Here is a 52,308-nt window from a genome sequence, read left to right as displayed (position 1 = left end):
CTCGACATCGGCCCATTGTTGCCGCAAATGGCCCTGGGACGGGCCGAAATCGACCAACCCCGTGGCCGGATCGAAATAGTCCCCATAGCGGGCGGCCGCAATTGTGTCGCGGATCAGCTGCAGGCGGGCTGAATCCTGGCCATCGATGGCGGGAACGAAATCGCGGAAGAAGTTGGGCAGGATGCGGAATGTCCTGTGCCCGCCTATGATGGGGAACCAGAACAGGCGGCCCCCCACCCTTGCCTTGGCGGCGCCCGCCGCGCGGAAGAAACCGCGCAGCAGCATAGGGTCGCCCCAGCGCGCCGAATGGAGAACGGTGTCGCCGGAAAAGAGATAGTGGACAGTGTCCTCGCCGATCGTCTGCGGCCTGACGAGGTAGGTCGAGAACCCAATGATCTCCCGGTCGCGCCGGATGATCACGACGGCATCCTTCTCGGCGAGATCGCGCTCGAAACCGTTGCGGTCGACGGCCTCGTAGTAGGTCTCGTACAACGCAAACATCCGGTCGCGGTCGGACGGGCTCAAATCCGTGACCGGTGTGTCTACCCCGTGAATGGAATCAATTTCATCTGCAATACTTCGCACGCAATCTTGCCGCCCATATAAACCCCGATGCATCGAATATGAGACAGAGCTTGAGAAGTTCAACCCGCTCTTTTCCGAATCCTTGTCAAACCGGTTATGCCAGCGCGCCCGCCGCCGGCAGCTTGCGAACTCGCCCCCGCCCGTGCCATCAGTCAGCCCAACCGACACCAGAGCGACGGCCATGACATCACGGCGGATACACGATGCCGGCAGGCCGGCGATCACCAGGCCACACATGGCCAAATCCCCCGGTGTCAGCTTGAACCGCGCCCTGTCCAAACTCGGCCTGTGCTCGCGCACGCAAGCCGAGGTGCTGATTGCCGAGGGCCGCGTGCGCGTCGGGGGCAAGGTGGTGCGCGATGCCGCATTGCGCGTCGACCTGAACCGCGACCGCATCGTCGTCGATGGCGAAGAGGTGGTTGCCGAGCGCAAGGTCTATGTCATGCTCAACAAGCCGCGCGGGCTGGTCACCACCCGCGACGACCCGCAACAGCGCGACACCGTCTATGCCTGTCTCGAAGGGCTCGATCTGCCCTTCGTCTCGCCGGTCGGCCGCCTCGACAAGGCGAGCGAAGGCCTGATTCTGATGACCAACGACACACGCTTCGCCAACCGGCTGATGGACCAGGCCTCGCATCTGCCCAAGACCTATCACGTCCAGGTCGGTGCGGTGCCGGACGAGGCGATGCTGGAGACGCTGCGCGCGGGCGTCACCGTCGACGGCGAGAGCCTGACGGCAAACTCGATCGCGCTTTTGCGCAGCGGCGGCCGCACCGCCTGGCTGGAGATCGTGCTCGACGAAGGCCGCAACCGCCACATACGCCGCCTGCTCGCCGCCCACGGCATCGAGGTCAAGCGCCTCATCCGCATCGCCGTCGGCGGCCTGCCGCTCGGCGACCTCGCCAAGGGCACGGCGCGGCATTTGACAGCGGAGGAACTGGTGTTGGTGGGTGGGTGAGCGCTACGCTGTCATTTAACGGTAATATTTATGACAACCGTATACGACTCTCCCGTAATTGTATGGATCGAAAACGTTATCTGATCCCGCCCTTTAAATCCAGGATTTGACTTGTAAAGACCACTTACTCCGTCAACTTTTCGAGCGTCACATTTATAGCGGTCACTCCCCTTGGGGTAGACAGGATAAATCTTTCCAAACACGATCCTGATCTTTCCGTGACTCGGCCCAGCGATTGCCCTTCCATCTTGTCTACCCTCATTTGAACAGTCTGGGTTCAGACTCGAGCCTTTGATGACAGAGACCTCTTTTCCAGAGGGTGCTGTCTTCTCTTGGCTTGACCAACGCGCCATCGCGGCCGCGGGACAGACAGCGAGCCCTAGGAGGGCAACCATCGCTATGATACCAGTCGCTCGGCAGATCATCTTGGCTTTCCCATACTTGCTGATTCTATCAGAATAGACTTTTGATAATGTTCCGATGAATTTTGACCTATACAATAACTCATCTCCGGTTTGCTGGAGAGATGAGCAACGAGGCTTCGCCCGCAAAGCTCTATTCGACGTCAATACTCACGACCGCCTTATAGGCATTTCCCGTATAGGTATGGGTCGAAAAAGTCACCTCGTCATGTCCCTTGAATCCGGGATTTGACCGGTAAAGCCCCTTGATGCCATCGACCTTGTGCGTGTTGCATTTCGAGCGCTCATTCGCTTTGGCGAAACCGGTATAGAGCTTTGCGTGCACAAGCCTGACCTTGCCATGGCTTGGGCCCGCGATGATCCTGACATCGTCCGCGCCCGCGCTCGAACAGTCCACATTCAGGCTCACATCCCTGAAGATATAAATCTCCTGTCCGGATAGCGCTGTCTTTCGATAGCTTGTCGACCCCGCGGCGGCGGGCCAGGCCGCCAATCCCAAAGCCGTCAATGCCGCTACGAAACCTGCGATTCTATACACCATTTCTCAGCGATCCCCTGGCTGCATGACGTCTCCCTTCGGCCGAGATGCGGGCGGGCGATTGCGGCTCCGCCCTCAGTATTCCGGCTGAGATCCGCTACTCGACCTTGATGTTGGTGACATATTTGAAGGCATTGCCCTCATAGGTGTGAACCGAAAATGTTACCTGGTCCCAACCCTTGAAACCGTCTTTCGACCGGTAAAGTGCCCTGATGCCATTCACCATGCGGGAATTGCATTTTGAACGCTCGTTCGATTTGGGATAAGTCGCATACACCTTGCCCCGAACGAGTCTTACATTTCCGTGGGTTGGACCGGAGACCACTCTCACGTCATCCCTGCCTGCGCTGGAACAGTCCAAGTTCAGGCTAGCACCGCCGAAAACATAGATCTCGTGGCCGGAAAGCGCTGTCTTCTGGTGGGTGTCCGCAGCAGCCGGACAGGCCGCAAACACCAGAAGCGCAAGCCCCGTTGTCACACTTGTTGTGCGGAAAATCATGTCGCCCTCCTCTGCCCGGTGAATTCTCCCCGGTCAATTCTCCAAGTGACGACGCTATGACGGCACCAAGAAAACGGCCAATCACGGAAGCAGTACGTCCAATCAATTCTTGGTTATCAGAATAGAGTTCGGATACGCCGCTGATGCATCTTGGTTTTTACAATAAATCCTCCCCAGTGCCGCTGGCCAGTTGAGCCAAGCGTCCCGCCCGCCAGGCCGGAAGCGGCCTGGCCATTTTGTTGCAGCACCGGCAGTCAGAGTTGGAGCCGTCGATCAGGCCTTGTTGGTGATCCACATGGTCGGCGCGCCGACCACGCCGGCGTTTCCCATCGCCTCTTTCAATTTTGGATTTTTGATGAAGGCCTGCGCCTCGGCGACACTGGCGAAATCATGCGTTACGGTGACGTCGTTGGGGTTGTCCGCCGCCTGATAGACGGTCTCTGCCTTCACGCCGCCGGACTTTTGCACCGGGGCGAACCCGTCATAGACTTTGCGCCAGGCCTTATAGTCGGACACGGTATGTCTCACGAACAGCGTCGTCATTGTACATTCCTCCCAGGGTTATTGTTGCGCCCAAGAGGTCGGCGATGGGCTGTCCAGTTTATCGCCTCAAGCAGATCTTTGGCAAACGGGGGACGAATGAGGGCCGCCTGACAAGCGCCCCGTCAAAGTTCTTTTTTTGCCCCACCGATGATTTCCGCTCACCCGCGCTGTCTTCACCTACAGGCGCCGGAATCCTCCGGGCCGGAAAAAGGCGAGGTGAGCCATGCAATCGTTGAAAGGTCAAAATGTCGCCGTGGTCGGAGGCAGCCGGGGTGTCGGCCGCTCGATCGTGAAAGCTGCGCTCAGCGAGGGGGCGACGGTGCTTGCCGTCGCTCGCGGCATGGAAGCTTTGAAGGAACTCGCCTGGGAGGCGTCAGGCGTGAAGACGCTTGCCGCCGACGCCACGCAGGACACCGCGCCCGACGCGGTGTTTGCCGCCATGCAGCCGGACGTGCTGGTAATCTGCGCCGGTGCCTTCGCTCCGTCGGCGTCCATCCAGGACCAGAGCTGGGACGATTTCTCGGCGAATTGGCAGACCGACGTCAAGGCATCGTTCCTGTTCTGCAAGGCGGCCCTGCAAGGGGCGCTGAAGCCGGGTAGCCGCGTGGTGCTGATTTCCAGCGGCGCGGCATTCAGCGGCGGCCCGCCGAACTCCGGCGGCTATTCCGGCGCCAAGCGCATGCAGATGTTCCTGGCCGCCCACAGCCAGAAGGAAGCCGACCGGCTTGGTCTTGGCTTGCGCTTCATGGCGCTGGCGCCGATGCGCATCATGGCCGGCACCGGCGTCGGCCAGCGCGGCATTACTGGCATCTCCGCCTATCTCGGCATCAGCCCGGCGGATTTCCTGGCCAGCATGAGCGATGTCCAGACACCCGCCGATGTCGGACGCGCCGTGGTCGCGCTAGCCGGCGGCAAGGCGCAGGGAACCGCCTTCACGGTCAGCGGCAGCGGCCTTGCAGCGGCGGCATGAGGCGCGCAGGGTGAGAGATAAACTCCGCACGGCAGGCTCGACATGACAGACGCTCCCGGCCCGCTTGAGCCGCTGGGCCCGACAGGCAGGCCGATCCTCGATCGGCCTGCCTTCGAGCGCCTGACAACGACCCACCGCCGCGAGCTGAAGCTGCATTGCTACCGGATGATGGGCTCGCTGCACGAGGCCGACGATCTCGTGCAGGAGACGCTGCTGAAGGCCTGGCGCGGCCGCGCGCAATTCGACGGGCGTGGCTCACCGCGCGGCTAGCTCTACACCATCGCCACCAACGCCTGCCTGAACGCCATAAAGGCGCGGTCGTCGGCGCATCGCATCCTCGAGCCCCCGGACCGGCCGCCGAGCGAAGGCCGCGCCGCTGCCGGGCCGGCCACCGAGCTTTCCTGGCTGGAGCCCTACCCCGACGCCGAGCTGCCGGACATCGCCGATGGCGAACCCGGCCCGGACGCGCGCTACGAGACAAACGAGGCTGTGCGGCTCGCCTTCGTCGCCGCCATCCAGTTGCTGCCGCCCCGGCAACGCGCAGCCCTTCTGCTGTGCGACGTGCTGGGTTGGTCGGCGCTGGGGACCGCGCAGTTGCTGGGCGGCTCAACCGCCTCGGTCAACAGCGCCTTGCAGCGGGCGCGTACGACACTCGGCGGGCGCTATCCGCAGGGACGTCCCTTGCAGCGATCGCAGCCCAGCCCGGAGGAAGGTGCGCTGCTCGACCGTTACATGCAGGCCTGGCAGGCGGCGAATCTCGACGGCTTCATCGCGTTGCTGCGCGAGGACGCCACCTACCACATGCCGCCATGGCGTGACTGGTACCAAGGGACGCTCCGCGATCCACGGCTTCTTCAAAACCGTGTGGAGCAATTTCGCCGGCTACCGCGCGGTCGCGACACGGGCCAACGGCCAGCCGGCGGTTGCGATCTACGCACAGCGCCATCAGCATCCCGAATGGCGCGCCCAGTCGCTGCATGTCATCGAGCCCGCCGATGGCGGCATCGCCTCGCTGACGGTCTATGTCGGCCCGCTCGCGGCAGAGCTGTTCGCCGCCTTCAGCCTGCCGCCAATGGTGCACGAGAGTTGGTTCGAAACGAAAGCGTAGCCGTCTCTCCTGACAGAAAGCTGGCGGGAGGCCTGGCCTATAGATTGGTCGGGAGCCCGGCCGGGCTTCAGCGATCAAGGAGCCTGCGATGAATTTCGTTTCTGTCCGCATCATCACCTCGGACGTTCAGCGCCTCGTGCGCTTCTACGGCGAGATCACCGGCATGCCGGTCATGGTCTACACGGAGGACTTCGCCGAACTGGCGACACCTTCGTGCACGCTGGCGATCGGCAGCACGCGCACCTTGATGCTGTTCGGCGGCGACATCGCCCGCCCCGCCGACAACCACACCGCCATCCTGGAATTCCGTGTCGGCGACGTCGATGCCGAATTCGCCCGGCTGTCGGACTTGATCAGGAACGTGACCGTGCAGCAGCCCACCACCATGCCCTGGGGCAACCGCTCGCTGCTGTTTCGCGACCCCGACGGCAACCTGGTGAATTTCTTCACTCCGGTCAGCGCAGAAGCGATCCGGAAGTTCGATAAATAGAATGCTGATGTCTGGCCGCCGCTGCCAATCGTTCAGTCTGGATTTACTGTCTCCCCGGCGCTCTCCTTGCGCCGGAATGCCCAAAGCGCGAGCGCGCCTGGGCGCGGATCGTCGGGATAGTCCAGTCGAGCGACGTCCTCGTCCACAGTCCAGGGTTCCGGGAAGTCGGCGGCCACTTCGGTCGCGACGATCCCAGCATCTTCAAGATCGGAATCGGCGACCTCGCCGTCAAACACGAAGCGAAGCGTGATCTCAAACCCTTCCCAGCCGCAGGTAACCGCCCGAAGCCTCGGCGAAACGGCGCCGAGCAGCGCGCGTTGCACGGAAAGCAGCAGCTTCGTCCGAATGTCATCCATGGGCGCCCGCCTACTTCAGGTTCCACTTGCGCACCACCGGCTCGCTCAGATCATGCTCGTAGCCGAGCACGCTGATGCTCGCCGTATCGAGCACGAACAGCGCGCCGCCTTCCGGCGGCAGGCCGAGCCAGCGGGCGGTCAGCACGCGCAGGAAATGCGCGCTGGAGAATATCAGGATCGAGCCACCTGCGTCGCGAAGCTGTCTGATGATCCTGTCGGCGCGGGCGCCGACATCGGCCGCCATCTCGCCTTTTGGGCAGCCGTCGCGAAAGACGTTCCATCCCGGCCGCTCGGCCAGGATGTCCTTGGTGGTGCGCCCTTCATAGGCGCCGTAGTCCCACTCCTGCAGATCATCGTTTCTGACGCTAGTCGCGCCAAAGCCGGCCAGCACGCTGGTGTTGTAGGCACGCTGCGAGGGGCTCGACCAAACCGCCGAAAACGAAAGACCCTTGAGCCGATCCGCCACGCCCCGCGCGGCGGCTTCGCCGGCAGGCGTCAGCGGCATGTCGGTGCGGCCGGTATGCTGACCCGAAAGGCTCCACGCCGTCTCGCCATGCCGGACCAGGTGGATTTGCGGATATGCGTTGCTCATGGGCTGCCTTTCCTTGATGTCACGCCAAGCTGTAGCGGTCGGCACAACACAGCGAAAGACCCCGGCCGCCATCGCAGCACTTCAGCGCCATCACCGCCGCCTTACCAATCCGTAAGGTCCCTGCCACCGAGTTTTCATGAACCTGTCATGTGCCCGCACCTATCCTTGATCCCTCGCGCCCATTTCTTGATCCATCGCGGGCCGCGACATGAGGGACCTTCCATGAAAATGCTATCTCTGGCGCTGGCCGCCGGCACGCTTACGACGGCGTTGGCGGGCGCGCTGTCTGTTTCCAGCGCCAACGCCGCACCCTACAAGCACGTATTGCTCATCAGCGTCGACGGGCTTCATGCACTCGATCTGGCAAACTATGTCGCCGCAAATCCGACAAGCTCGTTCGCCGCGCTCGCCCATACCGGGATTTTCTATCCGAATGCTCTCGCCAGCGCCCCGTCCGACTCGTTTCCTGGCCTTGTGGCACAGGTAACCGGCGGCACGCCCAAATCGACGGGCGTGTTCTACGACGACAGCTACGACCGCACCTATTTCGCGCCGGCCTCGGATTGCAAGGGCGAGCCGGGTGCCGAGGTGGCCTTCGCCGAGAACATCGACGTCGATTCGACGCGCCTTGATGCTGGTGGCAAGCCGGGCGATTACCGCAGCCAGATCGACCCGGCAAAGCTGCCGATGACGCTGATCAACGGCAAATGCTCGGTGGTCTATCCGCATGATTTCGTGCGGGTCAACAACGTCTTCGAAATCGTGAAAGCGCATGGTGGCCGCACGGCCTGGTCCGACAAGCACCCGGCCTACGAATGGCTGAACGGACCTTCAGGAAAAGGCGTCGACGACCTCTACGCGCTGGAACAGGACAGCTTGATTCCCGGCACGAAGGTCAAGACGACGGGCAGCTTCAAGGCCGAGCGTGACTTTGATGAAGCGCGGGTTCATGCGGTGATCAACGAAATCAAAGGCCTCGACAGCACCGGCGCGCATCCCGCGGCGGTTCCCACGATTTTCGGTATGAATTTCCAGGCGGTGAGCGTGGGCCAGAAACTCCCCAAGTCCGGTCCCGGTGACGAGGCCGGTCTGGTGGGCGGCTATCTGGATGCCAGCGGCGCGCCTGGCAACGGTCTTGCCGGGCAGCTCGCCTATGTGGACAGCGCCATCGGCGAACTGATGGTCGCCCTCAAGGACAACCACCTTGCCAGTTCGACCCTGATCATACTTGCCTCTAAGCATGGCCAGTCGCCCATCGACCCCGCGACGTTCCAGCCGCTGGACGATGATCCTTATACGAAGACACCGGGCTATGCCTTCCACATCGCCGACGACGCCGCGCTGATCTGGCTCAAACCGCAAGACAGGGTCAAGAACCTCGCGGCGGCGCAGGATTATCTCGAGAAATCCAGCAAGGCTGAAGGCATCGCCCAGATCCAGCCGCCGAATGTCCTTGCCCTCGCCTATCTAGATCCGGCCACCGACAGCCGTACGCCGGACTTCATAGCCACGGTCAATCCGGGTGTGGTCTACACATCCGGTTCGAAGATTGCCGAGCACGGCGGCGCCAATGCGAACGATCGCAACGTGGCGCTTCTCATCAGCAGTCCTTCGCTCAAGCCGAGGTCGGTGCCAACTCTGGTGCAGACGACGCAGGTCGCTCCCACCATCCTGCGGGCTCTTGGCTATAACGCGAACGAACTCCAGGCCGTGAAGCTCGAAGGCACCCAGGAGTTGCCCGCGACACCGTTCTAGGCCCGGATCGTACCGTTTCACAATTGGCCGCCGGGCATGCTCGGCGGCCATTCGTTTGCGATCAGCCCATTCGTTTTCGATCAGCAATGTTTGCAGACAGGTGGCCGCATCGCTGATGGCGGGCTATGACTCGCCTGAAATTGGTTTGATTTCTCCCCACGCGCCTGGCCTTGATCCGCATCAAGGTGGCCCTGTGATGAAGCCGGTAGCGAACTTATATCAGGATAAGCCGCTCCAAGGCTCCAGCCACCCCAAGGGCGCCGGCCCTTGCACAACAGGTCAGATCATCATGTACAAACATCTGCTCATCGCCACCGACGGATCGGAACTGGCCGACAAGGGCGTTACCCATGGCCTCACGCTGGCAAAAGGCATCGGCGCCACCGTCACCTTCGTCACTGTCTCGGAACAATTCCCGATCTTCGCCTGGGGCGGCGCCATGGCCGGCTATGCGGCGGGCGATGAACTGGCCGTCTTCCAGGAAGAATCGCGCAAATACGGCAAGGAGGTTCTGGCCAAGTGCAAGGCTTCTGCCGACGCGGCCGGCGTGTCCGCCGAGGTGATCCATGTCGAGGACAAACGGCCGGCCGAAGCGATCCTGGAACTGTCGCAGGCGCAAGGCTGCGACCTGATCGTGATGGCCTCGCATGGCCGCCGCGGCCTGGGCAAGCTGCTTCTGGGCAGCCAGACGGCGGAGGTGCTGTCCTACACCGAAATTCCGGTACTGGTGGTTCGGTAAGCTCTGCCCCCGAGAGCTGGAACCGGCTTTCGGAATCATGCTCAAACAGCAGACAGGGGCGCATCCCGGCGCGGCCGCCTTGCGCCAACATTCGTTCGACCGCGCCCCTGAGGAAACAGCGAATGGCGCATGAGGATCGCACGGGGATAATCGCCGGGAGAACGCCGGAATCGGCGGCCATGCTGGCGGACGTCAAACGGGCGATGGCGATCACCGCCAACCTCAACCGCTTGACGTTCGATGACGCGGAAGAAATCCGCGCCTTGTTCAGCGAACTCATTGGCAAAAAGGTCGATGACAGCTTCCTGTTGATTCCGCCCTTCTACACGACGGGCGGGGCCGACATCCGCGTCGGGCGCAATGTCTTCATCAATCAGAACTGCACGTTTTATGATCTTGGCGGGCTCGACATCGCCGACGATGTGCTGATCGGGCCGAATGTCAGCCTCATCACATCGGACCATCCCCTCGAACCATCCCGGCGGCGCGCCTTCACGACCGCGAAGCCGATCGTCATCGAGCGCAACGTCTGGATCGCCGCCGGCGCAACGGTCATCGGCGGCGTGACGGTCGGCGAAAACTCTGTTGTCGCGGCGGGCTCGGTGGTGACGAAGGACGTTCCCCCGAACACGCTTGTCGGCGGCAACCCGGCGAGGCCCATTCGGTCGATTGCCGAGTGAGGGCGCAACTTTTTATCGGGTAAACCAACCGGCGGGACCGACAGATCGTAGTGACATTGTCGCTATGCTATGCTGTCAAAGGCAGGAAAGGAGCCATCCATGTGCAACGACCTCGTGCTTGAGGCGTTGCAGCGCGCCACTGAGGACACGTTGCTCAACCGTGTCATGTTTACTGTCGAGCCGGATATCTACGCTGCTTTTCTGGAGCGTCTCGACGCGCCGCAGGATCCGAACCACCGGTTGCGCCGTACAATGACGACAAAGCCTCCGTGGGACGCTGCGTGACGCTGGGGGCTAGAGCGCGGCCTCCAACGCAAGATAAGCTCCAAGTGCCAGCAGCCCCACGAAAAACACCTTGCGAAACGTCTCGACGCTCATCGTCTGGCGCAGCGTCTGGCCGATGAACATGCCGGCCAGTGCCGGCAGCAGCGCCAGGATCGACCCCGAAAGCTGCGCCGTCGGCGATACGAGCGCGCCTGTCCTGAACAGGCCGATGGCAAGGGCTGCCGTCGATACGGTGAAGGACAGGCCGAGCACCTGGATGAGATTCTCCTTCTCCAGCCGCAGCGATTGCAGATAGGGCACCGCCGGGATGACGAAGACGCCGGTGGCGCCGGTGACCAGCCCGGTCGCCACGCCGACCAGCGGTGACATCAAGACCTCGTGGCGCGCCGGCGTGGTGAAGCCAAGCTTGAGCAGGCCGAGAACGGCGTAAAGCACAAGTGCTGCGCCAAGCCCTGCCGAGGCCGCGCCCGCATGTGCGCCGGTGAGCACCCCTGCCCCGGCGACGGTGCCGAGCATGATGCCGGCCATCATCGTCCGCAGCCGTTTGCACAGCCCGGCGAAGGAGGGACCGCTGAACAACTGCCAGAGATTGGTGACCAGCGACGGGATCAGCAGCAGTGCGGCCGCTTGCGCCGGCGGCATCGTCACTGCCAGCAATCCCATCGCCACGGTCGGCAGCCCCATGCCGACCACGCCCTTGACGAAGCCGGCAGCGAGAAAGACGGCGCCGATCCAGGCGATGATGCCCACGCTCAGCACGACCGCGCCTTCGCCATGGGATCAGTCATGCAGCAGCATGTCCGTCGCGTCGGCATCCCTGGATTTCGCCGGCGCGGCATCGGGACTGATTGAAGCGGCCCTTGTCGTACATCCCCGCAACCCGGGCTGCGCCTGCGCCATGGCAAGCGAAGCCACGGCGACCGCCAGAGCGATCGCCATGCTTTCAAGAATTCCCAGCCCTTGCCGGCCTGTCGCTTTTTCGCTCATCGAAAATCTCCATCGCAAAAGATTTGACTGACATGCGGCCCGCGCACAATGTGGAAGTTGCGCTGTCAGCCTTCGTTCTGGACGAAGGCTGTAGCCGAAGCTGCGCGACCCGCAGGAGCAAAAGAATGCGCTTCGATCTCACCGATCTCCGGCTGTTCCTGCTGGTCGCCGAGCGCGGCAGCATCACCCATGGCGCGGAACTCGCCGGGCTGGCGCTGGCCTCGGCGAGTGCCCGTATCAAGGGCATGGAGCAGCGGCTCGGCGCGCCGCTGCTGGAACGACGCCGCCGCGGCGTGGTGCCGACAGCCGCCGGCCAGGCGCTACTGCATCATGCGCGCGCGGTGCAGAACCAGATCGAGGCAATGGCCGGCGACCTCGGCGCCTATGCCGGCGGCCTGCGCGCCCGCGTGCGCCTGATGGCCAACACCGCCGCCACGGCCGAGCTGCTGCGCGACATCCTGCCGGCCTTTTTGGTGGCGCATCCCGGCATCGACCTCGATCTGGACGAACGCCCCAGCCACGAAATCGCCGAGGCAGTGGCCAGCGGTGGCGCCGATCTCGGCATTGCCGCCACCTGGGCCGGTCTTTCGCATCTCGAGCAGAAACCGTTCTTCGTCGACCGGCTGGTGGTGATCACCGCGCGGAACTGGCCGGGGCTCGCCGGCCAGCACGCCGTCAACCTCGCCGACATCCTGAGCGAATCCTTTGTTGGCCTCAGCCTCGGTAACGCGCTGCAGGAACACATTACCCGCCAGGCCGCCCGGGTTGGCGGCCATCTGCATATCCGCATCCGCGTGCCCGGTCTCGACAATGTCTGCCGGCTGGTCGCGCAAGGCGCCGGCATCGCCATCGTACCGGAAAGTGCCACGCGCCGCTCGGCCCGCCGGCTTCGCAGCCTGCGCCTCGGCGACGACTGGGCGACGCGTCAGCTCAACCTCTGCGCCCGCAGCTTCGACGAGTTGACGCCGCAGGCAAAGCTGCTCGCCGCGGCGCTGGCCTGAGCCAGACAGCCCTGACAGAAAGGCGGGCGCAACCCTACGCCGGCCAGCGCACGATTGCCATCCCTGCTAAAAACAACGACTTGCTTTCTAGAAAGCTATGCCGTAGCTTATTTTCATATAGGCAAAAATATTGCCAACATTTTTTCTCTTTATGAAAGAGTGCACTTTTGCGGGAACATCTCGATCTGACCGATCGGCGGCTGGTCAAACAGCTGTCGCAGGACGCCCAGCCGGGCATCAACCGCCTCGCCGAGATGTTGGCGATTTCGGTGCCGACGGTACGCTCGCGGCTGCGCAATTTGCTCGATCGCAATCTGCTCAAGATCGTCGGACTGCTGAACCTGACCGAGCGCCCCGAGCTGATCTCGGCCATTGTCGGCATCAATGCCCAGGGGCGCGGCCGGGCCCGCGAACTGGCGCAGCGCATTTCCGAACTGCCCTTTGTCAACTCGGCTTCGGTGGTCACCGGACGCTTCGACATCATCGTCGACGTGACCGTGGCCGGCGACGTCGCCGATCTTTACCGCGTCACCAGCGAGCTGATCCCGGGCGCCGGCGAGCCGGGCGAAGTCGTGCGCAGCGAGACCTTCGTCGTCATGGCGTCCTGCAACAAATGGGTCAGCCTTCCCGAAGGCTGCTGGTCTGATGACCGCAAGGAGCCAGCATGAAGATCGCGGTTCTCGGCGGCCTTGGCCTGCAAGGCCGGGCCGCCATCGCCGATCTCGTCGCCAGCGGTGTCGAGGAGGTGATCTGCGTCGATACCGCGCCCGATGGTGCGGCCCGGCTGGCTGATCTGACCGACCTTGCCCGCGTGCGCTTCGTCGTGCCTGAGGGCGCGATCGGACCGGCGCTTGCCGATGTGCTTGCCGATGCCGACGCCGCCATCGATCTGCTGCCGCAGCCATTGATGCGCGAAGCGGTGCAGGTCGCGATCGCAACCCGCACGCCGCTGGTCACCACCAATTACGGCAAGGCCATCGCAGACCTGGCGCCGGCCGCCGAACAGGCCGGTGTGTCTGTTATGACCGAATGCGGGCTCGACCCCGGCATCGACCTCGTGCTCTACGCCCGCGCCGCAAAACAGTTCGATACGATCACCGCGATCGATTCCTATTGCGGCGGCATCCCCGAGCCGAAGGCGATGGCGAAGCCGCTTTGCTACAAGGTGAGCTGGAACTTCGACATGGTTCTGGTCAGCCAGAACCGTGACAGCGTGATGATCGAGAACGGCGAACGCGTCGCCGTACCGGCCGCCCGCCAGCACGACAGTCATTTCATCCATGAGATCGAGGTCGCCGGCCTCGGCACGCTGGAAGCCTTCCCCAATGGTGATGCGCTGCACTATGTCGAGATGCTTCCCGCGGCAAAAGGGCTGCGCCGCTCCGGCCGCTATACGCTGCGCTGGCCCGGATGGTCGGCCTTCTGGGCGCCGCTGAAGGAACTCGGTTTCCTGTCCGAGGACAAGGTGCCCGGCACCTCCAACAGCCCGCGCGAATTCCTCGGCCGGCTGCTCGGCCCGCAACTGCAATATGGCCCCGGCGAAAAGGACCTGTGCGTGATGCGCAATGTCTTTTCCGGCCTCGGCGACGGCCGCGCCAAGACAGTGACATCCGATTTGATCATCGAGCGCGACCTGACCTCCGGCCTGTTCGGCATGAGTCTCGGCGTCGGCTACCCCGCCAGCATCGTGGCGCAGATGCTCGCGCGGCGCGAGATCACCACACCGGGCCTGCTCAACCCGCTGCTGCATGTGCCCGACGAACCCTTCTTCGACGAACTGGCCAAGCGCGGCATCAAGGTTACCGAAACGGTGGCCTGGGACTGAGAATTTTCGAACGGTGGCTGCCGCCGGCAAACGGCGCCGCCGCTCAAAAAAGCGCCCAAGGGAATCCGCGGGCAAAACAACATCCAACAGGGAGGAATACCAAAATGAAGATTGCCAGACTTTTCATCGCCGGACTTGCGCTCGCGGGCTTGACCGCCGCCGCCAGTGCCGGAACGCTCGACGAGATCACCAAGCGCGGCGAATTGCGGGTTGCGGTGCAGACTCAAGGACCGCCCTTCTCGCTGGTCGGCGCCAATGGCGAACGCACCGGAAGTTCGGTTGAACTCGCCGAACTGATGGCCAAGGAAATGGGTGTGAAAATCACCTTCCTCGACTTCGACTGGGATGGCCTGATCCCGGCGCTGCTTTCGGGCAAGGCCGATCTGCTGGTCGCCGACATGACGCCGACGCTGGCGCGCGGCATGAAGGTCGCCTTCACCACGCCTTACATGTATACGGGCAGCACCGTCTTCACCAAGGCCGACAGCAAGTTCAAGACCACCGAGGACTGCAAGGCCAAGGGCACCAAGATCGCCGTGCTGCTCGGCGCCACCGGTGAGAAGGAAGCCAAGGCCGCCTTCCCCGATGCCGACATCAAGAGCTACAAGGGCGGCGGCCCGCTGCTGCTCGACGCCGTCAACAACGGCCAGGCCGATTGCGGCGTCAACGACATCTCGGCGGTCAAGGGCCAGCAGACGGCCTACCCGGCCGGCAGCTTCACCATCATGCCGGATCTTCTGTCGAAGGAGCCGCTTGCCTTCGCCACCCGCTATGACGAGCCGGACCTGCTGATCTGGATGAACCTGTTCCTCAACCAGGTCACCATCGACGGCCGCCTGCAGAAGAACCTCGACTACTGGGTGAATTCCGACGCCTGGAAGAAGGATCACTAAGCAGCAATAAAACCGAGCGGCTTCGCGCGCATCTTAGGCGCCGCGCGAAGCCGCTCGGAATTCGCTGCGTCCGCCGCTTCCCGCACTCTGGGACTTCACCCACGATGCTCGAAAATTTCAGTTTCCGCACCATCGTCGAATATCTGCCTCTGTTCGGGCAGGGGCTGATCACGACCGTCTGGCTGTCGGCGCTGTCCTTCGTCGGCGCGCTCGTCGTGGGCATCGTGCTGTGCGCCATGAATTTGCAGCGCGGCTGGCTGTTTCGCGCCCCGGCCAAGGCCTATATCGACGCCGTGCGCGCCACGCCCTTGCTGGCGCAGCTCTATTTCCTCTATTTCGGCCTGCCCCGGCTCGGCTTCGTCCTGCCGGAACTCGTCGTTGGCATCCTGGCGCTGTCCCTGAACAGCGGCGCCTATATCGCCGAGATCATTCGCGCCGGCATCCTGTCGATCCCGCGCGGCCAGGTCGAAGCCAGCGTCGCCTCGGGCATGACCTATGTTCAGCGCATGCGGCTGGTGGTGCTGCCGCAAGCCTTCAAGGTGACGATCCCGCCGCTGCTCGGCCAGGCGATCGTGCTGGTCAAGGATTCCGCCCTGCTGTCGCTGATCTCGGTCGCCGAACTGACGCGCGCCGGGCAACTGCTCGCCTCCGACCGTTTCATGCCGGCGGAAGGCTTTCTCACCATCGCCGCCTTCTACCTGCTGCTCTACTACTGCCTCAAAGGACTGGCAGTTCTGTCCAGCCGCTGGCTCGGCACAGCGGGGGCGCGGACATGATCTGGCAACAGTTCCTCAGCCTCGCCGGTTCCTATCCCCTCGCCTTGCGCGGCCTCGGCATGACGGTGGTGCTGTCGCTGATCAGCCTGGTGCTCGGCACCTTGCTCGGCTTCGGCCTCGGCATCTTGCGCACCGGCGGCAACCGGCTGATCTCGAGCGTCATCGGCGCCTGGGTCGACCTGATCCGCGGCACGCCGTTCCTGGTGCAGATCTTCCTGATCTTCTTCATCCTGCCCGAGTTCGGTATCGAGCTCGACGCCTTCACCGCCGGCATCATCGCGCTGACCAACCTCGCCGCTTGCTTCATCTGCGAGATCGTCGCCGCCGGCATCCGCTCGGTGCCGACCGGCCAGGTCGAGGCAGCGCTTGCATCCGGCCTGTCGCGCTGGCAGCGCATGCGCCAGGTGGTGCTGCCGCAGGCCATGCGCATCGTGCTGCCGCCGCTGGTCGGGCAATATGTGCTGCTGATCAAGGATTCATCCGTCGTCTCGGCGATCGGACTGACCGACCTCACCCGCGTCGGCTGGCTGGTGGTGCAGCGCGTGCCCAACGGCCTCCTGGTCTTCTTCCTCGTCGGCGTCGGCTATTTCATCGTCTGCTATCCCCTGATCATGCTCGCCCGCCGGCTGGAGCGCCGCATGGGCGCGGCCCATGGCGAGGTGCAGCTGTGACATCGAACCTCAAAGGGCGCACGGACATGAGCACGCCAAATATGACCAAGACCGGCATGACCAAAACCGGCCCAGCCAAAACCGGCATGATCGATTTTCGCGGCGTCAACAAATGGTTCGGCACGCTCAACGTGTTGAAGGACATCACGCTGAGCGTCGAGCCGCGCGAAGTGGTCGTCGTCTGCGGCCCGAGCGGCTCGGGCAAGAGCACGCTGATCCGCTGCATAAACGGCCTGGAGACGATCAAGGACGGCGATCTCATCGTCGACGGCCAGCGTGTTGGCGACCCCGCCACGAACATGACGCAACTGCGCACCGAGATCGGCTTCGTCTTCCAGTCCTTCAACCTCTACCCGCACAAGACCGCGCTCGAAAACGTCACGCTGGCCCCGATCCATGTCCGCAAGATCCAACGCACTGAAGCTGAAAAGGCCGGCCGCGAACTGCTGGCCAAGGTTGGCCTTGCCGACAAGGTCGACGCCTATCCGGCACAGCTCTCCGGCGGCCAGCAGCAGCGCGTAGCGATCGCGCGCTGCCTCGGCATGCGGCCGAAAATCATGCTGTTCGACGAGCCGACCTCGGCTCTCGATCCCGAGATGATTTCAGAAGTACTCGACGTCATGGTGGCGGTCGCCGAGGAAGGCATGACCATGATGGTGGTGACGCATGAGATGGGCTTTGCCCGCAAGGTCGCCCAGCGCGTGGTGTTCATGGACGCCGGCGCCATCGTCGAAAGCGGCACGCCCGACGAATTCTTCTCGCACCCCAGGACCGACCGCAGCCGGGCGTTTCTGAGCAAGATTCTGCGGCACTGAAGCGCCGACACGTCCGGTCAATCGGCCCGGCGTACATTGGTGAACGCGCTTGGGGCGTCACAGATGTCGTTCAATGTCCATGCGTTGATGCAGGATGCGGATGACATCCAGGGTCGTTTCGGACTGACGGAAGAAAATGAAATGCTGGCCGGCTGGGTATTTGAAATACCCTTCGCGCACATCGACGCGACGACCCGTTTTGACGCCGAGGGCCAAGGCTTCGATGACGTCGACCAAATCGCGATGATACCGATCCGCTTGTTCCAATGACCACTGTTTGAACGTATAGAGCCAGATATCTTCCAGATCAGCTTCCGCCAGGGGTGAGAGCCGATATTGGCGGCTCTTACCTGGCATGCTTGGCCTTCATCCTGCTTAGGAACGAAGCGCTGTCGAAGGCGACAGGTGTACCGGATTCTTCGCCGGCAATGAGGGCGTTCTGCAAGGCCGCGACTTTGGCTTCGTGTTCTTCGAGCAACCGCAGACCGGCACGCACGACATCACTTGCCGAGCCATAACGGCCCGTCTGAACCTGCGTATCGATGAAACCGGCGAAATGATCGCCAAGGGAGACCGAGGTATTTCGGGGCACGGGATCATCCTTTGATCAATGACGCCAGCATATACCAAAAATTGGTATACGTCACCGCCAATGCCTTGATTATAGCGATACGCCCAGTTCGCGCAGTGCAGCCTTGGCCGCTTGGTACTCATAGAAGCCTTTGGGGCAACGGCCGATGGCGGCCCGGTAAAGCTGCAACGCTTCATCGTTTTGGCCCTGTAACCGGCTGAGTTCGGCCGTATAGAAATTGGCCTCGCAGACCTGCCCGGTTTTCGTTGTCGCGTCCGGATCGTCGGCGGCCTTGAGTGTATCGGCTGGTGTCTGCTCGCCAAGCAGCATCCGAACCACCGGTGCCGGCCATTTCGTCATGTCGACCTTGCCGATCCAGCCCTGCAAATGGCTGCCAAAGCCGCTGCGCCGATTGGCCAAATCCAGCCAGATCGCGGAATAGGCAAAGTCGGGCTCGAGCGTGGCCGCCTGTTCGAAATCGGCCCGGGCCTTGGCCAGCGCACCGGAATAGAAGGAGACGATCCCCCGGCGATCATAGATGTCGGCATTTTTCGGATCGAGGGAAATCCCTTTGTCGAGGTCGGCTAGTGCTCGCGCATTGTCGCCCTTGTCAGCCCATGCCATCCCTCGACCGCCGTATGCTGCGGCAAATTCGGCGTTGTTTGGATCAAGGCTGATTGCTTCGTTGTAGTCTGCGATTGCTCGATCATTGTCGCCTTTCCTGTCCCATGCGAGGCCTCGGTTGTAATAAGAGAGGGCATGTTTCGGGTCCAGGCTAAGCGCCTGGTTGTAGTCTGAGATGCCGCGGTCGTAGTCGCCCTTGGCAACAAACAGCAGGCCTCGATTGTTGTAGGCATCGGTTATTTTCGGATCGAGGCTGATCGCCTGGTCGTAGTCAGCCATCGCGCGATCATTGTCGCCCTTTTTTCCCAACGCGATGCCTCGGTAGTAATAGGAGACGGCATGTTTCGGGTCGAGGCTGAGCGCCTGGCTGTAGTCTGATATGCCGCGCTTATAGTCACCCTCGGCAACCCACAGCAGGCCTCGAATGTTGTAGGCATCGGCCTTTTTCGGATCGAGGCTGATCGCCTTGTCCAAGTCGGCAATGGCATGGTCGTTGTCGCCCTTCTTTCCCCATGCCATGCCACGGTTGAAATAAAAGAGGGCATGTTTTGGGTCCAGGCCGAGCGCCTGGTTGTAGTCTGATATGCCGCGGTCATAGTCACCCTTGGCAACCCACAGCAGGCCTCGGTTGTTGTTGGCATCGGCGCTTTTCGGATCGAGGCTAAGTGCCTGGCTGTAGTCCGCGATCGCGCGGTCATTGTCGCCTTTGTGGGCCCATGCCATGCCTCGGTTGAAGTAAGAGAGCGTATTTTTCGGATCGAGGCTGATCGCCTGGTCGAAGTCGGCAATGGCACGGTCATTGTCGCCCTTCCTCACCCATGCGATGCCTCGATTGGAATAAGGAATGGCAGGTTTGGGATCAAGGCCGATGGCTTGATCATAGTCGGCGATGGCGCGGTCGTAATCGCCCTTGGCAGCCCACAGCAGACCTCGATTGTTATAAGCATTGATGATCTTGCGATCGAGGTTGATCGCCTTGTCGTAGTCGGCAATGGCCGCGTCATCGTCGCCCTTGCGGGCCCATGCCAAGCCTCGGTTGAAGTAAGAGAATGAAGATTTGGGATCGACACCCACCGCCTTGTCGTAGTCGGCAATGGCGGCGTCATCGTCACCCTTGCGGGCCCATGCCATGCCTCGGTTGGAATAAAAGGCGGCCTGCTTGGGATCGAGGCTGATCGCCTGGGTATAGTCGGGGATGGCGCGATCGTCATTGCCCCTGGTGGCCCAGATCAGACCTCGATTGTTATAGGCCTCGGCGAATTTCGGGTCGAGACTGATCGCCTGATCGTAGTCGGCAATGGCATGGTCATAGTCGTTCTTGTGCGCCCATGCGATACCCCGGTTGAAATAGGAAATCGCATGTTTGGGATCGAGGCCGAGCGCCTGGTCGTACTCGGCGATGGCGCGATCATTGTCACCCCTGGCAACCCACACCAGGCCTCGATTGTTGTAGGCATCGACATTCTTGGGATCGAGGCTGACCGCCTGGTCGTAGTCGACCATCGCGCGATTATTGTCACCCTTGTGTAGTTTCCCTTTGACACCCAGACATTGCCGCGCATGACGTAAGCGACGCTGCGCCTGCCGGCGCCGGCGTATTCGATGACTTGCGTACAGGCTGCGATTTGCCGGGCTGTGTCGACTTTTTGGCCGATGCAATCGGTATAGTTCGGGTCAGTCTGCAAAAACCGCGCGAATACCATCCCGGCAACAATGATCACCAGCGTTATAAGCCAGTACCATTTGCGGACCAGCACGATCAACTCGCCCTTGATCATCGAGACTCCTCATTCGATTTCGGCCAGGTGCTTCGACCTGTCGCTGCCGCCTTGAGCTTTTTAGCCAAGGCCGAGCATTGCTTCCAACCACTTCCAGGTGATTGCAGGATTTTCGCGATCCGCGGCTCTTACTGGCGGCAAAACCGGCCAAGGCTCGCATAATTCTTGCGTGGGCCTTTGACCCGCCACGCCTCGGCCCATTCGTCAGGCCCGCGAAAGAAGAAGCGCCCGACATAGAGATCGGCGCCGCAGAGATGGCGGACAGTCTGTGCCGCCTTCAGCTCGAGTTCGATGAAATCGCGGCTATCCGCGTGCAGGATGTGCACCGAACGCTCGCCCGGCTCCAGCCGGTAGCGCCTGCTGGCCGGCATTTCGCGAGAACCGATCCGCATGACGCCATGCTCGCTGAACATATCTTGCGTCACCACGGCCTCGCCGGCGAAGCGGTAGGTCGTACCGGTCAAAAAATCGATCATGCTGCGGCTGACTGTCCAGTCGCCGACAATGCTGTCTGCCATTGTTTGCCCCGCCCGGCCATCGGGATCGACCGCACTTCTTCGGTCAATAGAATGTGCGATGGAGGGCTTCTGCGATTCCATGAAGCGACGAACCGCGCTACGGCGCCTTGCCCATGACGCGGAGCGCGGTCATCGCAGCTGGATGCTCGATGAAGTCCCGGGGGCACTCGCTGAGCGCGAGGCGGTAGAGCGGCACGGCCTCGTCGTCGCGATGCTGCCGCCGCAGGAATTCCGCAGTGTAGAAATTCGCCTCGCAGACCTGCTCGCTTTTCTTCGTCGCGTCCCGGTCGTCAGCGGCAGCGAGTACCGCCTCCGGCGTTTGTTCGCCCAGCAGCATGCGCACCAGCGGCGCAGGCCATTTCGTCTTCTCAAGCTCGGCGTCATGCAGGATACTTGGCTGCCCGTTGCGCCGCCGGGCAAGGTCCGCCCAGATCGCGTAGTAGGCATCCTTCGGTAGCATCTTGGCACCCTGCTCAAGGTCGGCCTGCGCGCCTGCCGGCGACCCAATGTAAAACCGTGCGATGCCCCGGCCCTGATAGACGCCCGCGGATGTCGGGTTGAGGCGCACTGCTTCATCGTAGTCGACGAAAGCGTCGCTGTAGGCGGTCTTGTAGACGTTGGCGAGGCCGCGCGTTTCATAGGCGGGGGTGTAGAAGACATCGAGGTGGATCGCCTGACTACAATCGGATATGGCGCGGTTGTATTGCGCCTCGTAGACCCAGACTCGGCACCGGCCGACATAGGCGCCGGCGTAGTCCGGACTGAGCATGATGGCCCTGTCATAGTCCGCCATGGCATAGCCGAGCTGGCCCTTGCGAGCCCAAGCGGCGCCTCGGTTCTTGTGCGGCCGCGCATAACCGGCGTCGAGGAGGATCGCCACATTGTAATCGGCAATCGCACGGTCGTACTCACCCTGGTCCATCAGCGCCAAGCCCCGGTTGTCGTAAGGCTGCGCATATTTGGGATCAATGGCGATCGCCTGGCCATAGTCCGATATGGCACGGTCGAGATCGCCCTTGTCCGACCACGCCAGGCCGCGATTGTTGTAGGCCCTGGCGTAGGTTGGATCGATGCTGATCGCCTTGTCGAAATCCGCTATGGCGCGGTCGGCGTCGTTCTTCTGCGACCAGGTCCAGCCACGATCATTATAGGCTACCGCATCTCTGGAATCGACATGAATGGCCTGCCCGTAATCGGCGATGGCACGATCATAGTCCTTCTTGCCGAACCACAGATCACCACGATTGCGGAAGGTCTCGGCGTCCCTGGGGTCGATGCTGATGGCGTCGTCATAGTCTGATATGGCGCGATCCGCGTCGCCCTGTTTGACCCAGGCGTCGGCGCGCCAGCGATAGGCATCGACATGCTTCGCGTCGAGGCTGATCGCCTGGCTGTAGTCTGCTATGGCGCGTTCCGGATTGCCCTTGGAGGTCCAGGCCAGCCCAAGGTTGAAATACTGATCGGGATTCTCGGGATCGAGAAACACCGCCTGGCTGTAGCTGGTGATGGCGCTGTCATAGTCGCCTTTGCGCAGATACGCATTGCCGAGAAGGTTATAGACATCGCTGGTTTGCGGTTCGAGACTGATCGCCTTGCTGAAATCGGCGATCGCGCGGTCTTCGTCGCGCTTCTGGCTGTGCCAGATCAGGCCCCGGTTGGCATAGGCAAGGGAAAATCGTGGATTGAGCTCTATCGCCCCGCTGTAGTCGGCGAGCGCCCGGTCATAGTCCTTCTTGTGGCTCCAGGTCAGGCCACGATTGTTGAAGGCATCGGCGTCCTTGGGATCGAGTTCGATCGCCTTGTCGTAATCCGAAATGGCGCGGTCGTATTCGCCGTTCGCGTCCAACGCGTTGCCGCGATCGAAATAGGCAATTTCCCGATCGCTTGCCGAGGTCGCCTTGTCCTCAATCACGTTGGTGCAGGCGACGATCCGGTTGGGCGGCGTCAGCTTGTCGTTGGCGCACACATCCATATGGCTATCGGCTGCCATGGCGGGAGCGCCGAGCGCCAGCAGGACGGCGAGACAGGTAAAATGCCGTCTCACGGCGTAACCCCTGTGGCGCGAAGCGCCGCTTTGGCCGCGTTGTATTCGACGAAGTTTTTGGGGCAATTGCTGATGGAATCACGATAAAGACGCACGGCGTCATCATCATTCTTCTGCAGCGTCAAGTTCCGCCGCGAAGAAGTTGGCCTCGCATATGTGTTCCGTCCTCTTGACCGGATCCGAGTCATCGGCCGCCGTAAGGACCGCCGCCGGTGTCAGTTCGCCGAGCATCATCCGCACCACCGGCGCTGGCCACCTGTTCATGTCGAGCCTGCCTTCCGCCGCGCGCAAACCGCCCGCCGAGCCATCATGCCGCTCAGCAAGGTCGACCCAGATGGCGAAATAAGCGCTGTCCGGCACCAGCCTGGCAGCCTGTTCCAGGTCGGCCCGCGCATCGGCTATCGGGCCGGAATAGAAGCGCAGGATGCCCCTATCCTGAAAGGGTCGAACGTTTGTCGGGTCGAGCAGGATCGCCTGACTGAAGTCGGCGACGGCCTTGCCGTCGGCGCCCTTGTTACGCCAGGCCCGCCCCCGGCTTTCATAGTCGCCACTGTCGGCCAGTGCGCTCGCGCGCATGACGTAGGCAATGACATGGTCACGATATGCCTCGCTCTCGTCCGCCATGACGCGCGTGCAGGCAGCGACCCGCAAGGGCGCATCCGCCTTTTCATTGCTGCAATCATGAAAGTCGCTGTCCGTCGCCATGGCGGGAGCGCCGAGCGCCAGCAGGATGGCGAGACCGGCGAGAGGCTGCCGCACCTTTACAATCGATCGCCGGAATCTGGGAAGCATCATGTCAGCAGTTTTTGAAGCACAATTGCCGGTTGTTGGCCTTATGCCGACTTGATCAGGCAAATTCTCGATCGCTGCAAGTCACTGCTGCAAAGAAATCCGTTCAAACAGCACCACCTCCGCAACGTAAGCGACGTGGCCCTTTGGGTCCGGTCGCGGATTGGCGCGGTGACAAACCGGCTCCCATTGAAGGGAGCCGGCTGCCATGTGAGCAGGCGGAAGGCCAACCTGTCCGGAATGGGCGGGCTCAGGCCGCCGTCGGATAATCCGTATAACCCCTGGCGTCGCCGCCATAGAACGTCGCCTTGTCCGGATCGTTCAGTCCGGCATTGCGCTTCAGCCGGCTGACGAGGTCGGGATTGGCGATGAACAGCTTGCCGAACGCGACAAGGTCGGCATAGCCGTCTCCGACCGCCTTCTCCGCCAGTTCCTTGTCATAGCCATTGTTCACGAGCCAGGCGCCGTTTCCACCGGCCTTGCGATAGGTGGCCTTGAGCTCTTCGTAGTCGAACGGCTTGTCGCCCTGGCTGAAGTCGCGCGCGCCGCCGGTCGCGCCTTCGACGATATGGACGTACGCCAGGCCGCGGCCGCCCAGGCCGGCCACGACATGGTTGAACAGCGGCTGCGGATCGGCATCCGACGTGTCGTTGGCGGGTGTCACCGGCGACAGCCTGATCCCGGTCCGGCCGGCGCCGACGGCGCCCGTGACCGCGTCGACCACCTCGAACAGGAAACGCGTCCGGTTCTCGATGGAGCCGCCATAGTCATCGGTGCGATGATTAGTGCCCGAGCGCAGGAACTGGTCGATGAGATAGCCATTGGCGCCATGGATCTCGACGCCGTCGAAACCCGCTACCTCGATCGCCGCCTTGGCGGCGCGGCGGAAATCATCGACGATGCCGGGAAGTTCGGCTGCTTCGAGCGCGCGCGGCTCGGAAGTGTCGGCGAACTCGCCGCTGCCATCCGGCTTGACCAGGAACGTCTTGGAGTTTGCCCTGATCGCCGACGGTGCCACCGGCTTGCCGCCGCCGGGCTGCAACGAATTGTGCGAGATGCGTCCGACATGCCAGAGCTGCACTACGATCTTGCCGCCGGCCTTGTGAACGGCGTCGGTGACGCGCTTCCAGCCGGCAAGCTGATCCGCGCCATAGAGGCCTGGCACGTTGGCGTAGCCCTGGCCCTGATGGCTGATGGCGGTGGCTTCGGTCACGATAAGACCGGCCGTGGCGCGCTGGCCGTAGTAGGTCACCGACAGGTCGCCGGGCACCGCATTGGGCGAGCGATTGCGCGTCAGCGGCGCCATGACGATGCGGTTCGCCAGCGTCAGGTCGCCGGCCCGCAAGGGATCAAAGAGGGTAGCCATGAGAAATGCCTTTCATGCATTTGGGGGGATGGGGGAGGATGGTCAGAGATCGGACAAGGCGGCCTGGAAGGCAGCGATGGTTTCTTCGTTGCGCTTGTAGAACACCCATTGGCCAACCCGACGCGTCGTCACGAGCTCGGCCGACGCCAGTGTCGCCAGATGGGTCGACACGCTGGACTGCGCCAGGCCGCGATGGTCGAACTGGCTGGCGCAGACACCCATCTCGAGCGGATGCGCCTGCGCGGCGAAGTGCCGCTCGGGCTCCTTCAGCCACGCCAGGACATCGCGTCGAAACGGATGCGCCAGTGCCTTCAATATGATGTCGTGGTCCATCTTCACCTCGCATCGATCTCCACCGATATATAGATCGGGGAGAGACGATATGGCAGGAAATCCATGCCATTTTTGCCAGTGATCGGAGAAAAGCATCCCCACTCGCGCCCGTCACAGCTGGCGGGCCGGCGACGAGGCGCTCGCCGACCGAAGCGTTAGGTGACCGCCAGCACCTTGCCCGTATCGTGCTGGCGCACGAAATCCACGCGCTTGCCGTCCCAGTGATAAGAGTAGTGCCGGCCCTGCACCGGAACGGTGATGACGTCGGGCCAAAAGATGCCGATGCATTGCCCGTCCGGCATGCGCACGCTGTTCCACACCAGCCCGTCGCTGCCGGCCGCCCGCAGCGCCCGCCCCTCCGCCTGCGAGGCGGTGTAGTCGTCGGGGTCGAGCACGCCGGGCACTGCGTTGACGTCATCGAGATCGCGGTCGACGCTGCCGATCAGCACGCGAAAGTCAGCCGTCCAGCCCGGATCCTCATTGGTGGCGCGCATGAAATTCTGGTGATGGTGGATGGTTTCGGCCAGCGCCACATCCTCGCTGTCGCCGGCATAATAGAGACCGTAGCTGCCATCGGAGAAGCGGCCCGGTCGCAGCGTCGAACAATGCACGAAGGGCGCCATGACGAAGCTGGCGCCGGGGCCGGACACCCGCCTTGCCGCCGCGACCTTGCCGAGGTCGCCGATCTCCAGCCTTATGCGCGGGTTGGTCTTTTCCTCGACCGAGGCCAGCGCCTCCCAGTCGCGCGGATCGGCAATGTCCTCGAACAGGTCGATCGGCGGATGGATGGAGCGGATGATGCGGAAAGTCTGGTGCCAGTGGACGCGGCGCCGGACCGCGAGGCCACTCACCATGCACCACGCTCCGCATCGAGCCATTCGCGCATCGCAGCGAGATCCGAGATCTCGCCGCGCAGCATGAGGTCGAGCGCCGACTGGCCACCGAAAGTGGCATTGGGCTTGCGAATCCAGGCATAGCCGCGCGCCGGCTCGGTGAAGAGATAGCGCAGGCCTTTGTGGATGCCCATCAGATGCGCCATGCGGGTGCGTAAATCGCGGTCGATGCGGCCGATACCGCCTTCCTTCCAGCGTGCCCCAGTCTTCCAACGTGCCCAAGTGCGGGCCGACATGCCGCCGAGCAGGATGCAGGCCTCAAGATCGGTGAGGCCCCACGCCTTGAACAGATTGACCGTGGTGCGCGCAAGCGCCCCGGCCTCTTCCTCTGAAATGGCTGACCCGACCGTGGCCGGCGTGGTGACGATGGACTGGAGCTGCATGTTTGCTCACCTCTGCTATTGGCAGAGATATAGCATCTATTTGCCAATTGGCAAGGAGCGCTCAAAGTCAGGCTTCTGGAATGGTGGCGTCACGAGGCAAGAGTCCGCACCGCTCCTTTGCATAATCCCAAGCGGAAAAAGGCGGATCGACCCGTCGCTCGGGCGGTGTCTTTATGAACGGATCCAAGCCAAACAAGCTGTATGTCGCAAACCGCTCTTCGGCGGTAGCTCCCGGCTTGAAAGCATTTTCCAGGTCGCCGTCGACTATGGCGCGGCAGTGCGCCACAGCCTCATCGTAGGTTGCGAATTGGCCGTCCAAATACCGATGACTCTCGTCACGATAATGAAAATTATCGTCGACGAAGACTTGGTAGAGGCTCTCGTCGGGCTCCAACATTTCCCGCTCCGGCTCATCCGCGGTTCGTGCGGGACACACCAAGGAATTTCCGCAACACCATCATAAATGCCCGGTGGCTGGCCGCAACCAAAGCTCGATAAGGCCGCCACGTCAATTCCTAGGCGTGGCGGCCTCGGATGCCAAACAGATGAACACTTCGGGCCGGCATTGCCGCCGGCCCGAAACCGCGTCGCGCTTACTCCGCCGCCTCGTACCCGGCGATGCCCTTGATCTCGAGGAAATCCTCGAGCCCGTATTCGGCATATTCGCGGCCATTGCCCGACTGCTTGTAGCCGCCGAAGGGCAGGCCGGCGTCCCAGATCGGGTAGTTGATGTAGACATTGCCCGAGCGCATGCGCGCCGCCACGTCGCGGGCCTTCTGGATGTCCTTGGCCTGGATGTAGGAGGCAAGGCCGTAGACCGTGTCGTTGGCCTGCTCGACCGCCTGTTCGACCGTGTCGTAGGGCAGGATCGCCAGCACCGGCCCGAAGATTTCTTCGCGTGCGATGCGCATGTCGTGGGTGACGTCGGCGAACACGGTCGGCCTGATGTAATAGCCGCGGTTGAGTTCGGCGGGGCGGCCGGGGCCGCCGGCGACCAGCGTCGCACCCTCGTCGATGCCGGCCTGGATCAGGTCCTGGATCTTGTCGAACTGGATCTGGCTGACGACCGGGCCAAGCTTGGTGTTGGCGCCGTCGGCCGGGCCGACCACGAACTTTTCCGCTGCCACCTTGGCGTAGCCGGCAGCCTCGTCCTGACGCTCGCGCGGCACGAACATGCGGGTGGGCGCGTTGCAGGACTGGCCGCTATTGCTGAAGCAGCCGGCGACGCCCTTGGAGACGGCGGTGGCGAGGTCAACATCCGGGAACATGATGTTGGCCGACTTGCCGCCCAGTTCCTGATGCACGCGCTTGACCGTGTCGGCGGCGGCCTTGGCCACCAGGATGCCGGCGCGGGTCGAACCGGTGAACGACATCATGTCGATGTCGGGATGGCTGGACAGCGCCTGGCCGACATCAGGGCCGTCGCCATTGACGAGGTTGACGACGCCCTTCGGCACACCGGCCTCGTCGATGATCTCAGCGAAGATGATGGCATCGAGCGGCGCGATTTCTGACGGCTTCAGCACCATGGTGCAGCCAGCGGCAAGTGCCGGACCGACCTTGCAGGTGATCTGGTTCAGCGGCCAGTTCCACGGCGTGATCAGGCCGACGACGCCGATCGGCTCCTTGACGATCAGCGATGAACCCTTGACGTGGCGAAACTGGAAAGTCTTCAGCACTTCCGCCATCTTCTGCAGATGAGCCAACCCGACGCCGACTTGGCTGTCGAGCGCCATCTGGCGCGGTGCGCCCATTTCGCGCGATACGGCGAGCGCAAGATCAGCACTGCGCTTCTTGTAGACTTCGATGACGCGGTTCAGGATGTCGAGGCGCTCTTCCACCGAGGTGAAACCAAATGTGTTGAAGGCGCGCTTGGCGGCAGCCACAGCCTTGTCGACATCGGCCTTGGAGCCGAGCGAGATCTGCGCGAAAACATCCTCGTTCGAGGGATCGATGACATCGAGCGTGTTGGGCACAACAGGATCGACCCACGCGCCATCGATATAGAACTGCAGATTGTGTGACATGGTTCTCTCCTTGGGGGCGCCGTGTGGCCGTTCCGGCCGTGATATCTGGCTAGAGATAACGATGCACAAACCGCCCTGTCAAACGCAACCCCCGAACTGGTTGAGCCAGCGCGCCAGTGATTGAGCCAGACACGTTGGGCCAGCGAACCCAGCCGTTTTCGATGGCATGGAACGAATTACAGCAGTGTGTGTCCCGCCTGACCCAGCAGCGTTCTCGCCGCTTCCTGATCCGCCGCTTTCACCAGCAGATGATCGCCGTCGAAGGTGGACACCAGGAAGATGCCCAGCCCGTTTTCCGACAGCGGCTGGATGACCGACAGCACGATGCCGGTTTCGTCGAAAGCAAAGGGCCCCTGCAATTTGAAGGCGATCCAGTCGCCATCGTGCTTGACCGTGCCCGGAACGCGATCCTGCAGGCATGTGATCGAAAGCTCGTCGTCGGTCCTGGTGATGCTGACGAAGCCCGGCCCGTCCGCCCAGCCGGGAATGCTGTCGCCCGCTCCGAGCCGCGAAATCGCGTACGACCCACGAAGTTGCTTCAATTTGACCCTGGCGGCCATTGTCGAACCCCCTCCTCAGATTGCCGGTGATCCCGTGAGCCTCTTGCTCATATAGACCGTCGTACCACTCATGAACGGCTCCTCCCGGTCGATCGTATAGCCTTGCCTCTTGTACAGCGACACATTGGCGGCGAAAGCACCATTGGTCAGCAGGCGCAGCTCGGGGCGACCGGCTTCGAGCGCCTTGCGTTCGGCCCGCTCCAGCAACAGCCGGCCGATGCCCCTGCCCTGCGCCTGTGGCGCCACGCAGACATTCTCGATCCAGAGATGGTCGTCGGCCAGCATGGTTTCAATCATCCCTACAATGCGGCCGTCCGCGACAGCGAGCTCGAACGGATGCTCGGCAACGGCTTTCTCGTAGTCGGCGCGCATCGGCAGCGGCTCACGGCCGATCACCGGCACCCATTTGCCATAGGCGGCGCGCACGATGTCCCTGATCGCGGCAGCATCAGCAGGCTCGGCCGGCCGAAACCGGATGGAAGTATTTGTCATCACAAGGCTCCAAAATGAAAACCCCGCCGGCGTTGTCGCGGGCGGGGCTGGAAACGAACGAACCGGATCTATCCTGCCGGGTTTTGTCGTCGCGCATTCAGCCTGCCGCTCCGCTTCATGCGGCGGCGTCGCTGGGTGTTGGTGGGCGCGAGGGCGAACATGGCGCCAAGCTGGCGCAGGAAGCGCGGCGCGTCAAGATTTCGGCATTGGCCCAGGGCTTCGTCGCCCACTTACCGGCCATGCAGCGATTCTATGAAATTTCGATCTTGAAAATCGCCCGCTTGATCTCGGAGCTATAAGGTCAGTCGTCTTTCACAAAACCAATGGCCTTGCGGATGCCCGACCCGACACACGCTCATTGCTTCGAACCTGGCACCAATACGAACCTGGCGCCGCTCGTGCTGCTCCATGGCTCCGGCGGCAACGAATTGGAGCTGCTGCCCTTGGCCGGCGAACTGGCGCCTGAGGCGGCGAGGCTCGGCATCCGCGGCACGGTTGCAATCGACGGCGGGCATGCCTTCTTCCATCGTTTTCCAGATCGGCGGGTGGACGAAGCGGATATTGCCGCCAGGGCGCCTGGGCTGGCGGAATTCATCGAAGCGGTCTGCGGCCGCTACGGCTTGAACGGACGGCCCATAGCCATCGGCTTTTCCAACGGTGCGATCATGGCGGCAGCCCTGCTGCTGACCCATCCCGGCCTGTTGGCGGGAGCGGTGCTGTTTCGCCCCCTCTCCCCGTTCACCGGCGACCTCCCGAGCCGCCTGGACGGAACGCCCGCGCTGATCCTTGACGGAGACAGCGACAGCCGCAGATCGCCCGGCGATGGCCTGCGACTGGCTGAGCGGCTGGTCCGTGCCGGGGCGTCGGTGACCCATCATGTGCTGCCGGTCGGCCACTCGATAACCGCCGAGGACAAGCGAATTGCCGGCGAGTGGCTTCAGGCGATTATGGCGCCGGAAGCTTAACGCTTCCGCCAGGCGGCCTAATACTCCTGCGCCGTCGGCCGAAACAGCATCTCGTTGATGTCGACCTCGTCGGGCTGACTCATGGCGGACACCACCGTCCCGGCGCGCCGGGATCGCCACCCGGTCATAGAGCGCGCGCGCCCTCGGCGACATCGGGCTCTTTCCGCCTCAGCGATCGATCCGTGCCGCCTGTTGCGGGGAGTAGCGCTCGCCCTGCACGGCAATCGCCGAGACCGCGTTCTCGATGTCGGCAAGATCGTCCGTAGTCAGCGTAACAGTGGCCGATCCGATGTTCTCCTCAAGGCGATTGAGCTTCGTCGTGCCCGGGATCGGAACGATCCACGGCTTCCGCGCCAGCAGCCAGGCGAGCGCCACCTGCGCCGGGGTCACCTTCTTCTGCGCCGCGATCGCGACGATTGCATCGACCAGCGCCTGGTTGGCCTTGCGCGCCTCCTCCGCGAAACGCGGCACGGTGTTGCGGAAGTCGCTGCTGTCGAACGTCGTGCTGGCATCGATGGCGCCGGTCAGAAAACCCTTGCCCAGCGGGCTGAAGGGCACAAAGCCGATCCCCAGTTCCTCAAGCACCGGCAGGATCGGCTCCTCGGGTTCACGCCACCACAGCGAATATTCGCTCTGAAGTGCTGCGACCGGCTGCACCGCATGGGCGCGACGGATGGTGCGCACGCCGGCTTCGGAAAGGCCGAAATGCTTGACCTTGCCTTGGCTGATCAAGTCCTTCACCACGCCCGCCACCTCTTCGATCGGCACGACGGGGTCGACGCGGTGCTGGTAGAGAAGATCGATGCGGTCGGTCCTCAGCCGCTTGAGCGAGGCCTCGACGACGTCGCGAATCTGCTGCGGCCGGCTGTCCATGCCGTCATGTCCGGCTGTACCGGCGATGTCGATGCCGAATTTGGTGGCGATCACCACCTGGTCGCGGATTGGCTGCAGCGCCTCGCCGACGACCTCCTCGTTCGTGAACGGTCCATAGACCTCCGCCGTGTCGAAGAAGGTGATACCGCGCTCAAACGCGGCGCGGATCAGGCGGACGGCATCCGGCGTCTCCATCGGCTTCCCGTAGGAATGGCTGATCCCCATGCAGCCAAGGCCGATGGCCGAGACTTCGAGGCCGCTTGTTCCAAGTGTGCGCTTTTGCATCTCAATTCTCCTTCGGTGTAATCCGCACCGTGGCGGCGCGGGCGCGCGCCGCAATCATCGGCGCGAGATAGGGGCTGGCTGCGTATTTGGCCCTGTAGGCGTCATCGATGCGGTCGTTGATGGCTCTCTCGACCGCCTCGAAGCTGACATCCCTGGTCACGCCGGCGGCAGCGATGCGGCCGGCCTTCTGCTTGATCGCTGCCTGATACCAGCGCGATTGCAAGCCGTTGTAGCCGCGCACATAAAGCGCGCCATCGGCAACGACCGGCCAGATCCAGGTCGGCGTGCCCAAGGTCACCCCGTCATCGCGCAAAGGCGAAATATGCAGATCGTCGCTTGCCGCGATCCTTGCGAGTTCGTCCTTCGACCACGGCATTTCGCTACCCCTTCTTCTCGGCGTCGGCCTGCTCGAAAACCTTGCGGGCAATGCCAATGGCGGTGCTGGCCGCCGGCCATCCGGCATAGAAGGCGAGATGGGTGATGGTTTCGATGAGTTCGTCGCGGGTGACGCCATTGTCGAGCGCCCGCTTCATGTGGAAAGGCATCTCGTTGACCCGGTAGTTCGAGATCAGGCTGGTGACGGTGACGAGGCTGCGGTCGCGCGGCGACAGGCCGGGGCGCTTCCAGACATCGCCGAACAGCACCTCATCGGTGTATTTGCCGAGCGCGGGCGCGATATCGGAGAATGGGCTTTTGGGGGCGTCTGCCATAAGAGCTTCCTTCGTTGAGGGATGTATCAGGAGATGGAGCCGGGAACCGCCGCGTCAAACCTCGTATTGTTCGTCGCTGACCTTCTCCATCCAGTCGACGACCTTGCCGTCGAGCGCTTCGGCAATGGCAAGGTGGCTCATCGCCGTGGTCGGCGCCGCGCCATGCCAGTGCTTTTCGCCGGGCGCGAACCAGACGATGTCGCCGGGCGGATCGGCTCGACCGGTCCACCTTCCCGCTGCACCAGGCCAGCGCCCGAGAGCACGATCAGCGCCTGGCCGAGCGGATGGGTGTGCCAGGCGGTGCGCGCTCCGGGCTCGAAGGTCACCGTAGCACCACCGACACGGGCAGGCTCTGTGCCCTTGAACGGCGCGTCGATGCGCACCGTGCCGGTGAAATAATCGGCGGGACCCTTTGCCGAAGGCTGCGAACCGCTGCGCTTGATATCCATGGTCTTGTTCCTTCTCGATACAAGCAGGCGATGGCCGACAATGTTCAGCCACCAATCTCAGGCCGGCGATTGTGATGGGCCTTATCTAGCGCCTGCTATTGGCTGCGATTAGGTGCTATATCCGGCATGTACTTATGAGGAGAGCTCATCAATGCCGCGAGACAATCTGAACGAGCTGACCGCCTTCCTCGCGGTTGCGCGCGAAAAAAGCTTCACCAGGGCGGCGGCACAACTCGGCGTCTCGCAATCGGCGCTCAGCCACACGGTGCGCGTGCTGGAGGAGCGGCTGGGCGTGCGGCTGCTCACCCGCACCACGCGCAGCGTTTCACCCACCGAAGCCGGCGAGCGGCTGGTGCGCTCTGTCGGGCCGAGGCTCGACGAGATCGAAGCCGAACTCGCCGCGCTCAGCGCCTTGCGTGAAAAGCCCGCCGGCACCATCCGCATCACCGCCGGCGAACACGCCGCCGACGCGGTGCTGTGGCCGGCGATCGCGCGGCTGTTGCCGGACTATGCCGACATCAAGGTCGAGATCATCGTCGACTACGGCCTCACCGACATCGTCGCCGAGCGCTATGACGCCGGCGTGCGGCTTGGCGAACAGGTGGCGCATGACATGATCGCGGTGCGCATCGGCCCCGACATGCGCATGGCGGTGGTCGGCGCGCCGGCCTATTTCGCCAGGCGGCCGAAGCCCCGCGTGCCGCAGGACCTGACCACGCACAATTGCATCAACCTGCGCCTGCCGACTTATGGCGGGCTCTATGCCTGGGAATTCGAAAAGGCCGGACGCGAGCTGAAAGTACGCGTCGAGGGCCAGTTGACCTTCAACACGGCGGGGCTGCGCATGAATGCGGTGCTGGCCGGCCTCGGCCTCGCCTATCTGCCCGAGGACCAGGTGAAGGCGCAGCTGGCTGACGGCCGGCTGGTGCGGGTGCTGGCCGACTGGTGCGCGCCCTTCCCCGGCTACCACCTCTACTACCCCAGCCGCCGCCAGGCGACGCCGGCCTTCTCGCCGCTGGTCGATGCGCTGCGCTATCGCGGTTGATCCATCTGGACTGCGCCCACAGTCGTTCTATCTTTGCGACGAGCTGACCTCTTCCAAGCACTGGAGGCATCGCCGTGACCGTGACCGACCTCTATCGAGGTTACATCGACTGCCTCAACAATCGGGATTGGGCGCGGCTGCATCGCTTCGTCCATGACGAGGTGCACTACAACAGTGAGCGGGTCGGGCTGTCGGGTTACCGCGAAATGCTGGAGCGGGATTTTCGCGAAATCCCGGATCTCTATTTCGACGTCCAGCTGCTGATCTCCGAGCCGCCCTTCATCGCCAGCCGCATCCAGTTCCACTGCACGCCGAGGGGGACTTTCTTCGACCTTCCCATCAATGGCCGGAAAGTCTCGTTCAGCGAGAATGTCTTCTATGAATTTCTGAACGACAGGATCAGGAACGTCTGGTCGGTCATCGACAAGGCGGCCATAGAGACGCAGCTCTGACGGGATGTCGCAGCGCCTATGCAAAGGCCACGTAAATCATACCGGCTGTGAGGGCGATCGCTTCGCTTTTTGAATTGCTATTCCGCAGACGTTTGCGCCGCCCCTCGCCCGTACACCATGCAGCCTGGCTCCGTGGCCATGGCTCATCCCGGGGCATTTCGATGGTTCCTGATGGCGGCGAACATCAAGGTCAGATTGGGCTTCTCGCAATCTGTGATGAATAAAACTCCGGGTGCCGGGTCGTTTTGAACAATGGCAACTGGAAACTTGTTGTGCGGGCTTGGGCCTAAAAATGCCGAGCGACGAAAGCGTCGATCGGTCCTGTTAGTAAATCTGCTTCCTGCCTGATTTTCTCGTCGTCCCAATCCCACCAGCGGATAGCCAGCATTTTGGCGATGGTCTCCTCGGGAAAACGGAAGCGGATGATCTTGGCGGGGTTGCCTCCGACAATGGCATATGGCGGCACGTCTTTTGTTACCGTCGCCTGCGCACCCACAACGGCGCCATGGCCAACGGTTACACCGGGCAGGAGAAGAGCTCTCCTGCCCACCCAGACATCGTTGCCGATCTTAATGCCGCCCTTTCCGGGGCGATCCCAAGGCGAAGTTCCGCCCATCATGTTCGAATGGACATAAGACGATGTAGCGCAGTCAGTCGGATGGTTGCCGCTACACAGGAAGATGACATCTTCAGCGATTGAGCAGAAGGAGCCGAGCTCAAATGGTGTCTCTGGGCCGCAACCGGCAATCTTGCTGCCGTCGTCGATGCCATAAGTCCAGCGGCCTAACTTGGCGCTCTTTGAGATCGGACGGCGTCTGTTGCGCCACCACATGGACAGTTTTGACATCGCGTGCCCCGTCTTCAACTCTCTGAGTAGATAACATGAGCCCGATAATTCGGTCTACACAACGGTAATCGTGGATCGCGTCGGCGGTGCTTTTCTTTTCCCCAACCTGAATCAACCAAGGCGTACCTTCCCCAGCGCGAGCGTATTTCTATTGGCCGACACAACCTTTGACCAAACGCCGCCAAATCCATCGCTTACCGGCAATGGAAATGTACCGATCGACTCCCCTATAGGAAATGGCAACTACATCACGGGACGAACGACCATCGCGGCACAGCCGATCGTGGGTGCGCACCCTATGTTCTCGTCGCGCCGATTTCCTATTGTTGTAGCCGGAATGGTCCTTCACTACGATCGTTCGAAAAAATCGATCATTCAAACCAGAACAATTCGTTGGAAAGATCGGTTCAGGAATGGCATTCTCCAGAGGTACTTTCCTGGAGAATTGCATTGTCTTCCGCCACTCACATCGCGAACGATGTTCCGAAAAGCCTTATCCCGGTCGAACTGGCCGCAGGCCGCAAGCGGCTCGATTCGGTGTGGAACGGCGTCATTCCCGGCATCGTGCTGGTGGCGATGATCACGGCCGCCGCCTTCTCGGCCCACAATGTCTCCGGTTTTGCCTTGTTCAGCCCGATGATCCTGGCCGTCGTCGCCGGCATGGTCTATTCCAACGTGCTCGGCACGCCCGCTCATGCCAAGGCCGGCATCGCCTTCTCGCAAAAACGCCTGCTGCGCTTCGCCATCGTGCTGCTCGGCTTCCAGCTGACGCTCGGCCAGGTCGTCTCGATCGGCGCCGGCGGCGTCGGCATCGTGGCGGCGACGCTTGGCGCCACCTTCCTCTTCACCGTCACGCTCGGCCGGCTGATCGGCGTCGACCGTAAGCTGGCGCAGCTGATTGCCGCCGGCACCTCGATCTGCGGCGCCTCGGCCATCGTCGCCACCAACATCGTCACCGATGCGCGCGACGAGGACGTCACCTATGCCGTCGCCTCGATCACTCTGTTCGGCACCGTCGCCATGCTCGGTTTCCCGCTGCTGGCGCCGCTGCTTGGCCTCGACCAGCACGCTTTCGGCCTGTGGGCCGGCGCCTCCATCCACGAGGTGGCGCAGGTCATCGGCGCCGGTTTCCAGAACGGAACCCAGTCCGGCGAGATCGCCACTGTGGCCAAGCTGACGCGCGTTGCCATGCTGGCGCCGATGGTCATCGCGCTTGGCCTGATGGCCCGCCGCAAGATAAGCAGCGACCAGTCGGCAGCGCGCCCGCCCATGCCGTGGTTCGTTGCCGCCTTCATCGCCGTCGTGGCGCTGAACAGCCTGGTCACCGTGCCGGCCGAAGTAAAGTCGGCGATGGCGCTCGCCACCACCATCATGCTGACCATGGGTCTCGCCGCCATGGGCCTGCAGGCCGACATCTCGCAGCTGCGTTCGCGCGGCCTGCGCCCGCTGGCACTGGCCTTCTGCGCCTTCCTGTTCATCGGCTGTTTCAGCCTGATGCTGGTGAAGTTCGCCTAAGGCTCAAAGGCAGCGCTCCCCGACAACGCCGTTCTGCGCCGAGCGGTTCTCAATCACGATTTTGCACGTCCTCGATCGTGATTGAGGTCGCGGGCCCCGGTCCGATGCACTGATATCTCCGCGTCAACACAGCAACCGGACTGCCAGCCAATCCAAAACGCTGAAGCCTGCGGGCTCACCAGGGCTGGGTGTTCGGCAACGGAGATAGCAATGAAGTCCTGGACCACGCTCTGCACCATTCTTGTTTCAATAATGCTGATGCAACACCCGGCCAACGCCGGCGACGACGTTGGCGTTCGTCACTTTCCCGCTCCTTCAGGAGAGCGCGGCATCGATCTCGACGTCACGGTCTGGTATCCGGCGCAGCCGGGCGGCGAACCGGTCAACCTTGGCGACAGCAAGCTTTTCGTCGGCACCTCAGCCATGCGCGAGGCGCGGATATCAGGTGGAAAATTTCCGCTGATCCTGCTGTCACATGGCGCCGGCCTGGCGGGAAACCCACCGGCGCTGAGCTGGATTGCGACGCCGCTGGCCAGGCAGGGTTTCGTCGTCGCCGCTCCCACCCATCCCGGAAATACCGGCCCCAACAAATCCGCCGCCGAGACGATGAAACTCTGGCTGCGCCCCGCCGACCTCACGGCGACGCTGGACGCGATCGGCAAGGATGCCTTCTTCGGCGATCACCTCGAACAAGGCAAAGTCGGCGTTCTCGGCCTTTCCATGGGCGGCAACACGGCACTGGCGATTGCCGGCGCCCGCGTCGACCCGAAACTGCTGGTGGCCTATTGCGATACCGACCGGCTCAACGCATCGCTTTGCCAGTGGATCAGGCAAAGCGGCGTTGACCTCCACGCAATGGATCTGCAGCCCGCCGGCCGCGACAACAGCGACCAGCGCATCCGCTTTGCCATGGCGATCGATCCCGCGCCGGTCGATGTCTTCGACATCAAGAGCTTCGCCGGCATCGAGATCCCGGTCGCCATCGTCAATCTTGGGCAGCCCGGAAAGATTCCTGCAACCGCCGACGCCTCCGGCATCGCAAAAGCGATTGCAAAGGCGAGCTACGCGACGATCGAGGATGCCAGCCACTACAGCATGTTCGGCGCGTGCAAACCCGGTGCAGTGGACATCATCGCGTCCGAAGAGATCGGTGATCCCCTGTGCAACGACGGGGGTGGCCGATCGCGCGGGGAGATTCATGCGCAGCTGATTGATATGGCGGCTGCAGCGTTCACGCGCGCACTGAAGACCGGTCCCTAGGCCGATCTAACAGGGCATGCGATGCGTTACTTCCTTGCGCCAGCACAAGGACGGGCCAAACGCTTCTGCTAGGGTTTCAGCGACGATGAGAGCCGTGAAGGAGAGGCCCTTGCAGATCGATCCGAACATGTCCGTGGACGACGTCATGAGAAAATGGCCGGCAAGCATTGCCGTGCTGATCCGGCACGGAATGCACTGCGTGGGCTGTCACATCGCCCCCTTCCATTCAATTGCCGAGGCCTGCCAGGACCATCGAATTGACGAAGGGGAATTCCTGAAAGGTCTTGAAAGCGCCGTAGCCCGCGGCCCGGTCAGCCGCTTGGATGCTCCGCCAGCATCACCAGGCGATGCGCGTCGGTGATGGTGACACGCTGGCGGCCGCTGACGATGATGCCGCGTTCCTCCCAGGCGCTCAGCAGCCTGCTCACCGTATGCAAGGTCGTTCCCGTCATCTCGGCGATATCCTGGCGAGAGATCGGGAAATCGATTTCGATACCCGCATCGGTCTTGCGCCCCGTCTGCTTCACCAGCCGTAGAAGCGCATTGGCCACGCGTTGCTCGACCTGCTCGGTGGCCAGTTCCATGACCCGCGCCTGCGTGTCCTGAAGCCTTGCGCCGACCGTCTTGAATGTTCCCGCGGCAAGAACGGGAAAACGGGACGACAAATCCGGCCATACGGCATTCGGCCAGGCCAGAACCACGCAGTCGACCGCGGCAATCGCCGTCGCCGGATAGGTCAGCCTGCCGAGTGCGGCGGCGACGCCGAAGATCTCGCCTTCACTGATATAGCGGGCGATGACCTGGCGACCATCGGGCGTGGCCCGCACGACGCGAATGTGTCCTGCCAAAAGCACGTAGAACGAATGCGCCTCGGCCTCTTGCTCGAAGACCGGCGATTCCTTGGCAAAACGCGCGGACCGAGCATCCCTCAGAATGCTGTCCAGATCCGCGGGGCTCAGTCCCTCGAACAGCGAAAGCCGCGCGATGATCGACCGGTCAAGCGGCAAACTCGGATCCTCGCTGCCCATGGCTCCCCGACGGCGCCGGCTGCCAGTCTATATTTCGCGCACCAGTTTGCGCCAGCGCAAATCGCCTGTCCGCATCGTCGGCTACGAAGCTGCAGCGGTTGAAGCCGTGATGTACCCAAGAAAGGACTTCCCCATGAAATTTCACCTGATCGTCGCAGCCGCAGCCCTGCTCGCTCTCGCAGGCGTCGCAAACGCCGAAGAGCACGTTGTCCAGATGCTGACCAAGGGCGAGAAAGGATCCATGGTCTTCCAGCCCGATTTCATCAAGGCGGCTCCCGGCGATACGATCAAGTTTGTGCCGGGCGACAAGACCCACAATGTCGAAACCATCAAGGGAATGCTCCCCGACGGCGCCCAGGAGATCAAAGGTAAGATGGGCGAAACCACAATCGTCACCATGACGCAGGAAGGCGTCTACGGCGTGAAATGCAATCCGCATTACGGGATGGGCATGGTCGCGCTGATCGTGGTCGGCAAGCCCGTGAACCTCGACGCGGCCCAGGCCGTCAAGCAGGTCGGCAAGGCCAAGACCGTATTCCCCGCGCTGTTTGCCCAGGTGACGAAGGCAAACTGATCCAGGCCCCTACCAGAACTGGAAGATTTGTGGGAGTGGGGTGGCTTCGGCACCGCCACTCCCACGCCGCGTTTTTATCCCCCATCGCCCGGAGCCATGCGGGGATCGCTGCGCTCGCCATTCTCAGGCAGCGGCCGCTTTCTCGAACGAGCGTTGTGGGATCCGCCAGAAGCGCCAACTCAAGGCAAATTGAATTTCAAGTTTGCGCCAGCGCAAAGAAGTCCTCGACGAAAGGCTTACTCTCCAAACATCGAATGGTTCAAAAAAGGAGCGGGAAATGCTTACGAGACGCGAAGCCTTGTTGGGGTCTGTTCTTGCGACGGCAGCCGTCGCGACGGTCGGCCTGATGCCGGCAATGGCCAGCGCCAAGGAGGTCGCCGGGCTGCCGCGGGAAAAGGTGACATTGGTCGCGCCGCCATTCGTCCATGCCCACGACCAGGTGGCCAAGACCGGTCCCAAGGTCGTCGAATTCACGATGACCATCGAAGAGAAGCCGATGGTGATCGACGCCGACGGCACCCAGCTCAACGCGATGACCTACAATGGCTCTATTCCGGGTCCTCTGATGGTCGTGCATGAAGGTGACTATGTCGAGCTCACGCTGATCAACCCCGACACCAACACGCTTGCCCACAACATCGACTTCCATGCCGCAACAGGCGGGCTTGGCGGCGGTGCGCTGACCCTGATCAATCCAGGCGAGCAGACCACGCTTCGCTTCAAGGCGACGCGCTCGGGAACATTCGTCTACCACTGCGCTCCCGGCGGCCCGATGATCCCCTGGCATGTCGTTTCGGGCATGAACGGATCCATCATGGTGTTGCCGCGCGATGGGCTCAAGGACGACAAGGGCAAGCCGGTCCGCTATGACCACATCTACTATATCGGCGAAAGCGACTTCTACATCCCGCGCGACGAGCAGGGCAAATTCAAGAAGTACGATTCGGCCGGCGACAATTACGACGACACGGTGAAGGTGATGCGTGGGCTGATCCCGACCCATGTCGTGTTCAATGGCAAGGCGGGGTCGCTGACCGGCGAAAAGGCCATGAAGGCCAAGGTTGGCGAGACTGTCCTGATCGTCCATTCGCAGGCCAATCGCGACACCCGGCCTCATCTGATCGGCGGCCATGGCGACTATGTCTGGGAACAGGGCAAGTTCGCGAACCCGCCGGCAAAAGACCTGGAAACCTGGTTCATTCGCGGTGGTTCGGCCGGCTCCGCCCTCTACACATTCCTGCAGCCCGGGGTCTACGCTTACGTCAACCACAATTTGATCGAGGCGGTGGAACTCGGTGCGACAGCGCATTTCACCGTCGACGGAAGCTGGAACGACGACCTGATGATGCAGGTCGAAGCTCCAAGGGCGATTACGTCTTAGTCGCCCGGCTCTAATCCTAAAGATCGACGCGGCCTTGCTGGGAGTCTGGCAAGGCCCGGCGTACACGGGAAAACCGCCATGCCCTTTAATCCCATCATAGCTCTCGGAGGGCTGGCAGCCGCCGCGCTGTTTACGCTAGGCACGACCGGCACGGTCGACTGGCTGTCCGCGCCTGACCAGGAGTCCCTGGCACGCTCCGAGCTGGTGACCCTTTCGCCGGGATCGTTCGCCCATCCGCTGCCCGGCGAATTCCTAAGGCAGAACCATCCCGTCAGTGCTCCTGTGGTCCGGGCAACGCTGCAAGCTCCCTTCGAGATCATGAAATACCAGGTGAGCGCTTCGGAATACCGGCGTTGCGTAGTGGCCGGCGCCTGCAAGCCAGCCGATGGCCGCGGTAGCGGCAATGTTCCCGTTACCGGCGTGAGCCATATCGACGCCGAGGCATACGCGGACTGGCTCTCGGCCGAGAGCGGATTTGCATGGCGCCTGCCGACGGACATCGAATGGGCCTATGCCGCGGGGGAACGCTTTCGCGGCGACATCGAGGGTGGCGACACCGACCCGAACAACCCGGCGCTGCGCTGGCTCGTCCAATATCGCACCGAGGCTTCGCTAGGACGGGAACCTGACCCGCAGCCGAGGCTCAGGGGTGGATTTGGACCCAATTCCAAAGGGGTGGCAGACATTGCCGGCAATGTCTGGGAGTGGACCTCGACCTGCTACGTCCACGCGACGGAAGCCGCCGACGGCACGAGCATTGCGAGTTCGATCGACAATTGCGGCGTCCATGCCGTGGAAGGTTTTCACCGCACTTACATGTCGAACTTCATCCGGGACGGGAAAAGTGGCGGTTGCGCTGTCGGCACGCCGCCCGACAATCTGGGATTCCGCCTTATCCGTGACCGGCCCAACGTCCTGCAGACCGCGCTTCGGTGGTTAAGGTTTTCCTGATTCCCAGCAACAAGAGCATGTGCAATGACAATGAAATCATCCGTGGCCGCGCATGCGCGCCCGGTCGCGGAACAACCTCTAAACCAGACCGGCGTCGATCGGGCATCGATCGGCGGACTCGTTCGCGAATTCTATGCCCGGCTCCGCAAGAACGAGCGTCTTGGACCGATCTTCGCGCGCGAGATCACCGGCGACTGGGAACCGCATCTTGAGAAGATGACCGACTTCTGGTGCTCGGTCGTTCTCAAGACGGGTGACTATCACGGACGTCCGGTGCCGGCGCACCTGAAACTCAAGGATGTAACCGAAGCGGATTTCGACATCTGGCTGGCCATGTTCAGCCAGACCGCGGCGGAACTCTTTGCCCCGGAAGTCGCGTCGGTCTTCGTCGATCGCGCCGAACGGATCGCGGCGAGCCTGAAGCTGGCGATGTTCTTCCGAATTGCGCATCGTGCCTAGATCGCGAGTTCGAACAGAAGGACCGCTCAATCCTCGAACGAGCTCGACGCGGCGTAGATCGCCGCCAGCCTCTCGATGCCGGCCTGGTCGGCCTTGTCGAAGCGGCCGGGCAGCGGGCTGTCGAGATCGAGCACGCCGAAGACGCCTTCGTCGTCTTCCAGCAGCACCACCAGCTCCGAGCGCGAATCGGCGTCGCAGGCGATGTGGCCGGGGAAATCGTGCACGTCCTTGATCAGCATCGAGGTGCCGAGTTCGACCGCCGTTCCGCAGACGCCCTTGCCGACGGCGATGCGCACGCAGGCCGGCTTGCCCTGGAAGGGTCCCAGCACCAGTTCCTCGTCCGAGGCGAGGAAATAGAAGCCGACCCAGTTGAGGTCGGGCACCATCTGGAGGATCAGCGCCGCGGTGTTGGCGGCATTGGCGATCGAGTCGCCCTCGCCTTCGAGCAGCGCTTTCAACTGGGTGGCGAGGTCGCGGTAGAATGCCCCCTTGTCTGATGTATCGATGGCCTTGGCCGCGAACATGGCTTGTCTCCGAACTGAGAATCGCGGTTCCGTTTCCGCAAGCTGCATCAAACGACCACGGTACGACACTATCGTGAATTCCATCCCCGGCGAAAGCCGCAAGATCAGCATCGCCGCAATCATCGCCGATGCGTCGGGCAGGTTTCTGCTGGTGCGCAAACGCGGCACCAGCGCCTTCGAGGAGATGATCTGGCTCGATCCCGGCTCAGCCCACGCCATCCAACTCGCGCCGCTGACGCGCGATGTGGTGCTGGGGCTGAGCAGGACTTAGCGACAAGCCGCTATTTCAGAGGCAGAAAAAGTTCAACGACCACTTCGTGCAGCGGCCCTTCCGCCAGGAGGGACAGGTGTCGTTGGCAATAGACTGGGACGTCGCGCACTTCCTCGCCGCTGGCCGGAAGCCATTCACGATAAAGATAGAGTGCCGCGGGCTCGAGATTGTTGGTGTTGCCGGGGTAGCGCAGCACCGCGCAGCGTCCGCCGGGGATCACGCCGGCCTTCATCTGCCCGTCATTCTCATCGATCGGCTGATCGGTCCCGACACAAATGTCCATGCTGTAATCGGCCGCGACCGCGGGCTCCCTTTCGGAACGGAAGATGTTGAAGGTCGGGCTTGTCTGCGGCGACAGGCCGTGGGCTTTGCGCCAGGCGATGAACCGCTGGATGGTGTCCTGGAGCGTCGCCCGGTCGCCGCGATGCTCCATGACAGCCACCGGCGTTGGCGGCACATCGCGGATCATCACGTCGTTATGGTCAAAGATTATCTGCATGAGCGTGTTCCTTGCTTTGTCGAAGGGCCCGAAGGCCATGAGCCACGCTCCCCAATCGGGAGATTTCCGGAACGACGAAGGCGATTGTCCGAACCGTTGCCGGAAGGCGCGGGCGAAGGCATCCGGGGCGTCGTAACCGGCATCCATCGCTATATCGGTGACGCTTTCGGCGTCGTTCCCGGCAAGCCTATATGAAGCGCGCTTCAAGCGGGCGAGTTGGACATAGCGATGCACGGACACCCCGAAGGTTGACGTGAACTGCCGGTGGAAATGGTATTTCGAGAACGCCGCGACGCCGCTCAACGCTTCCAGATCCAGATCGTCATCCAGATGCTGGTCTATATGGTCCAGCACCCGCTGCATCCGGGCATGGTAGTTTTCAAGCGCCGCCTTCAACGTCTGTTCCTCCGTGGCGACCCCAATTAGGCGCTCCCATGCAGGACACGCTCGACCGATCTTGCGGTTTGGCGTGGGATCGACCGGAGCCCGCCAGCGGCCTCTTGCCGGCGCGCTGTATGTGTCTGTGGTCCTACCGGCTTACCATGACATCGCGCAGCGGCGGGCGGCCGTAGAGCCGGCTGTATTCCCGGCTGAACTGCGACGGGCTTTGATAGCCGACGCTGTAGCCAGCCGAGCCGACATCCAGCCGCTCCGTCAGCATCAGCCGCCGCGCTTCATAGAGGCGCAGCTGTTTTTGATACTGCATCGGCGTCATCGCCGTCACCGCCTTGAAGTGATGATGCAGCGAGGACGGGCTCATGCCGACAAGCTGTGCCAGTTCCTCGATACGCAACGGCCGCGCGAAATTCAGCCGCAGCCACGCGATCGCCTGGGCAATCCGGTTGGTCGGCGTTTCCAGCATGGCGATCTGCAGCAGTGCCGGACCGAACGGACCAGTCGCCACGCGATAAAGGATTTCCTGCTCGATCAATGGTGCCATGGCGGGAATATCCCGTGGTCGGTCCAGCAGACGCAGCAGCCGCACGACAGCATCGAGCAAATCAGGCGGCGCCTTGTTGACCCCCACCGCCCGCATCTCGTGCGGCGCGGCCGGCGCCATGCCGATGCGGCCGAACAGGTCCTTCAGCCGCTCCGGCTCGATCCTGAGGCCAAGCCCAAGGTTCGGCACCTGCGGGCTCGCCTCTGTCACCCGCGATACGACTGGCAAGTCAAGCGACACGACCAGGTAATCGCCAACGCCATAGGTATGGAGTTCCGATCCGAGTGCCAGGCTTTTGGCGCCCTGCACGACCAGCGCGAAGCACGGCCATTGCGCGGTGTAGACGCTTTTGTCGGTCGAGGAACGCCGGCTGAAGAACAAGGTGTCGATCGCCGTCGCGCACTCCTCGTCCTCCCCCGTGAAGCGGGCGATGATCGACGCCATCTCGCCATAAGGGTCGTGTGCAGTCGTCAAAAGCCACCTGAAGTCTTCGAAATCATCATGACGACGATCATATCCCATCCTGCAATCCCGGCCAGCGGCGCCAGCCGATCTTTGCAGGATCATGCATGAATCTTGCAGGATCGCGATAACGCCCGGCGACCGCCCCGTCGCATAACGCCGCCATCGGGAGCTTGGCTCCCAACCAACAGGCGGAGCCTTTCATGACAAGTTCACCCAGCAAGGTCGTGCTGATCACCGGCGCCTCGAGCGGCATCGGCGCAGCCACGGCCCACCACCTCGCGGAGCGTGGCCACAGCATCGTGCTCGGCGCCCGGCGCATCGACCGGATCACGGCGATCGCGCGGGACATCGAACTGGCCGGCGGCAAGGCATGTTCCCACGAACTCGATGTCACCGACCTCGACAGCGTGAAAATTTTCGTTGCCACGGCCCGTCAACGCCATGGCCGGATCGACGTGCTGGTCAACAATGCCGGCGTGATGCCGCTGTCGTTCATGGCCGAGTTGCGCGTCGACGACTGGAACCGCATGATCGATGTCAATCTGCGTGGCGTGCTCAACGGCATCGCCGCCGTGCTGCCCATCATGACCGAACAGAAATCCGGCCACATCATCAACGTCGCCTCCGTCTCCGGACATCGGGTCGATCCGACGGCCGCGGTCTACAGCGCCACCAAATTCGCCGTCAGGGCGCTGTCGGAAGGGCTACGCCAGGAAAGCCGCGACCTTCGCGTGACCGTGGTCAGCCCGGGCCTCACCCGCACCGAACTGTTCGATGGCATCGCCAATCCGCAAGTCGAGGCCGGCGCCCGCGCCATGCTGGATCAATCCTCCATCCCGCCAAGCGCGATTGCCGAGGCAATCGGCTTTGCCATTGGCCAGCCGGATGGCGTCGACGTCAACGAGCTGGTCGTGCGCCCGACGGCGCAGGGCTGAGCACCAACGGAGAGATGACATGACCGAAGCGATCGAAGTGACGACCTTCAGGCTGAACGGCCAGTCCTGCGCCGGGTTCATCACCGCCACGCCTGGCTGAAGCGCCAGCCGGGTTTTCGATCCCGCCGCATCGCCGAGCGCGATGACGGCACCATGGTCGACGTGCTGCTCTGGGCTTCAGTCGAGGCCGGTCGCAAGGCGGCCGGCGGCATCATGACCGAGATGGGCCACTCGCCGGTGCATGGCATGATCGGCCAGCGCACGGTGGACTGGACCGTGGCGCCGGTTCGCCACACTATCGCGTGACGGAGGACCGAGATGGACATTCACGCACATCATCGCAGCGGCTGGGCCGAAGGCGACCCGCTGATGCGCGCCTATCACGACGAGGAATGGGGCGTTCCGCAGCGTGATCCCCGCATGCTGTGGGAAATGCTGATGCTGGAAGGCTTTCAGGCCGGCCTCGCCTGGATCATCGTGCTCAGGAAACGCGAAGCCTTTCGCGCCGCCTTCGCCGGTTTCGATCCACGGAAAGTCGCGCGCTTCGGCGCGGCCGATATCGAGCGGCTGATGGCCGATCCCGGCATCATCCGCGCCCGCGCCAAGATCGAAGCGACGATCCGCGGCGCGCAGATCTTCTGCGAGATGGCGGAGCGCGGCGAGAGCTTTGCCGACTTCTGCTGGTCGTTCACCGATGACAAGGTGCTCAAAAGCGATGGCCACGGCTGGATCGCCTCATCGCCACTCTCCGAACGGATTTCCAAGGAGATGAAGCGGCGCGGCTTCAAATTCGTCGGCCCGACCATCGCCTATGCCTGGATGCAGGCATTCGGTATCGTCAACGACCACGCCACCGGCTGCTTCCGGCGATCGCAAGTCGCGATCTGATCGCTGTCGCCTACATCGGGCGTTTGGGCTCGCTCTTTGGTGGCGTTGCCGTGTCGGAATCGGATTTCTTGTGCTTGTCGGCGGCAATCCTGCGGATGCGGTCGAAGCGGCTTTCCTCGGTTTTTTCGGTCGTGACGACCGTCTCTGGCTTCCGCACGAACGTGATCATGGATCCGTCTCCTGGGCTAGAGGCCTGTGCGCCGGGAGAAATCCCCCGGCGGTAATCATTTCAACTCCAGTGTAGAGCTGGCTTGGCCAGATCCAGGTCAGATCCGAAAGGTGGCTCCTGAGAAGCCACCTTCGCAGACCGGCTGAATTTTAGTAGCCGCCCATGCCACCACCGCCGCCACCTGCCGGTGCGGCATCCTTGGCCGGGATGTCGGTGATCATCGCTTCGGCGGTGATCAGAAGTGCTGCGATCGAGCCGGCGTCCTGCAGTGCGGTGCGCACAACCTTTGCCGGATCGACGATGCCGGCCTTGATCATGTCGACATAAGTCTCGTTCTGGGCGTCAAAGCCCTGATTGTGATCCTTGCTGTCGGTGAGCTTGCCGACGACGATCGAGCCTTCGACGCCCGAATTCTCGGCGATCTGGCGGATCGGCGCCTCGAGCGCGCGCAGCACGATCGAGATACCTGCCGTCACATCGTCATTGGCGCCGGTCAGGCCGGCAAGCGCCGACCGGGCACGCAGCAGGGCGACGCCGCCGCCGGGCACGATGCCTTCTTCAACCGCCGCGCGCGTCGCATTCAGCGCGTCGTCGATGCGGTCCTTCTTTTCCTTCACTTCCGACTCGGTGACGCCGCCGACGCGGATGACGGCAACGCCGCCCGACAGTTTGGCCAGCCGCTCCTGCAGCTTTTCCTTGTCGTAGTCGGAGGTGGTCTCCTCGATCTGGCCCTTAATCTGGGCGACGCGCGCCTGGATGGTCGCCTTGGTGCCGGCGCCGTCGATGATCGTGGTGGTGTCCTTCTCGATCAGCACGCGCTTGGCGCGGCCGAGCATCTCGATGGTGACGTTTTCGAGCTTGATGCCGAGATCCTCGGAAATCATCTGGCCCGCGGTCAGCACGGCGATGTCTTCCAGCATCGCCTTGCGGCGATCGCCGAAGCCCGGCGCCTTGACGGCCGCGACCTTGAGGCCGCCGCGTAGCTTGTTGACGACCAGCGTGGCGAGCGCCTCGCCTTCGACGTCTTCCGAGATGATCAGCAGCGGCCTGCCGCTCTGCACCACCGCTTCGAGGATCGGCAGCATCGCCTGCAGATTGCCGAGCTTCTTCTCGTGGATGAGCACATAGGGCTCTTCGAGCTCGACGCGCATCTTGTCGGCATTGGTGACGAAATACGGGCTGAGATAGCCGCGGTCGAACTGCATGCCCTCGACGACATCGAGCTCGGTTTCGGCGGTCTTGGCTTCCTCGACGGTGATGACGCCGTCATTGCCGACCTTGTCCATCGCCTTGGCGATCATCTCGCCGACAGTCGCGTCGCCGTTGGCGGCGATGGTGCCGACCTGGGAGATCTCGGCCGACGACTTGACCTTCTTGGCCTTCGCCTTGATCTCCGCGACGACGGCGGCAACCGCCTGGTCGATGCCGCGCTTCAAGTCCATCGGGTTCATGCCGGCGGCAACCAGCTTGGCGCCTTCGCGCAGAATGGAGGCGGCCAGCACGGTTGCCGTGGTGGTGCCGTCACCGGCGAGGTCGTTGGTCTTCGAGGCCACTTCGCGCACCATCTGCGCGCCCATGTTCTCGAACTTGTCGGCAAGCTCGATTTCCTTGGCGACGGTGACGCCGTCCTTGGTGATGCGCGGCGCGCCATAGGCCTTGTCGATGATGACGTTGCGGCCCTTGGGGCCGAGCGTGACCTTCACCGCATTGGTGAGAATCTCGACGCCGCGCAGCATGCGGTCGCGCGCGTCGGTGGCGAATTTGATTTCCTTGGCAGACATTTTTTTTCAATCCCGTTCGTATGGTGGGGTGAGCCGCTCGCCGGAGCCTGACAAGTGCCGGCTCCTCTTGGAGTTAAGCGGCCTTCTTGGCTTCGACGCTCTTTTCGATGACGCCCATAATGTCGGCTTCCTTCATGATCAGAAGGTCCTCACCATCGATCTTGACCTCGGTGCCCGACCATTTGCCGAAGAGGATCATGTCGCCTGCCTTGACGTCGAGCGGAACAAGCGCGCCGTTTTCGTCACGTGCGCCGGGGCCGACCGCGACGACTTCGCCTTCCTGCGGCTTTTCCTTGGCATTGTCGGGAATGATGATGCCGCCCTTGGATTTGATATCGCCTTCGGCGCGCCGGATGACGACGCGGTCGTGGAGTGGCCGAAACTTCATGAAAAACTTCTTTCTGGGGCCGGCATAGGCGGCCGCTTCCCCCATATAGGCGCTTTGGCACTCGATAGATAGGAGTGCCAAAAATTATTCGCGGGCTCGATGAAATATTGAAAAGTATTATTTCGATCGGCGATTTCATGATATCGCAAATGGCATAAATAATTCAAAAAATTGAATTTTGCCGGTCGAGTGCCTATTTATCGGACAAGTTCGCTTTCACGATTTCAAACGCAAGGGAGATTTGTTCGATGGCCGATGGCAATCAGACGATCATGGAAAAAGCTGAAGCCCGCTTTGTCGACAAGCAGAAGAAGACGGCCGAGCGCAACAAGGCAACCGCCGAGTACATGTCCGAGGCAAAGGCCAGGGAGATCAAGACGGCGAAACTCAGGATTTTGCGGTTGGCCAAGGAAGAGGCCGACCGGGTTGCCGAAGCCCTGAACCCGACGCCGAAGAAGAAGCGCGCGACCAAGAAGGCCGCCACAACGGAGGTCAAGACATGAGCCTCACCTTCCCCAACCGCAGCCGCAGCTATGACGAAGCCGGCAAGCGCATACGTTTCGTCGGCCATGACGGCATGTTCCAGATTTCCTTCTCGGTCGCCGCCGACGCGATGACCCGGATGCAGCCGGCAACCGCGGCCAACGAGGCCGGCTACCTCGCCACATTCGACACGCAGAGCAGCGCCATCCGCGACGTGGCGTCGAAGGCCTACGACCGCACCCGCAAGAGCATGTATGTGCTGACGGCCGCCGACTTCGGCTGATCAGCCCAATGCATGTCGCTCAAAAGTGACCCCGGTTTTGAGACAACGACATGCATAGAAACAAAGATTAAAGCTCCGTGCCCTCGATCATCGTGCGTATCTTGGCGGCCTTTTCGAAATGATCGAGGCGGTGGGTTCTGATCCACCATTCCGCTGCTTCCATCAGCAGTTCGGGGTCGTCGTTCCTGTTGGCGAAAAACGCGTAGAACGACACGCCGACGGCGGGCCCTTTTTCGGAGATCTTGCGGTCGCAGACCTCCAGTATCTTTTGCCTCAGGCTCGCTCTCACGGGAATCCTCTGGTTTTGGTTCGGCGGGGTCTTGGCCCGCCCTTTGGGCCGGCAGCCGGAAAGTTCAATCCTTGCGCTCCGCCCTCTCCCGGCGCCTGACGTCGCGCATATTCATCTGCGCGACCATGTCCTCGGCCTCGCGCGGGCTCATGCCGACCATCACTTTTTGCCTGACCACGGCTGGCTGGCCGGTGAATACATCGACGATCGTCCAGCTCTGGGGAAGCTCCATGCGCAGTGTGTAGCGATTGGCCATGCTGGCTTGCCTCAGCCATGCATCATGAAAAACACCGCGCCCAGGACCAGTATCGTCCAGGCGATCACCGACAGCTTCAGCACCATGCCACCATGCGCGGCCAGAAGCGCCCGCAAGCGCGGCACCATGCCTGCCGAAGCGACCGGTGCGGCCAGAACAGCCACACGTGCCTTGACACCAAGTTTTCCAAAGACCGGCAGCAGTGACGGTGCACGCACGAAACAACCTCGAATGTCGGGGAAAATCGGAGCGAGCATGCTCGCCCGCTTCCATAGCACTCTTTTCGCGAGCGCCCTGCATGCCAAATGCAAATAGGCGGTATTAACGCTGACCCTACGCCTTCATGACTGGAGCCGCGCAAATCGGCTGCGATAAGAGGTCCGGCGCAGGTTCTCGACTATGTGATTTTTGGAGGCCTCGCCTCGGGATCGAACCGAGGCTTCAGAGATTTGCCGTCTCCAGCGTAGCCGCTCCGCCACGAGGCCATTGCCCTCGACCTAACGGGCAAATGCTTGCGGAAAAGTTAAGCCCGACGGCGGTTCTGTCGACACTTTGCGAAATGCCGCTTGGCGTCGTTGCGGCACTGCTCTTTGGGAGCGGAGCTGCTCACCGGCCGAGAATGGAATCCAGCACGGAGGCTGACGATCGACGCCGTGGCGATGAGGCCGTAACAGGCCCAGCGAAAGCCGCGCTCACTGGTGCGTCCGAACAAGCGCGAGCCGAGATAGAGGCCAAGTCCATAGAACGGGCCTATCACCAGCGCCAGGCCAAGAACGGGTAGCGTGATCAGAGCTCCAAACCACTTTTCCTCTTGAACGCTGCCCCAATCTAGCCTAGCCTGACTTGAGAAAAGGTTTTTCCAAACAGTTCCGATCGGGCTCGGCCATTGGCCGGGCCTTGTTCCGGCCTATGTGAGAAAACCTTTTCCCAACTAAGGATTCCTCGGCGCTATGGCATCGGAACCTGCCCCGGTCTTTCCCAAGCCCGTCACCTTGCGTGACGTGGCGGCGCAGGCCGGCGTCAGCGTTGCCACCGCATCGAAGGCGCTCAACGACCAGGGGCGCATGACCGCCGAGACCCGCGAGCGCATCCGCGAGACGGCGCGCAGCCTCGGCTTCCGCCCCAACAGCCTGGCGCAGAGCCTGCTCAGGCGCCGCTCCTTCACCGTCGGCCTGCTCACCAACGACACCTATGGCCGCTTCTCGTTGCCGCTGATGTCGGGCATTTCGGACGCGCTGGTCGACAATGGCGTCTCGGTGTTCCTGTGCAATGTCGAGGAGGATCCGCGCCTTGGCCAACTGCATGTCGACGCCATGCTCGACAAGCGCGTCGACGGCATCATCGCCACCGGCAAGCGCATCGACCGCCATCTGCCTGTCGATCTCTCCAATCTGCGCGTGCCGGTGATCTACGCCTTCACCCAGCCCGATCCCGACGCCGTCGCCTTTGTCTCCGACGATGCCGGCGGCGCGCGGCT

Annotated in this window: 70 protein-coding genes, 1 tRNA gene and 2 pseudogenes (2 of these 73 cut by a window edge); 35 read left to right on the top strand and 38 right to left on the bottom strand. The window is 62.5% G+C overall.

Annotated features, from left to right (window positions below; translation table 11 throughout):
- Positions 1-822, bottom strand: the 5' portion of a protein-coding gene (locus HGP13_RS14185; RefSeq protein ID WP_172226240.1) for a hypothetical protein. Its footprint begins 159 nt before the window's first position; 822 of the gene's 981 nt are visible here — the first part of the coding sequence; it begins with the start codon at positions 820-822; its stop codon lies beyond the left edge, outside the window.
- On the opposite strand from HGP13_RS14185, the gene HGP13_RS14180 reads away from it, so the two are divergent.
- Positions 821-1,543 carry a pseudouridine synthase gene (locus HGP13_RS14180; protein ID WP_172226237.1) on the top strand — a complete coding sequence of 241 codons (723 nt, stop codon included), beginning with the start codon at positions 821-823 and terminating at the stop codon, positions 1,541-1,543. The two genes, HGP13_RS14185 and HGP13_RS14180, sit on opposite strands and share 2 nt — an antisense overlap.
- Before the next feature lie 555 nt (positions 1,544-2,098).
- Here HGP13_RS14180 and HGP13_RS14175 read toward each other — a convergent pair.
- The 3 genes from HGP13_RS14175 to HGP13_RS14165 form a co-directional block, all read right to left on the bottom strand.
- Positions 2,099-2,506 (bottom strand): hypothetical protein, encoded by a 408-nt coding sequence (locus tag HGP13_RS14175; RefSeq protein ID WP_172226234.1) that lies wholly within the window; start codon positions 2,504-2,506, stop codon positions 2,099-2,101.
- 94 nt (positions 2,507-2,600) lie between these two features.
- Positions 2,601-3,002 carry a hypothetical protein gene (locus HGP13_RS14170; RefSeq protein WP_172226231.1) on the bottom strand — a complete coding sequence of 134 codons (402 nt, stop codon included), beginning with the start codon at positions 3,000-3,002 and terminating at the stop codon, positions 2,601-2,603.
- Between the two features lie 273 nt (positions 3,003-3,275).
- Positions 3,276-3,545 carry a cyclase gene (locus HGP13_RS14165; RefSeq protein WP_172226228.1) on the bottom strand — a complete coding sequence of 90 codons (270 nt, stop codon included), beginning with the start codon at positions 3,543-3,545 and terminating at the stop codon, positions 3,276-3,278.
- Between the two features lie 223 nt (positions 3,546-3,768).
- Between HGP13_RS14165 and HGP13_RS14160 the strand changes: the two genes are divergently transcribed.
- The 5 genes and pseudogenes from HGP13_RS14160 to HGP13_RS14150 all read left to right on the top strand — a co-directional run bounded on the left by HGP13_RS14160 (position 3,769) and on the right by HGP13_RS14150 (position 6,113).
- Positions 3,769-4,515: an SDR family oxidoreductase gene (locus tag HGP13_RS14160; RefSeq protein WP_172226225.1), complete on the top strand. Its 747-nt coding sequence runs from the start codon at positions 3,769-3,771 to the stop codon at positions 4,513-4,515.
- A gap of 42 nt (positions 4,516-4,557) precedes the next feature.
- Complete coding sequence (locus HGP13_RS37880) at positions 4,558-4,785, top strand: sigma factor (RefSeq protein ID WP_246707372.1); 228 nt, start codon at positions 4,558-4,560, stop codon at positions 4,783-4,785.
- Positions 4,786-4,794: 9 nt separating this feature from the next.
- Positions 4,795-5,295 (top strand): annotated as a pseudogene (locus HGP13_RS37875) (sigma factor-like helix-turn-helix DNA-binding protein); the annotation flags it as partial.
- A gap of 34 nt (positions 5,296-5,329) precedes the next feature.
- Positions 5,330-5,623 carry a hypothetical protein gene (locus tag HGP13_RS37870; RefSeq protein ID WP_246707371.1) on the top strand — a complete coding sequence of 98 codons (294 nt, stop codon included), beginning with the start codon at positions 5,330-5,332 and terminating at the stop codon, positions 5,621-5,623.
- Positions 5,624-5,711: 88 nt separating this feature from the next.
- On the top strand, positions 5,712-6,113 hold the full coding sequence (locus HGP13_RS14150; RefSeq protein WP_172226222.1) for a VOC family protein: 402 nt from the start codon (positions 5,712-5,714) through the stop codon (positions 6,111-6,113).
- A gap of 32 nt (positions 6,114-6,145) precedes the next feature.
- Here the strand turns inward: HGP13_RS14150 and HGP13_RS14145 are convergent, their stop codons facing one another.
- Positions 6,146-6,469 carry a hypothetical protein gene (locus HGP13_RS14145; RefSeq protein ID WP_172226219.1) on the bottom strand — a complete coding sequence of 108 codons (324 nt, stop codon included), beginning with the start codon at positions 6,467-6,469 and terminating at the stop codon, positions 6,146-6,148.
- Between the two features lie 10 nt (positions 6,470-6,479).
- Complete coding sequence (locus tag HGP13_RS14140; protein ID WP_172226216.1) at positions 6,480-7,061, bottom strand: histidine phosphatase family protein; 582 nt, start codon at positions 7,059-7,061, stop codon at positions 6,480-6,482.
- A 186-nt stretch (positions 7,062-7,247) separates the two neighbouring features.
- On the opposite strand from HGP13_RS14140, the gene HGP13_RS14135 reads away from it, so the two are divergent.
- From HGP13_RS14135 to HGP13_RS14120, 4 genes are all read left to right on the top strand, one after another.
- Complete coding sequence (locus tag HGP13_RS14135; RefSeq protein WP_246707370.1) at positions 7,248-8,816, top strand: alkaline phosphatase family protein; 1,569 nt, start codon at positions 7,248-7,250, stop codon at positions 8,814-8,816.
- A gap of 289 nt (positions 8,817-9,105) precedes the next feature.
- Complete coding sequence (locus HGP13_RS14130; RefSeq protein ID WP_172226213.1) at positions 9,106-9,555, top strand: universal stress protein; 450 nt, start codon at positions 9,106-9,108, stop codon at positions 9,553-9,555.
- A gap of 122 nt (positions 9,556-9,677) precedes the next feature.
- Positions 9,678-10,235, top strand: a complete 558-nt coding sequence (locus HGP13_RS14125; protein ID WP_172226210.1) for a sugar O-acetyltransferase — start codon at positions 9,678-9,680, stop codon at positions 10,233-10,235.
- 99 nt (positions 10,236-10,334) lie between these two features.
- Entirely contained in the window at positions 10,335-10,520 is a 186-nt protein-coding gene (locus HGP13_RS14120; RefSeq protein WP_246707369.1) for a DUF1778 domain-containing protein, read from the top strand.
- Positions 10,521-10,529: 9 nt separating this feature from the next.
- Here HGP13_RS14120 and HGP13_RS14115 read toward each other — a convergent pair whose 3' ends face one another.
- Entirely contained in the window at positions 10,530-11,279 is a 750-nt protein-coding gene (locus HGP13_RS14115; protein WP_172226204.1) for a sulfite exporter TauE/SafE family protein, read from the bottom strand.
- A gap of 21 nt (positions 11,280-11,300) precedes the next feature.
- On the bottom strand, positions 11,301-11,507 hold the full coding sequence (locus HGP13_RS14110; RefSeq protein WP_172226201.1) for a hypothetical protein: 207 nt from the start codon (positions 11,505-11,507) through the stop codon (positions 11,301-11,303).
- Positions 11,508-11,632: 125 nt separating this feature from the next.
- Between HGP13_RS14110 and HGP13_RS14105 the strand changes: the two genes are divergently transcribed.
- The 7 genes from HGP13_RS14105 to HGP13_RS14075 all read left to right on the top strand — a co-directional run bounded on the left by HGP13_RS14105 (position 11,633) and on the right by HGP13_RS14075 (position 17,488).
- Positions 11,633-12,508, top strand: a complete 876-nt coding sequence (locus HGP13_RS14105) for a LysR substrate-binding domain-containing protein (RefSeq protein WP_172226198.1) — start codon at positions 11,633-11,635, stop codon at positions 12,506-12,508.
- 167 nt (positions 12,509-12,675) lie between these two features.
- Positions 12,676-13,176, top strand: a complete 501-nt coding sequence (locus HGP13_RS14100; protein ID WP_027044322.1) for an Lrp/AsnC family transcriptional regulator — start codon at positions 12,676-12,678, stop codon at positions 13,174-13,176.
- A complete protein-coding gene (locus tag HGP13_RS14095) occupies positions 13,173-14,333 on the top strand; it encodes a saccharopine dehydrogenase family protein (protein ID WP_172226195.1) in 1,161 nt (386 codons plus the stop codon). The genes HGP13_RS14100 and HGP13_RS14095 overlap by 4 nt, the downstream gene beginning before the upstream one ends.
- A 104-nt stretch (positions 14,334-14,437) precedes the next feature.
- Entirely contained in the window at positions 14,438-15,226 is a 789-nt protein-coding gene (locus HGP13_RS14090) for an ABC transporter substrate-binding protein (protein WP_172226192.1), read from the top strand.
- Positions 15,227-15,330: 104 nt separating this feature from the next.
- Complete coding sequence (locus HGP13_RS14085) at positions 15,331-16,002, top strand: amino acid ABC transporter permease (protein WP_172226189.1); 672 nt, start codon at positions 15,331-15,333, stop codon at positions 16,000-16,002.
- Positions 15,999-16,673, top strand: a complete 675-nt coding sequence (locus HGP13_RS14080) for an amino acid ABC transporter permease (RefSeq protein WP_019859628.1) — start codon at positions 15,999-16,001, stop codon at positions 16,671-16,673. The genes HGP13_RS14085 and HGP13_RS14080 overlap by 4 nt, the downstream gene beginning before the upstream one ends.
- A gap of 86 nt (positions 16,674-16,759) precedes the next feature.
- Entirely contained in the window at positions 16,760-17,488 is a 729-nt protein-coding gene (locus HGP13_RS14075; protein ID WP_172234701.1) for an amino acid ABC transporter ATP-binding protein, read from the top strand.
- A gap of 57 nt (positions 17,489-17,545) precedes the next feature.
- On the opposite strand, the gene HGP13_RS14070 is transcribed toward HGP13_RS14075, so the two are convergent.
- The 14 genes from HGP13_RS14070 to HGP13_RS14005 all read right to left on the bottom strand — a co-directional run bounded on the left by HGP13_RS14070 (position 17,546) and on the right by HGP13_RS14005 (position 29,869).
- The gene (locus HGP13_RS14070) at positions 17,546-17,845 is read right to left on the bottom strand and encodes a type II toxin-antitoxin system RelE/ParE family toxin (protein ID WP_172226186.1); all 300 of its coding nucleotides are present in this window, start codon (positions 17,843-17,845) and stop codon (positions 17,546-17,548) included.
- Positions 17,835-18,080 (bottom strand): type II toxin-antitoxin system ParD family antitoxin, encoded by a 246-nt coding sequence (locus HGP13_RS14065; RefSeq protein ID WP_172226183.1) that lies wholly within the window; start codon positions 18,078-18,080, stop codon positions 17,835-17,837. The genes HGP13_RS14070 and HGP13_RS14065 overlap by 11 nt, the downstream gene beginning before the upstream one ends.
- Positions 18,081-18,149: 69 nt before the next feature.
- Positions 18,150-20,342 (bottom strand): tetratricopeptide repeat protein, encoded by a 2,193-nt coding sequence (locus HGP13_RS14060; protein ID WP_281410995.1) that lies wholly within the window; start codon positions 20,340-20,342, stop codon positions 18,150-18,152.
- 247 nt (positions 20,343-20,589) lie between these two features.
- Complete coding sequence (locus HGP13_RS14055; protein ID WP_172226177.1) at positions 20,590-20,979, bottom strand: DUF6314 family protein; 390 nt, start codon at positions 20,977-20,979, stop codon at positions 20,590-20,592.
- 97 nt (positions 20,980-21,076) lie between these two features.
- A complete protein-coding gene (locus tag HGP13_RS14050; protein WP_172226174.1) occupies positions 21,077-23,023 on the bottom strand; it encodes a tetratricopeptide repeat protein in 1,947 nt (648 codons plus the stop codon).
- Between the two features lie 105 nt (positions 23,024-23,128).
- Positions 23,129-23,782, bottom strand: coding sequence for a hypothetical protein (locus HGP13_RS14045; protein ID WP_172226171.1), 654 nt, complete (start codon positions 23,780-23,782; stop codon positions 23,129-23,131).
- A 280-nt stretch (positions 23,783-24,062) separates the two neighbouring features.
- Entirely contained in the window at positions 24,063-25,178 is a 1,116-nt protein-coding gene (locus HGP13_RS14040) for an alkene reductase (RefSeq protein WP_172226168.1), read from the bottom strand.
- 42 nt (positions 25,179-25,220) lie between these two features.
- The gene (locus HGP13_RS14035; RefSeq protein ID WP_172226165.1) at positions 25,221-25,511 is read right to left on the bottom strand and encodes a helix-turn-helix domain-containing protein; all 291 of its coding nucleotides are present in this window, start codon (positions 25,509-25,511) and stop codon (positions 25,221-25,223) included.
- A gap of 155 nt (positions 25,512-25,666) precedes the next feature.
- Entirely contained in the window at positions 25,667-26,365 is a 699-nt protein-coding gene (locus HGP13_RS14030) for an RES family NAD+ phosphorylase (RefSeq protein WP_172226162.1), read from the bottom strand.
- A complete protein-coding gene (locus HGP13_RS14025) occupies positions 26,359-26,787 on the bottom strand; it encodes an MbcA/ParS/Xre antitoxin family protein (RefSeq protein WP_172226159.1) in 429 nt (142 codons plus the stop codon). The genes HGP13_RS14030 and HGP13_RS14025 overlap by 7 nt, the downstream gene beginning before the upstream one ends.
- Positions 26,788-26,854: 67 nt before the next feature.
- Complete coding sequence (locus HGP13_RS14020; RefSeq protein WP_172226156.1) at positions 26,855-27,184, bottom strand: hypothetical protein; 330 nt, start codon at positions 27,182-27,184, stop codon at positions 26,855-26,857.
- Positions 27,185-27,380: 196 nt separating this feature from the next.
- Complete coding sequence (locus HGP13_RS14015; protein ID WP_172226153.1) at positions 27,381-28,814, bottom strand: aldehyde dehydrogenase family protein; 1,434 nt, start codon at positions 28,812-28,814, stop codon at positions 27,381-27,383.
- 176 nt (positions 28,815-28,990) lie between these two features.
- Entirely contained in the window at positions 28,991-29,374 is a 384-nt protein-coding gene (locus HGP13_RS14010) for an ACT domain-containing protein (protein WP_172226150.1), read from the bottom strand.
- Between the two features lie 15 nt (positions 29,375-29,389).
- Positions 29,390-29,869 (bottom strand): GNAT family N-acetyltransferase, encoded by a 480-nt coding sequence (locus HGP13_RS14005; RefSeq protein WP_172226147.1) that lies wholly within the window; start codon positions 29,867-29,869, stop codon positions 29,390-29,392.
- Positions 29,870-29,880: 11 nt separating this feature from the next.
- Between HGP13_RS14005 and HGP13_RS14000 the strand changes: the two genes are divergently transcribed.
- Both HGP13_RS14000 and HGP13_RS13995 read left to right on the top strand, forming a co-directional pair.
- On the top strand, positions 29,881-30,165 hold the full coding sequence (locus HGP13_RS14000) for a hypothetical protein (RefSeq protein ID WP_172226144.1): 285 nt from the start codon (positions 29,881-29,883) through the stop codon (positions 30,163-30,165).
- 144 nt (positions 30,166-30,309) lie between these two features.
- Complete coding sequence (locus tag HGP13_RS13995) at positions 30,310-30,831, top strand: hypothetical protein (RefSeq protein ID WP_246707367.1); 522 nt, start codon at positions 30,310-30,312, stop codon at positions 30,829-30,831.
- A 168-nt stretch (positions 30,832-30,999) separates the two neighbouring features.
- On the opposite strand, the gene HGP13_RS13985 is transcribed toward HGP13_RS13995, so the two are convergent.
- The 4 genes and pseudogenes from HGP13_RS13985 to HGP13_RS13970 form a co-directional block, all read right to left on the bottom strand.
- Positions 31,000-31,989, bottom strand: a complete 990-nt coding sequence (locus HGP13_RS13985) for an aldo/keto reductase (RefSeq protein WP_172226138.1) — start codon at positions 31,987-31,989, stop codon at positions 31,000-31,002.
- Position 31,990: 1 nt separating this feature from the next.
- Positions 31,991-32,365 (bottom strand): DUF2255 family protein, encoded by a 375-nt coding sequence (locus HGP13_RS13980; protein WP_172226135.1) that lies wholly within the window; start codon positions 32,363-32,365, stop codon positions 31,991-31,993.
- Between the two features lie 4 nt (positions 32,366-32,369).
- A complete protein-coding gene (locus HGP13_RS13975) occupies positions 32,370-32,699 on the bottom strand; it encodes a carboxymuconolactone decarboxylase family protein (protein WP_172226132.1) in 330 nt (109 codons plus the stop codon).
- A 54-nt stretch (positions 32,700-32,753) separates the two neighbouring features.
- Positions 32,754-33,148: pseudogene (locus tag HGP13_RS13970) on the bottom strand (cupin domain-containing protein).
- Positions 33,149-33,299: 151 nt separating this feature from the next.
- Between HGP13_RS13970 and HGP13_RS13965 the strand changes: the two are divergent.
- Positions 33,300-34,193: a LysR family transcriptional regulator gene (locus HGP13_RS13965; protein WP_172226129.1), complete on the top strand. Its 894-nt coding sequence runs from the start codon at positions 33,300-33,302 to the stop codon at positions 34,191-34,193.
- Positions 34,194-34,267: 74 nt separating this feature from the next.
- Positions 34,268-34,645, top strand: coding sequence for an ester cyclase (locus HGP13_RS13960; protein ID WP_172226126.1), 378 nt, complete (start codon positions 34,268-34,270; stop codon positions 34,643-34,645).
- Positions 34,646-34,931: 286 nt separating this feature from the next.
- Here HGP13_RS13960 and HGP13_RS13955 read toward each other — a convergent pair whose 3' ends face one another.
- The gene (locus HGP13_RS13955; protein ID WP_246707366.1) at positions 34,932-35,492 is read right to left on the bottom strand and encodes a CatB-related O-acetyltransferase; all 561 of its coding nucleotides are present in this window, start codon (positions 35,490-35,492) and stop codon (positions 34,932-34,934) included.
- Positions 35,493-35,942: 450 nt separating this feature from the next.
- On the opposite strand from HGP13_RS13955, the gene HGP13_RS13950 reads away from it, so the two are divergent.
- The 3 genes from HGP13_RS13950 to HGP13_RS13940 all read left to right on the top strand — a co-directional run bounded on the left by HGP13_RS13950 (position 35,943) and on the right by HGP13_RS13940 (position 38,628).
- Entirely contained in the window at positions 35,943-37,007 is a 1,065-nt protein-coding gene (locus tag HGP13_RS13950) for a YeiH family protein (protein WP_172226123.1), read from the top strand.
- 210 nt (positions 37,008-37,217) lie between these two features.
- A complete protein-coding gene (locus HGP13_RS13945) occupies positions 37,218-38,267 on the top strand; it encodes an alpha/beta fold hydrolase (protein WP_172226120.1) in 1,050 nt (349 codons plus the stop codon).
- 109 nt (positions 38,268-38,376) lie between these two features.
- Positions 38,377-38,628, top strand: coding sequence for a DUF1858 domain-containing protein (locus tag HGP13_RS13940; protein ID WP_246707365.1), 252 nt, complete (start codon positions 38,377-38,379; stop codon positions 38,626-38,628).
- On the opposite strand, the gene HGP13_RS13935 is transcribed toward HGP13_RS13940, so the two are convergent.
- A complete protein-coding gene (locus HGP13_RS13935; RefSeq protein WP_246707364.1) occupies positions 38,579-39,274 on the bottom strand; it encodes a Crp/Fnr family transcriptional regulator in 696 nt (231 codons plus the stop codon). The genes HGP13_RS13940 and HGP13_RS13935 overlap by 50 nt on opposite strands.
- Before the next feature lie 154 nt (positions 39,275-39,428).
- On the opposite strand from HGP13_RS13935, the gene HGP13_RS13930 reads away from it, so the two are divergent.
- The 4 genes from HGP13_RS13930 to HGP13_RS13915 all read left to right on the top strand — a co-directional run bounded on the left by HGP13_RS13930 (position 39,429) and on the right by HGP13_RS13915 (position 42,660).
- Complete coding sequence (locus HGP13_RS13930; RefSeq protein WP_172234699.1) at positions 39,429-39,869, top strand: pseudoazurin; 441 nt, start codon at positions 39,429-39,431, stop codon at positions 39,867-39,869.
- A 277-nt stretch (positions 39,870-40,146) separates the two neighbouring features.
- Positions 40,147-41,250: a copper-containing nitrite reductase gene (gene nirK / locus HGP13_RS13925; RefSeq protein WP_172226111.1), complete on the top strand. Its 1,104-nt coding sequence runs from the start codon at positions 40,147-40,149 to the stop codon at positions 41,248-41,250.
- Positions 41,251-41,328: 78 nt separating this feature from the next.
- Positions 41,329-42,201, top strand: a complete 873-nt coding sequence (locus HGP13_RS13920; protein ID WP_172226108.1) for an SUMF1/EgtB/PvdO family nonheme iron enzyme — start codon at positions 41,329-41,331, stop codon at positions 42,199-42,201.
- 24 nt (positions 42,202-42,225) lie between these two features.
- Positions 42,226-42,660 carry a group III truncated hemoglobin gene (locus tag HGP13_RS13915; RefSeq protein WP_172226105.1) on the top strand — a complete coding sequence of 145 codons (435 nt, stop codon included), beginning with the start codon at positions 42,226-42,228 and terminating at the stop codon, positions 42,658-42,660.
- A 26-nt stretch (positions 42,661-42,686) separates the two neighbouring features.
- Here the strand turns inward: HGP13_RS13915 and HGP13_RS13910 are convergent, their stop codons facing one another.
- Positions 42,687-43,184 (bottom strand): GAF domain-containing protein, encoded by a 498-nt coding sequence (locus HGP13_RS13910; RefSeq protein ID WP_172226102.1) that lies wholly within the window; start codon positions 43,182-43,184, stop codon positions 42,687-42,689.
- A 73-nt stretch (positions 43,185-43,257) separates the two neighbouring features.
- Between HGP13_RS13910 and HGP13_RS13905 the strand changes: the two genes are divergently transcribed.
- Entirely contained in the window at positions 43,258-43,455 is a 198-nt protein-coding gene (locus HGP13_RS13905; RefSeq protein ID WP_172226099.1) for a hypothetical protein, read from the top strand.
- Positions 43,456-43,465: 10 nt separating this feature from the next.
- Here HGP13_RS13905 and HGP13_RS13900 read toward each other — a convergent pair whose 3' ends face one another.
- Together HGP13_RS13900 and HGP13_RS13895 are read right to left on the bottom strand one after the other, a co-directional pair.
- Positions 43,466-44,350: an AraC family transcriptional regulator gene (locus HGP13_RS13900; protein WP_172226096.1), complete on the bottom strand. Its 885-nt coding sequence runs from the start codon at positions 44,348-44,350 to the stop codon at positions 43,466-43,468.
- Positions 44,351-44,483: 133 nt separating this feature from the next.
- Positions 44,484-45,338 carry an AraC family transcriptional regulator gene (locus HGP13_RS13895; protein WP_172234698.1) on the bottom strand — a complete coding sequence of 285 codons (855 nt, stop codon included), beginning with the start codon at positions 45,336-45,338 and terminating at the stop codon, positions 44,484-44,486.
- A gap of 221 nt (positions 45,339-45,559) precedes the next feature.
- On the opposite strand from HGP13_RS13895, the gene HGP13_RS13890 reads away from it, so the two are divergent.
- From HGP13_RS13890 to HGP13_RS13880, 3 genes are all read left to right on the top strand, one after another.
- Positions 45,560-46,294 carry an SDR family oxidoreductase gene (locus HGP13_RS13890; protein WP_172226093.1) on the top strand — a complete coding sequence of 245 codons (735 nt, stop codon included), beginning with the start codon at positions 45,560-45,562 and terminating at the stop codon, positions 46,292-46,294.
- Positions 46,295-46,447: 153 nt separating this feature from the next.
- Positions 46,448-46,600: a hypothetical protein gene (locus HGP13_RS37570; protein WP_210266362.1), complete on the top strand. Its 153-nt coding sequence runs from the start codon at positions 46,448-46,450 to the stop codon at positions 46,598-46,600.
- A gap of 12 nt (positions 46,601-46,612) precedes the next feature.
- A complete protein-coding gene (locus HGP13_RS13880) occupies positions 46,613-47,182 on the top strand; it encodes a DNA-3-methyladenine glycosylase I (RefSeq protein ID WP_172226090.1) in 570 nt (189 codons plus the stop codon).
- Between the two features lie 10 nt (positions 47,183-47,192).
- Here HGP13_RS13880 and HGP13_RS13875 read toward each other — a convergent pair whose 3' ends face one another.
- The 3 genes from HGP13_RS13875 to HGP13_RS13865 form a co-directional block, all read right to left on the bottom strand.
- Positions 47,193-47,351 (bottom strand): hypothetical protein, encoded by a 159-nt coding sequence (locus tag HGP13_RS13875; protein ID WP_172226088.1) that lies wholly within the window; start codon positions 47,349-47,351, stop codon positions 47,193-47,195.
- A gap of 149 nt (positions 47,352-47,500) precedes the next feature.
- A complete protein-coding gene (gene groL / locus HGP13_RS13870) occupies positions 47,501-49,132 on the bottom strand; it encodes a chaperonin GroEL (RefSeq protein WP_172226086.1) in 1,632 nt (543 codons plus the stop codon).
- A 73-nt stretch (positions 49,133-49,205) separates the two neighbouring features.
- Positions 49,206-49,520: a co-chaperone GroES gene (locus tag HGP13_RS13865; protein WP_172226084.1), complete on the bottom strand. Its 315-nt coding sequence runs from the start codon at positions 49,518-49,520 to the stop codon at positions 49,206-49,208.
- 248 nt (positions 49,521-49,768) lie between these two features.
- On the opposite strand from HGP13_RS13865, the gene HGP13_RS13860 reads away from it, so the two are divergent.
- Together HGP13_RS13860 and HGP13_RS13855 are read left to right on the top strand one after the other, a co-directional pair.
- On the top strand, positions 49,769-50,023 hold the full coding sequence (locus HGP13_RS13860; RefSeq protein WP_172226082.1) for a hypothetical protein: 255 nt from the start codon (positions 49,769-49,771) through the stop codon (positions 50,021-50,023).
- Positions 50,020-50,286: a DUF1488 domain-containing protein gene (locus tag HGP13_RS13855; RefSeq protein ID WP_027059776.1), complete on the top strand. Its 267-nt coding sequence runs from the start codon at positions 50,020-50,022 to the stop codon at positions 50,284-50,286. Before HGP13_RS13860 ends, HGP13_RS13855 begins: the two co-directional genes overlap by 4 nt.
- A 67-nt stretch (positions 50,287-50,353) precedes the next feature.
- Here HGP13_RS13855 and HGP13_RS13850 read toward each other — a convergent pair whose 3' ends face one another.
- The 4 genes from HGP13_RS13850 to HGP13_RS13835 all read right to left on the bottom strand — a co-directional run bounded on the left by HGP13_RS13850 (position 50,354) and on the right by HGP13_RS13835 (position 51,316).
- Positions 50,354-50,575 (bottom strand): DUF6500 family protein, encoded by a 222-nt coding sequence (locus HGP13_RS13850; RefSeq protein WP_172226080.1) that lies wholly within the window; start codon positions 50,573-50,575, stop codon positions 50,354-50,356.
- Positions 50,576-50,639: 64 nt separating this feature from the next.
- Positions 50,640-50,831, bottom strand: a complete 192-nt coding sequence (locus tag HGP13_RS13845; protein WP_172226078.1) for a hypothetical protein — start codon at positions 50,829-50,831, stop codon at positions 50,640-50,642.
- A gap of 11 nt (positions 50,832-50,842) precedes the next feature.
- Positions 50,843-51,088 carry a hypothetical protein gene (locus HGP13_RS13840; RefSeq protein ID WP_246707363.1) on the bottom strand — a complete coding sequence of 82 codons (246 nt, stop codon included), beginning with the start codon at positions 51,086-51,088 and terminating at the stop codon, positions 50,843-50,845.
- A 152-nt stretch (positions 51,089-51,240) separates the two neighbouring features.
- Positions 51,241-51,316, bottom strand: a tRNA-Cys gene (locus tag HGP13_RS13835).
- A gap of 465 nt (positions 51,317-51,781) precedes the next feature.
- Between HGP13_RS13835 and HGP13_RS13830 the strand changes: the two genes are divergently transcribed.
- Positions 51,782-52,308: the 5' portion of a LacI family DNA-binding transcriptional regulator gene (locus tag HGP13_RS13830; protein ID WP_172226076.1), read on the top strand. The gene runs 529 nt beyond the window's last position; only the first 527 of its 1,056 coding nucleotides appear in the window; the start codon lies at positions 51,782-51,784; its stop codon lies off the right edge, out of view.

The sequence above is a fragment of the Mesorhizobium sp. NZP2077 genome (assembly GCF_013170805.1).
GTDB lineage: Bacteria > Pseudomonadota > Alphaproteobacteria > Rhizobiales > Rhizobiaceae > Mesorhizobium.
Note: the sequence above shows the minus strand (reverse complement) of the source record. Positions and strands in the feature narration are given on the sequence as shown.

Excerpts from the sequence above, each read along its gene's own strand:
- HGP13_RS14085 (WP_172226189.1), top strand. The coding sequence starts at position 15,331 with ATGCTCGAAAATTTCAGTTTCCGCACCATCGTCGAATATCTGCCTCTG.
- HGP13_RS14165 (WP_172226228.1), bottom strand. The coding sequence starts at position 3,545 with ATGACGACGCTGTTCGTGAGACATACCGTGTCCGACTATAAGGCCTGG.
- HGP13_RS14130 (WP_172226213.1), top strand. The coding sequence starts at position 9,106 with ATGTACAAACATCTGCTCATCGCCACCGACGGATCGGAACTGGCCGAC.
- HGP13_RS13920 (WP_172226108.1), top strand. The coding sequence starts at position 41,329 with ATGCCCTTTAATCCCATCATAGCTCTCGGAGGGCTGGCAGCCGCCGCG.
- HGP13_RS13840 (WP_246707363.1), bottom strand. The coding sequence starts at position 51,088 with ATGCTCGCTCCGATTTTCCCCGACATTCGAGGTTGTTTCGTGCGTGCA.
- HGP13_RS13985 (WP_172226138.1), bottom strand. The coding sequence starts at position 31,989 with ATGCAAAAGCGCACACTTGGAACAAGCGGCCTCGAAGTCTCGGCCATC.
- HGP13_RS14080 (WP_019859628.1), top strand. The coding sequence starts at position 15,999 with ATGATCTGGCAACAGTTCCTCAGCCTCGCCGGTTCCTATCCCCTCGCC.
- HGP13_RS14175 (WP_172226234.1), bottom strand. The coding sequence starts at position 2,506 with ATGGTGTATAGAATCGCAGGTTTCGTAGCGGCATTGACGGCTTTGGGA.
- HGP13_RS14025 (WP_172226159.1), bottom strand. The coding sequence starts at position 26,787 with ATGCAGCTCCAGTCCATCGTCACCACGCCGGCCACGGTCGGGTCAGCC.
- HGP13_RS13865 (WP_172226084.1), bottom strand. The coding sequence starts at position 49,520 with ATGAAGTTTCGGCCACTCCACGACCGCGTCGTCATCCGGCGCGCCGAA.
- groL (WP_172226086.1), bottom strand. The coding sequence starts at position 49,132 with ATGTCTGCCAAGGAAATCAAATTCGCCACCGACGCGCGCGACCGCATG.
- HGP13_RS13895 (WP_172234698.1), bottom strand. The coding sequence starts at position 45,338 with ATGGCGTCGATCATCGCCCGCTTCACGGGGGAGGACGAGGAGTGCGCG.
- HGP13_RS13855 (WP_027059776.1), top strand. The coding sequence starts at position 50,020 with ATGAGCCTCACCTTCCCCAACCGCAGCCGCAGCTATGACGAAGCCGGC.
- HGP13_RS14010 (WP_172226150.1), bottom strand. The coding sequence starts at position 29,374 with ATGGCCGCCAGGGTCAAATTGAAGCAACTTCGTGGGTCGTACGCGATT.
- HGP13_RS13930 (WP_172234699.1), top strand. The coding sequence starts at position 39,429 with ATGAAATTTCACCTGATCGTCGCAGCCGCAGCCCTGCTCGCTCTCGCA.
- HGP13_RS13965 (WP_172226129.1), top strand. The coding sequence starts at position 33,300 with ATGCCGCGAGACAATCTGAACGAGCTGACCGCCTTCCTCGCGGTTGCG.
- HGP13_RS14055 (WP_172226177.1), bottom strand. The coding sequence starts at position 20,979 with ATGGCAGACAGCATTGTCGGCGACTGGACAGTCAGCCGCAGCATGATC.
- HGP13_RS14180 (WP_172226237.1), top strand. The coding sequence starts at position 821 with ATGGCCAAATCCCCCGGTGTCAGCTTGAACCGCGCCCTGTCCAAACTC.
- HGP13_RS14020 (WP_172226156.1), bottom strand. The coding sequence starts at position 27,184 with ATGTTGGAGCCCGACGAGAGCCTCTACCAAGTCTTCGTCGACGATAAT.
- HGP13_RS14110 (WP_172226201.1), bottom strand. The coding sequence starts at position 11,507 with ATGAGCGAAAAAGCGACAGGCCGGCAAGGGCTGGGAATTCTTGAAAGC.
- HGP13_RS14140 (WP_172226216.1), bottom strand. The coding sequence starts at position 7,061 with ATGAGCAACGCATATCCGCAAATCCACCTGGTCCGGCATGGCGAGACG.
- HGP13_RS14170 (WP_172226231.1), bottom strand. The coding sequence starts at position 3,002 with ATGATTTTCCGCACAACAAGTGTGACAACGGGGCTTGCGCTTCTGGTG.
- HGP13_RS13980 (WP_172226135.1), bottom strand. The coding sequence starts at position 32,365 with ATGCCGTGGTCGAAGGACGAACTCGCAAGGATCGCGGCAAGCGACGAT.
- HGP13_RS13860 (WP_172226082.1), top strand. The coding sequence starts at position 49,769 with ATGGCCGATGGCAATCAGACGATCATGGAAAAAGCTGAAGCCCGCTTT.
- HGP13_RS14035 (WP_172226165.1), bottom strand. The coding sequence starts at position 25,511 with ATGGACCACGACATCATATTGAAGGCACTGGCGCATCCGTTTCGACGC.
- HGP13_RS14145 (WP_172226219.1), bottom strand. The coding sequence starts at position 6,469 with ATGGATGACATTCGGACGAAGCTGCTGCTTTCCGTGCAACGCGCGCTG.
- nirK (WP_172226111.1), top strand. The coding sequence starts at position 40,147 with ATGCTTACGAGACGCGAAGCCTTGTTGGGGTCTGTTCTTGCGACGGCA.
- HGP13_RS14000 (WP_172226144.1), top strand. The coding sequence starts at position 29,881 with ATGAAAACCCCGCCGGCGTTGTCGCGGGCGGGGCTGGAAACGAACGAA.
- HGP13_RS14015 (WP_172226153.1), bottom strand. The coding sequence starts at position 28,814 with ATGTCACACAATCTGCAGTTCTATATCGATGGCGCGTGGGTCGATCCT.
- HGP13_RS14120 (WP_246707369.1), top strand. The coding sequence starts at position 10,335 with ATGTGCAACGACCTCGTGCTTGAGGCGTTGCAGCGCGCCACTGAGGAC.
- HGP13_RS13945 (WP_172226120.1), top strand. The coding sequence starts at position 37,218 with ATGAAGTCCTGGACCACGCTCTGCACCATTCTTGTTTCAATAATGCTG.
- HGP13_RS14070 (WP_172226186.1), bottom strand. The coding sequence starts at position 17,845 with ATGCCAGGTAAGAGCCGCCAATATCGGCTCTCACCCCTGGCGGAAGCT.
- HGP13_RS14095 (WP_172226195.1), top strand. The coding sequence starts at position 13,173 with ATGAAGATCGCGGTTCTCGGCGGCCTTGGCCTGCAAGGCCGGGCCGCC.
- HGP13_RS14160 (WP_172226225.1), top strand. The coding sequence starts at position 3,769 with ATGCAATCGTTGAAAGGTCAAAATGTCGCCGTGGTCGGAGGCAGCCGG.
- HGP13_RS14105 (WP_172226198.1), top strand. The coding sequence starts at position 11,633 with ATGCGCTTCGATCTCACCGATCTCCGGCTGTTCCTGCTGGTCGCCGAG.
- HGP13_RS14150 (WP_172226222.1), top strand. The coding sequence starts at position 5,712 with ATGAATTTCGTTTCTGTCCGCATCATCACCTCGGACGTTCAGCGCCTC.
- HGP13_RS14125 (WP_172226210.1), top strand. The coding sequence starts at position 9,678 with ATGGCGCATGAGGATCGCACGGGGATAATCGCCGGGAGAACGCCGGAA.
- HGP13_RS37880 (WP_246707372.1), top strand. The coding sequence starts at position 4,558 with ATGACAGACGCTCCCGGCCCGCTTGAGCCGCTGGGCCCGACAGGCAGG.
- HGP13_RS14075 (WP_172234701.1), top strand. The coding sequence starts at position 16,760 with ATGATCGATTTTCGCGGCGTCAACAAATGGTTCGGCACGCTCAACGTG.
- HGP13_RS37570 (WP_210266362.1), top strand. The coding sequence starts at position 46,448 with ATGGTCGACGTGCTGCTCTGGGCTTCAGTCGAGGCCGGTCGCAAGGCG.
- HGP13_RS13890 (WP_172226093.1), top strand. The coding sequence starts at position 45,560 with ATGACAAGTTCACCCAGCAAGGTCGTGCTGATCACCGGCGCCTCGAGC.
- HGP13_RS13845 (WP_172226078.1), bottom strand. The coding sequence starts at position 50,831 with ATGGCCAATCGCTACACACTGCGCATGGAGCTTCCCCAGAGCTGGACG.
- HGP13_RS13915 (WP_172226105.1), top strand. The coding sequence starts at position 42,226 with ATGACAATGAAATCATCCGTGGCCGCGCATGCGCGCCCGGTCGCGGAA.
- HGP13_RS14040 (WP_172226168.1), bottom strand. The coding sequence starts at position 25,178 with ATGGCTACCCTCTTTGATCCCTTGCGGGCCGGCGACCTGACGCTGGCG.
- HGP13_RS14030 (WP_172226162.1), bottom strand. The coding sequence starts at position 26,365 with ATGGTGAGTGGCCTCGCGGTCCGGCGCCGCGTCCACTGGCACCAGACT.
- HGP13_RS14090 (WP_172226192.1), top strand. The coding sequence starts at position 14,438 with ATGAAGATTGCCAGACTTTTCATCGCCGGACTTGCGCTCGCGGGCTTG.
- HGP13_RS13955 (WP_246707366.1), bottom strand. The coding sequence starts at position 35,492 with ATGTCAAAACTGTCCATGTGGTGGCGCAACAGACGCCGTCCGATCTCA.
- HGP13_RS13875 (WP_172226088.1), bottom strand. The coding sequence starts at position 47,351 with ATGATCACGTTCGTGCGGAAGCCAGAGACGGTCGTCACGACCGAAAAA.
- HGP13_RS13880 (WP_172226090.1), top strand. The coding sequence starts at position 46,613 with ATGGACATTCACGCACATCATCGCAGCGGCTGGGCCGAAGGCGACCCG.
- HGP13_RS13910 (WP_172226102.1), bottom strand. The coding sequence starts at position 43,184 with ATGTTCGCGGCCAAGGCCATCGATACATCAGACAAGGGGGCATTCTAC.
- HGP13_RS13975 (WP_172226132.1), bottom strand. The coding sequence starts at position 32,699 with ATGGCAGACGCCCCCAAAAGCCCATTCTCCGATATCGCGCCCGCGCTC.